The sequence below is a fragment of the Natrialba chahannaoensis JCM 10990 genome (genome assembly GCF_000337135.1).
Lineage (GTDB): Archaea > Halobacteriota > Halobacteria > Halobacteriales > Natrialbaceae > Natrialba > Natrialba chahannaoensis.
This window is the reverse complement of sequence record NZ_AOIN01000038.1, coordinates 1-53,907: the sequence shown is the minus strand read 5'-3', so window position 1 is coordinate 53,907 and position 53,907 is coordinate 1. Positions and strand designations below refer to the sequence as shown.

The 53,907-nt window shown below is 63.2% G+C and carries 44 protein-coding genes; 27 read left to right on the top strand and 17 right to left on the bottom strand.

The window, feature by feature from the left end; all coding sequences use genetic code 11:
- The first annotated feature begins 964 nt into the window (after positions 1-964).
- The gene (locus C482_RS05460) at positions 965-1,342 is read left to right on the top strand and encodes a winged helix-turn-helix domain-containing protein (RefSeq protein ID WP_006166508.1); all 378 of its coding nucleotides are present in this window, start codon (positions 965-967) and stop codon (positions 1,340-1,342) included.
- Positions 1,339-1,635, top strand: a complete 297-nt coding sequence (locus C482_RS05455) for a DUF7521 family protein (RefSeq protein ID WP_006166507.1) — start codon at positions 1,339-1,341, stop codon at positions 1,633-1,635. Before C482_RS05460 ends, C482_RS05455 begins: the two co-directional genes overlap by 4 nt.
- A gap of 70 nt (positions 1,636-1,705) precedes the next feature.
- Here C482_RS05455 and C482_RS05450 read toward each other — a convergent pair whose 3' ends face one another.
- From C482_RS05450 to lipA, 6 genes are all read right to left on the bottom strand, one after another.
- Positions 1,706-2,887 (bottom strand): multicopper oxidase domain-containing protein, encoded by a 1,182-nt coding sequence (locus C482_RS05450; RefSeq protein ID WP_006166506.1) that lies wholly within the window; start codon positions 2,885-2,887, stop codon positions 1,706-1,708.
- Between the two features lie 271 nt (positions 2,888-3,158).
- A complete protein-coding gene (lpdA, locus tag C482_RS05445; protein WP_006166505.1) occupies positions 3,159-4,634 on the bottom strand; it encodes a dihydrolipoyl dehydrogenase in 1,476 nt (491 codons plus the stop codon).
- Positions 4,635-4,849: 215 nt separating this feature from the next.
- Entirely contained in the window at positions 4,850-6,451 is a 1,602-nt protein-coding gene (locus tag C482_RS05440) for a dihydrolipoamide acetyltransferase family protein (RefSeq protein WP_006166504.1), read from the bottom strand.
- A 1-nt stretch (position 6,452) separates the two neighbouring features.
- Positions 6,453-7,463 carry an alpha-ketoacid dehydrogenase subunit beta gene (locus C482_RS05435; protein ID WP_006166502.1) on the bottom strand — a complete coding sequence of 337 codons (1,011 nt, stop codon included), beginning with the start codon at positions 7,461-7,463 and terminating at the stop codon, positions 6,453-6,455.
- Positions 7,464-7,466: 3 nt separating this feature from the next.
- Positions 7,467-8,576: a pyruvate dehydrogenase (acetyl-transferring) E1 component subunit alpha gene (gene pdhA / locus C482_RS05430; protein WP_006166498.1), complete on the bottom strand. Its 1,110-nt coding sequence runs from the start codon at positions 8,574-8,576 to the stop codon at positions 7,467-7,469.
- Between the two features lie 349 nt (positions 8,577-8,925).
- The gene (gene lipA / locus C482_RS05425; RefSeq protein ID WP_006166496.1) at positions 8,926-9,891 is read right to left on the bottom strand and encodes a lipoyl synthase; all 966 of its coding nucleotides are present in this window, start codon (positions 9,889-9,891) and stop codon (positions 8,926-8,928) included.
- A 136-nt stretch (positions 9,892-10,027) separates the two neighbouring features.
- Here lipA and C482_RS05420 point away from each other — a divergent pair, with 136 nt between their 5' ends.
- The 5 genes from C482_RS05420 to C482_RS05400 all read left to right on the top strand — a co-directional run bounded on the left by C482_RS05420 (position 10,028) and on the right by C482_RS05400 (position 15,536).
- Positions 10,028-11,428 (top strand): MATE family efflux transporter, encoded by a 1,401-nt coding sequence (locus tag C482_RS05420; RefSeq protein ID WP_006166495.1) that lies wholly within the window; start codon positions 10,028-10,030, stop codon positions 11,426-11,428.
- Positions 11,429-11,499: 71 nt separating this feature from the next.
- Positions 11,500-12,012, top strand: a complete 513-nt coding sequence (locus C482_RS05415) for a PH domain-containing protein (RefSeq protein WP_006166494.1) — start codon at positions 11,500-11,502, stop codon at positions 12,010-12,012.
- Between the two features lie 171 nt (positions 12,013-12,183).
- Entirely contained in the window at positions 12,184-12,780 is a 597-nt protein-coding gene (locus C482_RS05410; RefSeq protein WP_006166493.1) for a hypothetical protein, read from the top strand.
- Between the two features lie 137 nt (positions 12,781-12,917).
- The gene (locus tag C482_RS05405; protein ID WP_006166492.1) at positions 12,918-15,275 is read left to right on the top strand and encodes a DEAD/DEAH box helicase; all 2,358 of its coding nucleotides are present in this window, start codon (positions 12,918-12,920) and stop codon (positions 15,273-15,275) included.
- A gap of 78 nt (positions 15,276-15,353) precedes the next feature.
- The gene (locus C482_RS05400; RefSeq protein ID WP_006166491.1) at positions 15,354-15,536 is read left to right on the top strand and encodes a hypothetical protein; all 183 of its coding nucleotides are present in this window, start codon (positions 15,354-15,356) and stop codon (positions 15,534-15,536) included.
- A gap of 78 nt (positions 15,537-15,614) precedes the next feature.
- Here the strand turns inward: C482_RS05400 and C482_RS05395 are convergent, their stop codons facing one another.
- From C482_RS05395 to C482_RS05385, 3 genes are all read right to left on the bottom strand, one after another.
- Positions 15,615-16,325, bottom strand: a complete 711-nt coding sequence (locus C482_RS05395) for an HAD family hydrolase (RefSeq protein WP_006166490.1) — start codon at positions 16,323-16,325, stop codon at positions 15,615-15,617.
- A gap of 136 nt (positions 16,326-16,461) precedes the next feature.
- On the bottom strand, positions 16,462-17,058 hold the full coding sequence (locus C482_RS05390) for a DJ-1/PfpI family protein (protein ID WP_006166488.1): 597 nt from the start codon (positions 17,056-17,058) through the stop codon (positions 16,462-16,464).
- A gap of 193 nt (positions 17,059-17,251) precedes the next feature.
- On the bottom strand, positions 17,252-18,076 hold the full coding sequence (locus tag C482_RS05385) for an inositol monophosphatase family protein (RefSeq protein ID WP_152421972.1): 825 nt from the start codon (positions 18,074-18,076) through the stop codon (positions 17,252-17,254).
- 66 nt (positions 18,077-18,142) lie between these two features.
- On the opposite strand from C482_RS05385, the gene C482_RS05380 reads away from it, so the two are divergent.
- Positions 18,143-18,466: a MazG-like family protein gene (locus tag C482_RS05380; RefSeq protein WP_006166486.1), complete on the top strand. Its 324-nt coding sequence runs from the start codon at positions 18,143-18,145 to the stop codon at positions 18,464-18,466.
- Between the two features lie 29 nt (positions 18,467-18,495).
- Here C482_RS05380 and C482_RS05375 read toward each other — a convergent pair whose 3' ends face one another.
- Complete coding sequence (locus tag C482_RS05375) at positions 18,496-19,683, bottom strand: HD domain-containing protein (RefSeq protein WP_006166484.1); 1,188 nt, start codon at positions 19,681-19,683, stop codon at positions 18,496-18,498.
- Positions 19,684-19,802: 119 nt separating this feature from the next.
- Complete coding sequence (locus tag C482_RS05370; RefSeq protein ID WP_006166483.1) at positions 19,803-20,291, bottom strand: AAA family ATPase; 489 nt, start codon at positions 20,289-20,291, stop codon at positions 19,803-19,805.
- Positions 20,292-20,537: 246 nt separating this feature from the next.
- Here C482_RS05370 and C482_RS05365 point away from each other — a divergent pair, with 246 nt between their 5' ends.
- Genes C482_RS05365 through phnE form a run of 3 tightly spaced genes read left to right on the top strand, consistent with a single transcriptional unit; the run spans position 20,538 to position 23,292 of the window.
- Positions 20,538-21,539 carry a substrate-binding domain-containing protein gene (locus tag C482_RS05365; RefSeq protein ID WP_006166482.1) on the top strand — a complete coding sequence of 334 codons (1,002 nt, stop codon included), beginning with the start codon at positions 20,538-20,540 and terminating at the stop codon, positions 21,537-21,539.
- A gap of 38 nt (positions 21,540-21,577) precedes the next feature.
- Entirely contained in the window at positions 21,578-22,402 is an 825-nt protein-coding gene (gene phnC / locus C482_RS05360; protein ID WP_006166481.1) for a phosphonate ABC transporter ATP-binding protein, read from the top strand.
- A complete protein-coding gene (gene phnE / locus C482_RS05355) occupies positions 22,399-23,292 on the top strand; it encodes a phosphonate ABC transporter, permease protein PhnE (RefSeq protein WP_006166479.1) in 894 nt (297 codons plus the stop codon). Before phnC ends, phnE begins: the two co-directional genes overlap by 4 nt.
- A gap of 49 nt (positions 23,293-23,341) precedes the next feature.
- Here the strand turns inward: phnE and C482_RS05350 are convergent, their stop codons facing one another.
- The gene (locus C482_RS05350; RefSeq protein ID WP_006166477.1) at positions 23,342-24,139 is read right to left on the bottom strand and encodes an HD domain-containing protein; all 798 of its coding nucleotides are present in this window, start codon (positions 24,137-24,139) and stop codon (positions 23,342-23,344) included.
- 126 nt (positions 24,140-24,265) lie between these two features.
- Between C482_RS05350 and C482_RS05345 the strand changes: the two genes are divergently transcribed.
- The 7 genes from C482_RS05345 to C482_RS05315 all read left to right on the top strand — a co-directional run bounded on the left by C482_RS05345 (position 24,266) and on the right by C482_RS05315 (position 34,650).
- Entirely contained in the window at positions 24,266-25,042 is a 777-nt protein-coding gene (locus tag C482_RS05345; protein ID WP_006166475.1) for a PDDEXK family nuclease, read from the top strand.
- Positions 25,043-25,216: 174 nt separating this feature from the next.
- The gene (gene endA, locus C482_RS05340; protein ID WP_006166473.1) at positions 25,217-26,356 is read left to right on the top strand and encodes a tRNA-intron lyase; all 1,140 of its coding nucleotides are present in this window, start codon (positions 25,217-25,219) and stop codon (positions 26,354-26,356) included.
- 90 nt (positions 26,357-26,446) lie between these two features.
- Entirely contained in the window at positions 26,447-27,631 is a 1,185-nt protein-coding gene (locus C482_RS05335) for a tubulin/FtsZ family protein (RefSeq protein ID WP_006166472.1), read from the top strand.
- A 127-nt stretch (positions 27,632-27,758) separates the two neighbouring features.
- Entirely contained in the window at positions 27,759-30,365 is a 2,607-nt protein-coding gene (locus tag C482_RS05330; RefSeq protein WP_006166470.1) for a DUF4129 domain-containing protein, read from the top strand.
- Positions 30,358-31,269: a DUF7269 family protein gene (locus C482_RS05325; RefSeq protein WP_006166469.1), complete on the top strand. Its 912-nt coding sequence runs from the start codon at positions 30,358-30,360 to the stop codon at positions 31,267-31,269. The genes C482_RS05330 and C482_RS05325 overlap by 8 nt, the downstream gene beginning before the upstream one ends.
- Entirely contained in the window at positions 31,262-32,695 is a 1,434-nt protein-coding gene (locus C482_RS05320) for a DUF58 domain-containing protein (RefSeq protein WP_006166468.1), read from the top strand. Before C482_RS05325 ends, C482_RS05320 begins: the two co-directional genes overlap by 8 nt.
- Positions 32,695-34,650 (top strand): DUF7519 family protein, encoded by a 1,956-nt coding sequence (locus tag C482_RS05315; protein WP_006166467.1) that lies wholly within the window; start codon positions 32,695-32,697, stop codon positions 34,648-34,650. The genes C482_RS05320 and C482_RS05315 overlap by 1 nt, the downstream gene beginning before the upstream one ends.
- Positions 34,651-34,748: 98 nt before the next feature.
- On the opposite strand, the gene C482_RS05310 is transcribed toward C482_RS05315, so the two are convergent.
- Complete coding sequence (locus tag C482_RS05310) at positions 34,749-35,714, bottom strand: AAA family ATPase (protein ID WP_006166466.1); 966 nt, start codon at positions 35,712-35,714, stop codon at positions 34,749-34,751.
- A 118-nt stretch (positions 35,715-35,832) separates the two neighbouring features.
- Between C482_RS05310 and C482_RS05305 the strand changes: the two genes are divergently transcribed.
- The gene (locus C482_RS05305) at positions 35,833-37,473 is read left to right on the top strand and encodes a tryptophan--tRNA ligase (RefSeq protein ID WP_049896506.1); all 1,641 of its coding nucleotides are present in this window, start codon (positions 35,833-35,835) and stop codon (positions 37,471-37,473) included.
- Positions 37,474-37,606: 133 nt separating this feature from the next.
- The gene (locus C482_RS05300) at positions 37,607-39,166 is read left to right on the top strand and encodes a hypothetical protein (protein ID WP_006166459.1); all 1,560 of its coding nucleotides are present in this window, start codon (positions 37,607-37,609) and stop codon (positions 39,164-39,166) included.
- 40 nt (positions 39,167-39,206) lie between these two features.
- Here the strand turns inward: C482_RS05300 and C482_RS21470 are convergent, their stop codons facing one another.
- Complete coding sequence (locus C482_RS21470) at positions 39,207-39,758, bottom strand: DUF5518 domain-containing protein (RefSeq protein ID WP_006166458.1); 552 nt, start codon at positions 39,756-39,758, stop codon at positions 39,207-39,209.
- 405 nt (positions 39,759-40,163) lie between these two features.
- Here C482_RS21470 and pheS point away from each other — a divergent pair, with 405 nt between their 5' ends.
- Both pheS and pheT read left to right on the top strand, forming a co-directional pair.
- The gene (pheS, locus tag C482_RS05290) at positions 40,164-41,672 is read left to right on the top strand and encodes a phenylalanine--tRNA ligase subunit alpha (protein WP_006166457.1); all 1,509 of its coding nucleotides are present in this window, start codon (positions 40,164-40,166) and stop codon (positions 41,670-41,672) included.
- Positions 41,672-43,390 carry a phenylalanine--tRNA ligase subunit beta gene (pheT, locus tag C482_RS05285; protein WP_006166456.1) on the top strand — a complete coding sequence of 573 codons (1,719 nt, stop codon included), beginning with the start codon at positions 41,672-41,674 and terminating at the stop codon, positions 43,388-43,390. The genes pheS and pheT overlap by 1 nt, the downstream gene beginning before the upstream one ends.
- A 31-nt stretch (positions 43,391-43,421) precedes the next feature.
- Here pheT and C482_RS05280 read toward each other — a convergent pair whose 3' ends face one another.
- Together C482_RS05280 and C482_RS05275 are read right to left on the bottom strand one after the other, a co-directional pair.
- Positions 43,422-46,418, bottom strand: coding sequence for a M14 family metallopeptidase (locus C482_RS05280; protein ID WP_006166455.1), 2,997 nt, complete (start codon positions 46,416-46,418; stop codon positions 43,422-43,424).
- A gap of 349 nt (positions 46,419-46,767) precedes the next feature.
- Positions 46,768-46,965: a hypothetical protein gene (locus C482_RS05275; RefSeq protein ID WP_004215684.1), complete on the bottom strand. Its 198-nt coding sequence runs from the start codon at positions 46,963-46,965 to the stop codon at positions 46,768-46,770.
- Between the two features lie 236 nt (positions 46,966-47,201).
- Between C482_RS05275 and C482_RS05270 the strand changes: the two genes are divergently transcribed.
- The gene (locus tag C482_RS05270) at positions 47,202-47,510 is read left to right on the top strand and encodes a non-histone chromosomal MC1 family protein (RefSeq protein ID WP_006166453.1); all 309 of its coding nucleotides are present in this window, start codon (positions 47,202-47,204) and stop codon (positions 47,508-47,510) included.
- Between the two features lie 58 nt (positions 47,511-47,568).
- Here the strand turns inward: C482_RS05270 and C482_RS05265 are convergent, their stop codons facing one another.
- Positions 47,569-48,339 carry a bacteriorhodopsin gene (locus tag C482_RS05265; protein WP_083858586.1) on the bottom strand — a complete coding sequence of 257 codons (771 nt, stop codon included), beginning with the start codon at positions 48,337-48,339 and terminating at the stop codon, positions 47,569-47,571.
- A gap of 955 nt (positions 48,340-49,294) precedes the next feature.
- On the opposite strand from C482_RS05265, the gene pheA reads away from it, so the two are divergent.
- From pheA to leuS, 4 genes are all read left to right on the top strand, one after another.
- A complete protein-coding gene (gene pheA / locus C482_RS05260) occupies positions 49,295-50,113 on the top strand; it encodes a prephenate dehydratase (RefSeq protein ID WP_006166451.1) in 819 nt (272 codons plus the stop codon).
- 173 nt (positions 50,114-50,286) lie between these two features.
- The gene (locus tag C482_RS05255) at positions 50,287-50,742 is read left to right on the top strand and encodes a peroxiredoxin (protein WP_006166450.1); all 456 of its coding nucleotides are present in this window, start codon (positions 50,287-50,289) and stop codon (positions 50,740-50,742) included.
- A 92-nt stretch (positions 50,743-50,834) separates the two neighbouring features.
- Positions 50,835-51,257, top strand: a complete 423-nt coding sequence (locus tag C482_RS05250) for an Hsp20/alpha crystallin family protein (protein ID WP_006166449.1) — start codon at positions 50,835-50,837, stop codon at positions 51,255-51,257.
- Positions 51,258-51,497: 240 nt separating this feature from the next.
- The coding region (leuS, locus tag C482_RS05245) for a leucine--tRNA ligase (protein WP_006166448.1) at positions 51,498-53,907 on the top strand (2,410 nt) is incomplete at its 3' end.

Below are 53,907 nucleotides of genomic sequence, written 5' to 3'. Positions count from 1 at the left end.
CCGATCGGGCGTCACCGAACTACCAAGGCTAACATCAGATCCCATCTGTACGGCGGACCGCAGGGGTAGGATCCTCATTTCCTTCGGACGTATTCGTAGGTCATCTGGGGCACTTAACCCCTTCGGACCAGAACCGTCCGACGACAAAGTGAATGAACACTTCGCCAATCACGCGTTCTTTGCAATCGTATCCGAATCCCCGTGTGTACTTAAGGGCAACGGATCGATTCCGTCCCGGAAGTCATAGCCGGAACGGGATTTGCGTAGTAATGGGTACGCCCCGTGTGTATATAAGGGCGTTGTTCCATGGCGTCGAAGACGCCACCTACGCTCGATCCAGTTGCCCCAAGCGACCTGGCTTCAGAGAAGCCAGATAACTGGGAGATGGATACAGTGCCTACCTCCGTGCCGGAAACCGGCCAGAGGGGACGTGTCGGCGTGCGCCACGTCGTTCGCATTAATGACGAGGAGAGGGTGCATACATAAGGCCGTCGAACGAGACGCTCATCGGAACCCGATACCATGAGAATATGTTCCACCTATGAGTGAATTGATGGTGGAAGCGAAATACAGGAGATGGAGAGGTTCCTTGGCACGTCTACAGCATTTTGACGAAAGGAAACTGTGTCCAAGAACGCTAACAGCTAATACGAGAGAACAACGTGGCAAACAGACGTTATCGATTCGCTGCGAACGAGCGAGGCACTCGGTGATGATAACGATGGCGACAACGACGAGGACAATCGTAACACGCGAGTGGACAAGCTGTCACGCGGGCGGAGGTCGGCCGGTCATCCCGTCCTTGTAGACACGGTCGAACCGAATGATACCCGCGTAGGTCGGGTTCGGTGGTGCGCGTGTAAGAAACTTGCTTCTGGGAACGGGCGGCGGAAACCAGTACTCGAGTAGTTCGCTGCGACGTGACCGATGCGAATAAACCGACGGCGTTGCAAGTAACTGATGAATGGTCCGGGACCCGATCGGTTCGGAGTCAACACCGTCTGCAGCGGAAATCTGCGCTGCACTCGACGACCCTGACTGCCGTGAGATCATCCGGAATCTCGAGGAACCCATGACAGCTTCTGAACTTACTAACCGGTGTGAGATACCCCAGTCGACGCTGTATCGGAAACTCGAGTTGCTGACCGACTCGACCCTACTCGAGGAGACCACCGAGATTCGGCGCGACGGGCATCACGCAAGCAAGTACGCCGTTGCGTTCGACGAAATCTCGATCGGGTTGGACGACGACCAGTCGTTGACGGTGCAGATCGATCGGCCGGCCCGGACGGCAGACGAGCGGCTCGCAGAACTCTGGTCCGAGGTGCGAAAGGAAACATGAGTCCGTACGCTTCTGGTGCATCGGAGATCGCGCTCGCACTCGCAATTGTAAAGACGCTCGTCTTGATCGTCGGTGGCTTCATCACGTACTTTGCGTTCAAGGCCTACCGGCGGACGAGACAGCGTGCACTCGGGTATCTAACGCTTGGCTTCGGGCTGGTTACGCTCGGGCTCTTTCTGGCGGGGATGCTCTACGAGCTGCTGAACGTCCATCTGGCGACGGGGATCTTGCTCGAGAGCCTGCTGGTACTCGCGGGCTTTCTCGTGATCGCGTATTCGCTGTACGTGCAGTAGGGGGCGCGTCTCTTTCTCAGTGCAGTGTACTCCCTTGGTCGGACAAGGAGCAAAAACCGGCTGGTGCCGGTCAGCCGTCGTATCCCGCGTCGTCCATAATCTCGCCGAACTCGTCGGACTCCATCGCTGACTCGTAGACGATTGCAGTCGCCATCCCACCAGGATAACGGCCTTCAGTCGTCACGTGGTGAACCTTGTGACAGTGTGCCGGATAGATCCCTGGCTCGGCGTCAGCCGTGAACTCGAGTGTGTATCGTTCTGCGGGGGCGATGTTGAGCACGTCCTGTTCGTACCGCGCTGCGTCGGGGATCGGTGAGCCGTCCTTCTCGATGACTTCGAAGCGGTGGCCGTGGGTGTGGAACGGGTGGGATTCGTAGCCGTTGTTGGCGATGTGGAGGTGGACAGTGTCGCCTTCGGAGACGAGCAGCGGCGTGCCCAGTTCGGGGTGGAACGTAGTGGGAGCACTGCGGCCGTTGAGGGTGTAGGCGTCCGAGGAGCGCTCGACAGGGTCGTAGTCCGCGTCACCGCCCGCTTCGCGATCGTGGAGACGCGTGTCCCAGTCACGGAGCGTGAAGAAGTACTCCTGATCCGGTGGGTCGTAGTCCACGGGGTCGACGCGGAGGATGCCGTACATCCCCATGTCGAGGTGGTTGTGCGTCTGATAGTGGCAGTGGTAGACGTGTGTTCCTGGCACGTCAGCCTCGAGGGTGTAGGTGTGGCTCTCACCGGCGTTGACCTGATCGCGATTCGTGACCGGAGCACCGTCGTCTTCCCAGGACTTGCTGACGGCGTGGACGTGGACCGTGTGGGGTCGGTTGTGTTCGGTGTTGTCGTAGGTGAGTTCGAAGGTATCGCCTTCGGTCATCCGATACATGGGGCCGGGAACGGAGGGGGCGAGGTCGTCGGCCTGCCAGGCCCATACCTCGGGGAGCTCGACCGGACCGCCGCCCCCGTCCTCGGTGACGAGTGCGTGGCGTGCGGGGACGGTGCGAAGCGTCGATTCGTACCCCTGCTCGGCAATGTCGACGATCTGTGGCGGTGCGGTATACTGGTAGTCGGTGAGCGGGGCGTCCTCGTTCTCGTCCGTCTCCCCGGGCTCGCCCCCATCGGCTGCGTCCGGGTCCCCGACAGACGCTGGGTCGTCCTCAGAGAAGACGGAGAGACAGCCCGCAAGTGCGCCCAGTGCGCCGACTCCGGCAGTCGAGAGAACCGTTCGTCGCCGCAGCGTGGAAGGACCGTTGGATGCAGTCATAGTACAGCTGATCGTTGGGACGGTAACCTAAAGGATAGTGGAGGGGTTTCCCAACGAACGGGAAGTCATCTGACTTCTTTGTACAGCAATCGGCACATTCGCCCAGGCGTGATAGTGGTCAATCTACCGACGTCAGCAATGGAGACAGGTCGCTGACAGAGAGGACGTCAATACGGAAAGAAACGAAGGGGTGTGCGTAGGCGGCGTCCTGAGCTGCGCAGCGCGCAGCGCGTAACGGTTTAGCAGTTCAGCAGTTCAGCAGTTCAGTGATTCACCGATTCAACGTGTGAATCGCGTGCCCCAACGCGTTCTCCGCAGCTTCCATCACCGATTCGGAGAGCGTTGGATGCGCGTGGATCGTCGAGGCGACGTCCTCGAGTGTCGCGCCGAGTTCGATCGCGAGGCCGAGTTCGCCGACGAGTTCAGACGCCTCGGGGCCAACGATGCTGGCACCGAGGACGTAGCCCTCATCTTCTTCAGCAACAATCTTGACGAACCCGTCGCTCTCGCCAGTGGTCAGTGCGCGACCACTGGCGCGGAAGGGGAACTTGCCGACGACAGTGTCGAAACCGGCGTCCTCGGCATCGGTCTCGGACATCCCGACGGTCGCGATTTCGGGATCGGTGAAGACGACCGCCGGCATCGCCTGGTAGTCAATGGCCGACGGCTCGCCGGCGATGACTTCGGCGGCGACTTCTCCCTCCATACTGCCCTTGTGGGCAAGCATCGGTTCGCCGGCCACGTCGCCGACGGCGAAGATGTGCTCGACGTTCGTGCGTGCGCGCGAATCGGTTTCGATGAAGCCCTTGTCGTTGGTCTCGACGCCGGCCTCGCCGAGGTCAAGCGTATCCGAGACTGGTTGGCGACCGACGGCGACAAGGACCTTCTCGGCGTCGAGGTCGAGCGTGTCCGCTTCCTCGGTTTCCTCTGCTGCGGCCCCGCCGTCTGCGGCGACCTCCGGCGCTGGCTCTGCCACGACGCGAACGCCGTCGCCGTCCTCGCGTTCGTGCCACTCCGAGGCCGTGTAGCCGAACTCGAACTCGATGCCGAGGCCCTTCGCGTGCTGCTTGACCGGGCGCTTGAGATCGTCGTCGTAGCCCGGCAGAATCTCGTCGAGCATCTCGACGACCGTTACATCCGTCCCGAGTTTGGCGAAGACGCTCGCCAGCTCCATCCCGATGTAGCCCGCGCCGACGACGACCAGCGAGTCGGGGACGGAGTCGAGCGAGAGCGCCTGGCGCGAGTTCAGGATCGGCTCGTCGCCGTAGGAGAAGTTCGGAATCTCGATCGGGCGCGAACCAGTCGCGACGATTGCGTGTTCGAACTCGAGTGTCTCCGAGCCCTGGCCCTCGCCGTCGTGGGAGATACGGACGGTGTTTTCGTCGGCGAACGTCGCCGTCCCCTCCATGAGGTTGACGCCGTTTGCCTTACAGAGCTTTTCGACACCGCCGGTAAGCTGGTCGACGACGTCGTTCTTCCAGCTGACCATGCCCGCGAGATCGATGGCAGGGTCGGCGTGGATTCCCATCTGTTCGGCGTTGCGGGCGTCGTGGGCCACGTCGGTCGCCGTGATCAGCGCCTTCGAGGGAATACAGCCGTGGTTCAGGCAGGTGCCGCCGTAGGCCTCCTTCTCGACGAGCGTGACGTCGAGATCGAGCTGACCGGCCCGGATTGCGGCGACGTAGCCGGCAGGACCCGCGCCGATCACGAGGACATCGGTGCCGGTGGTGACGTCTCCAACGACCATTAGTTGGTCCCTCCGTATTCGTGCGGTTCGAGCGTGTGTGCGGTGTGTGCGTGTCCGTCTCCGTCGACAGGTGCGTGCATGTACATAGCCATTAGTACGGTGAGTAGCGTCTAACGTTTAGGGGTCTGCAAGTGGTGGGGTTGAGTTGGGCAAGTTCGGTGCAATCAGTTCTCGTCTCAATCGACTGAAGTCGTGTCGAGTGTGAGACGTGGGCGTTACTCGAGTAACAGCAGTTCTGGATTCTCGAGGTACTCCATCACCGTGTTCGTAAACTGTGCACCGACAGCGCCGTCGATCAGTCGGTGGTCGAACGACAGCGAGAGCGTCATCACGGATCGCGGCTCGATCGACTCGTCGCCGTTCTCGTCGGTGACGACGCGTGGTTTGCGCTTGATTTCACCGACGGCGAGAATGCCCGATTCAGGGTAGTTCAGGATCGGGGTCGCGTACTCGCCGCCGATGCCGCCGATGTTCGTGATCGTGAACGTCGAGCCCCGAAGTTCGTCCGGGCTGATCGAGCGCTCGCGGGCGCGCTGGACGAGTTCGTTCATCTCCGAAGAGAGCTGGAGCATGCCCTTGCCGTCTGCGTTGTCGACGACCGGGACCATCAGGCCCACGTCGGTCGCCGCTGCGACGCCGATATTGTAGTAGTTGCGGTGGACGATCTCCTCGTTTGCCTCGTCGATGACCGCGTTCATCTCGGGGTACTCCTGTAGCGCCGCGACGACGGCCTTCATGATGAACGGCATGTATGTCAGGCGGATGCCCTGCTCCTCAGCATGGGGCTTGAGCCGTTTGCGAGCGTCGACGAGTTCCGTGACGTCGACCTCGTCGTGGTGGGTGACGTGTGGGGCCGAGAACTTCGACTCGACCATCGCGTCGGCGATCGTCTTGCGGACGCCACGGAACGGTTCGCGACGCTCGCGCTCGCCCTCGGCGAAGGCCTCGCCGGCCTCAATGGCAGCCGCGTCAGCCTCCTGGGCCTGTCGCTGGGCCTCGGCGTACTCCCGAACTGCCTCGGGCGTAACGAACGCCTCGCCGTCGCGCTCTTCGGTCGCGGGGACGGCATCGAGGTCGATGCCCTCTTCTTCTGCGATGCGCCGCGTTGCGGGTGCGGCGAGCGTCCGGTCACGGTCGGCGGACTCGACCTGGGCTGGAGGCTGTGTCTGGGTCGTCCCAGTCTGACCAGTCGACCCACCCGCCGTGGACTTGTCGGTACTCGAGTCGGCCGCTGCAGCCGTGGTCGGTTCGTCCGTGGTGGCACTGCTACCAGTCTCACCGCTCCCGGCCTGTGCCTGTGCGTCGGCTGCTGGTGCGGTGCCCGCTGCAGCCTGGACGTCGGCAGCCGTGATCCGGCCGCCGGGACCACTGCCCTGGACCTGCGAGAGGTCGATCCCCTCCTCGCGGGCCAGCCGTCGCACGCGTGGGGGCGCGAAGATCCGATCGTCTGGCGTCTCCGCAGGTTCGGTGTCCTCGCCAGCACCCGTTGCACCGGGGTCGCCGGCGGGGTCGGCGTCTGCGTCTGCTCCGGCCTCGACTTCGCCAGCGCCTGCATCCGCCTCCGCTGTCCCTTCCTCGCCCTCCACGTCGAACGTGACGAACACGTCCCCGACGGGGATCACGTCGCCTTCCTCGAAGTGGAGTTCGCGGACACTGCCGTTGACCGGGGCGGGGACCTCGACGAGCGCCTTGTCCGTCTCGACCTCCGCAACCGGCTGATCTTCGCTGACCTCGTCGCCCGGTTCGACGAACCAGGTGACGAGTTCTCCCTCTGCAACACCTTCACCGACGTCTGGCAGCTCGAATTCACGGACCATGTTAGAACCCCATCGCGTCGCGGATGCCCGATTCGATGCGTTCGGCCTCGGGCAGGTAGTAGTCTTCGAGCGCGTACAGCGGGAACGGCGTATCGAAGCCGGTGATGCGCTCGACCGGTGCCTCCTGGTAGAGCAGTGCTTCCTCCTGAATCGTCGCAGCGATTTCTGCGCCGAGGCCACCCGTCTGGGGAGCCTCGTGGACGACCGCTGCACGGCCGGTCTTCTTGAACGACTCAATGATCGTGTCCTCGTCGAGCGGCGAAAGCGTCCGGAGGTCGACGACCTCGACGTCGATCTCACCTTCGAGGTTCTCTGCGGCCTCGATCGTCGGCCGGGTCATCGCCCCCCACGTGAAGACGGAGATGTCCGACCCTTCGCTGCGGACGGCGGCCTCGTCGAGTGGCACCTCGTACGATTCTGCGGGGACTTCCTCACGGAACGCCCGGTAGATGAGCTTCGGTTCGAGGAAGAGCACCGGGTCAGGCGAACGAATCGCGCTCGTCAGCAGCCCCTTCGTGTCGTACGGCGTCGATGGAACGACAACCTTGAGTCCAGGCTGGTGGGCGAACATTGCCTCCGAGGACTCGGAGTGGTGTTCGGGCGCGCGGATGCCGCCGCCGTAGGGTGCACGGATGACAAGCGGGCACGTGAATCGGCCGCGCGAGCGCGTCCGCAGTCGTGCTGCGTGTGAGACGATCTGGTCGAAGCCGGGGTAGATGAAGCCAAGGAACTGCATCTCGGGGACCGGGCGCATTCCGTAGGCGGCCATCCCGATCGCGGTACCGATGATACCCGACTCCGCGAGCGGCGTGTCGATGACGCGATTGTCGCCGAACTCCTCGTACAGTCCTTCAGTCGCGCGGAAGACGCCGCCGTTCTTGCCGACGTCCTCGCCCATGACGACGACGTCCTCATCGCGTTCCATCTCGCTGTGGAGTCCGTCTCGGACTGCCTGTACCAGCGTCAGGTTGTCAGTTTCGGTGTCAGTGTCGATGTGAGATTCTGCAGCCATAGATTATCCCTCCAGCAGCGCGTCGTCGCCGTGTTCCTCGCGAATCGATTCGAACCACTCGAGTTGTTCTTGCAGTCGCTTGGGCATGCCCTCGTAAACGTGGGCGAAGATCTCGGCAGGGTCAGGTCGTTCGACGGCCTCTGCGGCGTCGATTGCGTCTGCAACGTCGGTTTCGATGCGCGACTCGATGGCGTCGACGCGCTCGTCGTCGAGCATGCCGTGGTTGCGCATGTACGTCTCGAGGCGCGGGATCGGATCCTTTTGCTTCCAGCGCTCGACTTCCTCGTCGTCGCGGTAGACGGAGGGGTCGTCGGCGGTGGTGTGGGCACCGAAGCGGTACTGGACGGCCTCGATCAGCGTCGGACGGAGTTCGTCCTCGCCAGGGTTCTTCGCTTTCTCGACAGCGTCGCGCGTGACCTTGTAGACGGCGAGTGGGTCCATCCCGTCGACCTGGACACCCTCGAAGCCGTAGGCGGTCGCCTTCTGGGCGAGCGTCGCGCTTGCGGTCTGACGTTCGCGCGGGACCGAGATGGCCCACTGGTTGTTGTTACAGAAGAAGATGTTCGGCGTATCAAAGACACCGGCGAAGTTGAGCCCCTCGTGGAAGTCGCCCTCCGAGGTCGCACCGTCGCCGAAGTAACAGATGAATGCCTTCTCCTCGTCTTTCAGCTTCGAGGCCCAGGCAGCCCCCGTTGCGTGGGGGATCTGCGTTGCAATCGGGACAGCGACGGTGAAGATGTTCGCGTCTTCCGGAATCTCGTTGCCCTGCTCGTGGCCCATCCAGTACAGCAGGGTGCGTTCGAGCGAGAGCCCACGAACCAGTCCGGCACCGTGTTCACGGTAGCTCGGGAACAGCCAGTCGTCGGTGTCGAGTGCGTGTGCGCTTGCGACCTGCGCACCTTCCTGACCCGACAACGGCGGATACGTTCCCATCCGCCCCTGTCGCTGAAGGCTCACGGCGCGCTCGTCGAAGTGACGAACCAGCCGCATCTGTTCGTACATCTCGAGCAATTTGTCCTCGGCGATATCCGGCACTTCGACGCCCTCGCGGACGCGTCCGGCATCATCGAGGATCTGTACTCGTTCTCGGGGGTCGCGCTGTATCGTGCTCACGGAGAGTCCCACCTGCGCATACTCTAATGAATTATCGCTTGTGTTAAAGGATTTTCGTAAATAGTTTACTATCAGAGGAATTCTTGCGAGACAGACCGTGGGACACAGTACGAGTACGGGCTAAATAATTCAAACGTTCACCAAGACACCTCGTTTTGTAATAGTTCCAGAAATACCCGTCGGGTACCGTGAACAGTGAACGGTTGGGCAGCTACGCACCGATCGGAGGAACAGGAAACCAGTAATGAACTGGGAAAGACAGCTCGTACTCGAGTAGGGACTGCGTTATCGGTGAGAGAGGGACAGTGAGAAACTAGACAGCGCCCAGCGGTGCTGGATATGTCTGAACTCACTCCGAGACGGAAACCGAGGTGTCTGCACGGCGAGCGCGCTGTCGTGCCTCGTCAACGCTCGTTCCTTCCCGGAGGACGGCGTCGACGAACAGCTCGCCGGCCTTGTAGGAGGAGCGGACCATTGGCCCGCTCGCACAGTAGAGGAAGTTGAGTTCGTCTTCGGCGACCTGCCGCCACGTCTCGTACTTGTGCGGATGATCGTAGCGCTGGACATCGAGGTGGCTGCGCGAGGGCTGGAGGTACTGACCGAGCGTGACGATATCGACGCCGTGCTCGCGACAGTCGGCGAGCGTCTGGTAGACTTCGTGGTCGTACTCGCCGTGGCCGAGCATGATCGAGGTCTTGGTGTAGATGTCGGATTCGCGCTCGACCTGTTCGAGCACCGAAAGCGACTGTTCGTAGCTGGCGCGGCGGTCACGAACGGGGAACTGGAGCCGGTCGACGGTTTCGACGTTGTGTGCGATCACGTCTGGATCGGCGTCGATGATCTTGCGGACGAGCTCGGGTTCGCCCTGAAAGTCTGGAATGAGGACCTCGACGAGGATGCCCGGATGACGATCCTTGATCTCGCGAATCGTCTCGGCGAAGTGGCCCGCACCCTGATCTGGCAGATCGTCACGGTCGACTGAGGTCAACACAACGTAGTCGAGACCGATCTCGGCGACGGCGTCGGCGACGTTGGCCGGTTCGTCGGGATCGAGTGGCTCCATGCCGCCCGTGGTTACGTCACAAAAGTTACACGCACGGGAGCACCGATCGCCCATGAGCATGAACGTCGCTGTGCCACCGTCGCCCTCGCCAGTGCCGGCTCCGCCGGACCAACACTCGCCGAGGTTCGGACAGTTGGCCTCCTCACAGACGGTGTGGAGATTCCGCTCGCGGAGTGTCTCCCGAATGTCGGTAAACTCCCGACCTGATGGCGGTCGCATCTTGAGCCAGTCGGGCTTCCGAGCGCTGCTCATACCCGGACCGAGGCGGCCAGATGGGAAAAATGGTGGTGGTCGGGTGTCCCCAGCAGTGGTGTCTGGTAGTGATCACCGCGCCCCATACTACCTAATAGCAATGTTTATTTCCCCTACCAATCACCGTGGGTACGAGATGCTCGATCTCGATCGGACGGAGATCACAACAGGGCCTATTCACAAGGTGCTCGCGATCCTGGCGGCACCGCTGCTCGTTCAGAACCTCGTGCAGGTGGTCCAGCAAGTCGTCGACACCCTCTGGCTGGGTCGACACAGCCTCGAAGCGGTCGCCGCAGTCGGCCTCACGTTTCCACTCACCGGCCTCCTCGCCGCCGTCTCGATCGGTGCCGGCGTCGGTACGCAGGTCCTCGTCTCACAGCGGGTTGGCGCGGACGCCGACCGCCGTGCACGACGTGGCGCAGCAAACGGTATCGTCGTCGGCTTCGCTGCCGGCGGCCTCGCTGGCCTCGTCGTCGCCTACTTCGCCGCCGACATCGTCTCCCTCTTCGGTGCGAGCGACCTCGTCACTCAGTACGCGGCCGCCTACCTCGCCGTCAGCGCACTCCTCTTTCCCGCCCTGAGCACAAGTGAGGCACTCGAGTCGGGCTTCATCGGCTGGGGAGATACGCGCGCAGCGCTGTACATCAACGTCGTCGCAGTTGCCGTGAACATCGTCCTCGACCCGTTCCTCATCTTCGGCTGGTGGCTGTTCCCCGAACTGGGCGTCACCGGCGCGGCGCTCGCGACCGGTATTGGCTACACGATCGGCTTCGCGTTCGGACTCGCACTGGCGTTGGCCGGCCGTAACGGGTTCGTCCTTTCGCGGGACGTACTCACGTACTCCCGGACGGACTGTCGCGAGATTATCGACATCGGCTGGCCAACGGCTGGACAGTACGTCTCGAGCCAATCCGCCCGCGTTGGGATGGTCTGGCTCGTAACGCTCGTCGGCGGGGACCCGGGACTCGCCGCGTACACGATCGGGGCGCGGGTCGCAGCAATTGCGTTCGTGCCTGCAATCGGGCTACAACAGGCCGCACAGAGTATGATCGGGCAGAACCTCGGGGCAGAACTTCCGGAGCGGGCGCGACGGACGACGTGGACCGGTGTGGTCATGGCGAGCGTTGGGCTCACGGTCGTCGGCGTGATCCAGTGGCTGATACCGGAGACGCTGTCGATGCTGTTCGTTCCCGACGCGACGCCGACAGAGATTGCAGTCGCCGCGGACTACCTGCAGATTCTCGCGTACAGCTACTGGGCCATCGGTGCGACGTATCTCCTGCAAGCCGGGTTCAACGGCGCGCGGCGCACGCGGACGAGCCTGGTTGCGACATTGCTCCAGTACTGGATCGTCCGCATCCCGGTCGCACTCGCCGCGGCGTACCTCTTCCAAATGGGAGTCAACGGCGTCTTCTGGGCCGTAACCATCTCGAACATCGTCGCCGCACTCGGACTAGGCGTCTACTACTGGTATGAGACGGCGACCGGGATGAACACGCGAGCAGTCGAGGTGGCCCAGTCTGAAGCAGCCGATTAACCCGAGATACCCCATGAAACGCGAAAATACCGCGCGATAGCTTTACGGAGCCGAATGAAGTAGACGATTGTATGACTCCGTCGACGCTGGATTGGCTCCACCTCTCGGACGGTGAACGGATCGTCTGGGAGAGCCGACCACACCCGGTCACGATGGGGATCAGGATGCCGATCGCGGTGGGACTGGTACTCGTCGGCTTCATCCTCACAGGATGGAGCGCGTCCGACGGAATGGGACTGCTCACCTACGTGGGAATCGCGCTGGCACTCGGTGGCGCGATTGTCGCCCTCATCCAGTACGTCTTCTGGCGAAATACCCACTACGTGATCACGTCGGCGGAACTGTACAAGAAACACGGCGTCGTCTCGCGAGACGTGACCCAGTTTCGCCTTGACCGCGTCCAGAACGCGACGCTCCAGCAGTCGGTTGTCGGTCGCGTACTGGGATACGGAACGCTGACCGTCTACACGGCTGGCTCCGGCGATCCAGAACTGACGTTCGAACGCGTTCCACAACCCCAACGAGCCTCGGGAGTGCTCAGCGACGAGCTAGGCGAGATTACACACAGCAGTTCACCCATCTGAGACCCACTCGAGTGGTGAGCAAGCGAACCAGGACGTTCCTGATCGAGGGACAGGCGGTTGAAACTGGGTACCGTGTCGACCCACAGACCGAGTTTAACAGGATACTAAGGCCGTATTGGAACGCTTGAATCACAAAGCATATTACACAAACTCGGGTGGGGAGCCAATGCGATGACCCAACAGTCACTGGCGACACCAGCAGCGTCGGTATCGCGCGGAGCAAGTATTGCAGCGAGCGCCGGACTCGGTGTCCTGGCCGCTGTGGTTGGCTACCTGATCACCTACGTGATGGTTGTCGACCAGGTCCGCGAGGGTTTTGGCGATCATGTCGCCGAATGGACCGGCGTCGCCTGGTACTACTACAACGCCCACCTGGTCGATATCGAAGCGAGCGGTGGAATCGGGGGCTTCAGCGGCACCGATACCGTCGACTTCATCGCCCAGGCCGACGCTACGAGCGCAACGGCGCTGTACGTCGTCCCGCCGCTCGTGCTCTTCGCGTTCGGCGCGGTGCTTGCGTACCAGCTCGACGCTCGCAATCTCGGCGAGGCAGTTATCGTCGGTGCACCGGTGACGATCGGCTACGCCATCATCATGGCTCTCGGTGCCGTCGTCGCCGAATCGAGCGCCGAGGCGTCGTTCCTCGGAATCGAAGCGGCCGGCTCGATGTCACCAGAACTCGTGCCGGCGATCATCCTCGGCGGGATCATCTACCCCGTCGTCTTCGCCACGGCCGGTGCAGTGACGGCGGCACTGCTCCGAGCTTGAGGCGGTTGCGGAGCCACTTCCCTGCTGATAGTCCGTTACGAGATGGCACTCAGTCACGAGGAACCACTCAATCACGGAACAGCCACGAGACGATCCGAAGGAAACGCCTTTCACCACCCGCTCCCCGTTTTCGCGTGATGGAGGTTGCCGAGGTTCTCCCCGAGTTCGCAGACGCCTTCGCTTTCGAGGAGTTCAACCGCATGCAACGCGAGGCCCTGCCCGCGTTACTCGAGCGCGAGGAAAACGTCGTCGCGAGCGCGCCCACCGCATCCGGCAAGACCGCGCTCGCAGAACTCGCGATCTGCAAGGCCCTGGCAGATGGCGGCACTGCACTGTTTATCGCCCCGCTGCGGGCCCTGACGAACGAAAAGGAGGACGACTGGGATCGCTTCGAGGAACTCGACTACACCGTCTACGTCGTCACCGGCGAGCGCGAACTGAACTCGAGACGCGCCCGCCACGCGGACATCCTCGTGATGACGCCCGAGAAACTCGACTCGGCGACGCGCAAGCACGATTCCCGGCGCTATGACTTCGTGACGGATATCGACGTCTGCGTAATTGACGAGGTCCACCTGCTGGACGCCGACCGCAGAGGGTCCGTTCTCGAAGTGACGATTTCGCGACTGCGACGGCTCTGTGAGCCGCGGGTCGTCGCCCTCTCGGCGACCATGCCGAACGTCACCGACGTGGCCGCGTGGCTCGACGCACCCGACGAGACCACCTTCGAGTTCGGCGACGAGTACCGCCCGGTCGACCTGAACGCCGGCGTCAAGACCTACACGCACGGCGAGAACTCGTTCGCGGACAAGTACCGTCGGCTCTACCGGGCGCTCGACCTCGCCGAACCGCACCTGAACGAGGACGGTCAGGCGCTCGTTTTCGTCTCGTCGCGCCAGGACACCGTCCGGGCGGCCGAGAAGGCTCGTGACGAGATCGCCGAGCGCGACATTCCGATGGGCGCGCGCGGGAACTACGATTTCCACACCGAATCGAAGGAACTCGAGAACGACACGCTCAGAAACTCGGTCCTCGACGGTGTCGCCTTCCACCACGCTGGGCTCTCGAAGAACGACCGCGACCTCGTCGAGGAGTGGTTCAAGGAGGGCATCGTCGAGTTGCTGTTCTCGACCTCGACGCTCGCCTGGGGGGTGAACCTCCCCGCTCGCTGCGTCGTAATTCGAGACACGAAACTGCACGACCCACTCGAGGGCGAGGTCGATATGAGCCCGCTCGACGTGCTCCAGATGCTCGGTCGCGCGGGCCGACCGGGGTACGACGACGTGGGCTACGGCTGGGTGGTCTGTGACGGGTCGGAGGCAGACAAGTACCGTCGCCTGCTGCGGGACGGGAAAGAGATCGAGTCCCGACTCGCCGAGAGCTTAGAGACCCACCTCAACGCCGAAATCGCAATGGGGACCATCACCGATCTGGACGACGTGATGGACTGGCTCGAGACGACCTTCTACTATGTCCGCGGCCAGTCTCGCCCGGAGGACTACGACTTCCCGAATCTCAGACAGCGCGTCCGAGACTGCCTCGAGAAACTCGTCGACCGCGGCTTCGTCGAAACCGGTGACGACCTCTCGATCGAGGCGACACCGCGGGGCGTGCTCGCCTCGAAGTACTACCTGCGACTCGAGACCGCAGCCGAGTTCGCCACTCTCTGTGATCGCGCCGAGGAACATGCAGGTGCACTCGAGATGGACGACATTCTGACGGCCGTCGCGACCGCTCAGGAGTTCGACTCCGTCTCGTCCCGGCAGGACGAACGAGACGCGATCGATGCGGTGCTCGTCGGCGTAGACACGGGCGATCTGGAAGCGGGCGAGCGGAAGGTGCTCGCCATCCTTCGCAGTTCCGCGAGCGGGACGACACCAGGTGCGTTACGCAGCGACGCCTGGGTCATCGAGCGAAACGCGACGCGACTCATCTCCGCACTCGGCGCGTTCCTCGACCGGTTCGTCGGGCCGCACGCGGCGAATCTCTCCCGACGGACCGAAGCGCGCATCGAGAACGGCGTCGCCGAGGACGCGGTCGGCCTGACGGCCATCGACGGCGTCGCCGCGGGTCGTGCGAGCAAACTCGCGAAAGAAGGCCTCTCGACGCCCGGCGACGTGATCGACGCCGATATCGACGGCCTCGTAGCAGCCGGCCTCTCGGAGGGCATCGCCGAACGGATCTACGAGGGCGCACAGACACTCCCCTCGATCGAGTTCGACTGGGGCACCTTCCCCGACGCCATCGGCACCGGCGAGAACGAAGTCTGTGAGGTCACGATTCGAAACGTCGGCGAACCGGCACGGGCCGGCGTCCGAGTCACCGTCAACGGCGTCGAGATGACCAGCACCAGCACCTATCTCCGCGATACTGAAACCGTGCCGGTTGGGGTGTTTGGCGCTGATGCGGATGTACTCGAGTACACGGTGAGCGTGGCCTTCCCCGAGGAGCCGCTGGTTCCAGTGGAGGCGAGCCGTACAGTGGATGTGCAGTAGCTGGTCGGTGATACGGAATTCCGGGGGTGCTGGAGGGTCTTTCGATAAATTATTGTTCTGTAGTGTTCAATATCTACTATGTCCCTCCCCTCCGATCGCCGTCTGTTCGCGATGTGTCTCGTCGCCGCTGGAGTCGGTTTGCTCGGCTGGCGCGCGTTTTTCTCGCACCTGAACGGCGGTGTCGTGCTCATCCTTGCGATCGGCGTCCTCGCACTGTTGTTTTTCGTGGATGGCTACGTCAACAGTGAGCGCACCGTGTGAGCATGCGGCTCCACCAACAGGTTCCGGCAGATACCGACCGGCATCAACTGGCATGGACTGATTCCGGCTGAGCCCGATTCAGTCGGTCAGTTCCAGAACCGTTGCCCGAATGTCGTCGGATGAATCGACGACGACATCCGCGGACGAGCGGTCGATGTCACCGTGGGCATCGATCCGGTAGGCGATCACGACCGTGTCGGCGCGGTCGGCCGCCTCGATACCGTTCGCTGAATCCTCGACGACGACACACGCCTCCGGCGGGACGCCGATCTCGTCCGCGGCGTACTCGAACACGTCCGGTTCTGGTTTGCTCGCCGCCTCGATATCGTCGGCGCTAATGATTTCGTCGAACGACTCCGCGAGGTCGAACCGGTCGGTGACCCAGCCGATCCACTCGTGCGGAGAAGAGGAGACGATTGCCGTCTCGATTCCTCGCTCCTCGAGTTCGGCGAGCAAGTCGTGCAGGCCGTCCAGAAGATCGACCCGCTCCGTGTACAGTTCCTCGGCTGCCTCGGTGAACCGGTCGATGTACTCCTCGTGCGAGATCGCCGTGCCGTACTCGTCGTCGAGGTAGTCGTAGATTTCGCGGTAGTTCATCCCGGAGACCTCGGCGACATCGACATCCTCGTCCGGGACCGCAGCAGGGAAGATCTCCTCGCGCTCGAACTCGACCCAGTAGTCCTCGCTGTTGACGAGGACGCCGTCCATATCGAACAGCACCGCCTCGGCGCGCTCGCCGTCCGCGATCAACTCGTCGGTCTGTCCCGTCACGTCTGTCGCGTCATCCATATGCGTCAGGCTACCCGGCGGTTCCGTATAGCTGTTTGGCCGGCTGAGGGGAGAGGAAAAAAGGTGAGAAGAAAGGAAGAGGGTGACAGCAAAAAGAAAAGAAGAGAAGAGAGTGACCACCAGACCGCTAGCTGACCTATCCGAAAATCTCTCCACGCCGTTCGTGAATCATTTCCGCCGCCACCTCGTCCGCAATGGACTCGTCGAACTCGCGTTCTAGGAGCCACAGTCCGAGATCGATGCCCGACGTAACCCCACCCGCGGTGAGCACGTCACCGTCGTCGACCACCCGCTCGTCCACCACGTTCGCAGCCGTCTCACCAAGGTCTTCCACCGCGGCAGGGTGGGTCGTCGCGGGTCGGCCCTCGAGTAGGCCCGCCGCAGCAAGAATCATCGCACCAGTGCAGACGGAAGCGACCGTCGCGCCGTTCGTGTAGCACTCGTCGACTGCGGCCGGCAGTTCACCCTCGTCGACGACGAGTCGGACGCCGCCGGTCGAGGTCGTCCAGCCGCCACCGGGGACGAGCAGCAGGTCAGGGTCGCCGAGCGTGCCGTCGGGTTCGACCCGCAGGTCGTGACTGGCGGTCACGAGGTCGGTCTCCTCGAGTGTCACGAGATTTGTGTCGATCGAGGCACCGGCTTGCGAGCCGTTCTCGAGTACCTCGTAGGGACCGATCGCGTCGAGTTCGTCGAAGCCATCGAAGAGGACGATTTCAGCGGTAATGTCGACCATGTTAGAGTGGTCACGGGCGCGGAAGAAACGTGTTTTGCCGGACGATACCGTGCCGACGGGTGCTGTCTCTCTGTGTCTACGTCCCCGTCTTCAGTTCACGCCCTGCGTTTTCTGTTCGCGTCTGCGTTTCCCGTTCCCGTCTTCTCCTGTCTCTTTCCCTGTTCCCTCCGCGCGCCACATCCTGCCGCCTCGGTTACGAGTCAACGCGTGTCGTGGCGATGTCTTCGAGTTCGTCAGCGAGCACGTCGCTCACTGCGGCAACGTACCAGTCGGTGCCGCGCTCGACACGAAGACCGCTCTCACCGGCGAGAAGTTCACCGAGTAACTGCTCCTCTCGGTCGGGACGGTAGCAGACGATCCCGTCCAGCCGGCCGCAAGCGAGGAGCCCCCAGTGAACCGTCGGGCTCCAGCTTTCGAGGCGGCGTTTGCAGGTGGACTCGAGTGCCCGGTTGATCGACTCGGAGACGGCGCGGTGATCGGGATCTCGCTTGACATCGTGGCCGATAACGGAGACGACGGTCGCGGTCGACGGCTCGTGGTAAGTGTCTGTTTCTGTCCCTGCCTCAGGTGCCTGCGTGGCTGCCACCGGACGCCCATTGTAGCGGACGCCTCGACCACGCCGTGCGACGTAGAGGTCGTCGAGTAGCGGCACGTAGACCACGCCGAGAACGGGGTCGGCGCTTTCACAGACGGTGACGGCGCTCGCGAACGACGGAAGCCCGGATTCGAAGTTGTTTGTCCCATCGAGGGGGTCGACGATCCACTCGTATGGGCTGTCGTCGTCTCCCGCACCCGCGTGTGTCCCGGACTCTTCGGCGTCGATTCGGTGTGTCGGGAACTGCGACTGGATGACCCCGAGCATCCGCGCTTCGGATGCGGTGTCCGCGCTCGATTTCACGTCGTGTTCGAGTCGGTCGGCTTCGGTGTCTTCGGTGCGATAGGCCTCGCGGAGGTACGAGCCACCGGCCGTACAGGCCTCGATGGCGGTCGATTCGATGCGGTCGAGCGAAGTGTTCATACCGACGACAGCATCACCAGTCATATTTCGATTGTGTTTTCCACCGACAGATCGTTCGCCGTGGGTATGGACGATCAGTGCAACCACCAGCGACGCGTCGCCGAGTTCATCGCTACCCACGAACTCGAAGCCCCGCCCGAGTTCAGGCTGCTCGATCTCACCTCCGAGGTCGGCGAACTCGCGAAGGACGCGAACACGTCGACCGAGTACGGCTCGGTGCCTGCAGACATTGACCTCTCCTCGGACGAGATTGGCGACGTGCTGTTCGCGCTACTCGCGCTCGCGGAGTCGGTCGATATCGACGCCGACGCGGCGCTAGACGAGGCGCTCGCGAAGTATGACGATCGACTGGCAGCAGACGGAGCTGAGTCGCCTGGTTCTGGAGAATAACGGACGGCGAAAGAACAGGCAGTTCTCAGTTACGGTGCGACGATCGCGTCCGTCTCGAGTACTGTTGCCGCTGCGTCCTGCACATCGGCGAGCACCGGTTCCGGCGCGTAGACGCCGAGCCGCCAGGTTTCCCGGGCGCAGGCATCGAGGCCGGCGACGAGCGAAGAGCGCTCCTCGAGTCGCTGGAGGTCGCCGTCGACGACGATTTTGGTGCGCGACTCGGGTGAGCTTGGCTCAGACGGACTGTCGAGGACAACTGCAGACGGGTTGACGCTTGCGACTTCGGCGATTTCTCGTTCGAGGCTGCGCGTGCGGTCGTACTCGAGTCCGACGAACTCGTCTGTCACGTCGCCGCGAGGTGCCCAGATCGCGCGCTTGTAGAGCGTTCGCTCCCGGAGTCGGCGCTCCAGGTCGGCCGTCGGCTCGTGTTCGGCGAGCAACGAGAAGAGTTCCGAGTCGGTGAGGCGGGCGAACGTCTCGGGCGAGATGACCTCGTCGCGCAGCACGCGCTCGCTCGCACGGTCGAGCATTGCACCCGCGATTCGGGAGACGTGGTGGCCGTAGACGGTCGCGTTCATCAGTGTTCGAGCGATCAGCGCACTTTCGGCGGTCGCGACGTTACCCGCCTCGAGTGCGAGTTCGCCGTCGACCGTCCGGAGCGCGTAGAGCAGCCGCGAGTGGTCGATCGTACCGTAGGGGACGCCGGTGTGGTGAGCGTCCCGTACGAGATAGTCCATCCGGTCGACATCGAGCGATCCGGAGACGAGTTCACCGAGCGGGCCGCGGCCGTCAACGGTGGCGGCGACGGCTTCGGGATCGAGCCCCTGTTCTTCGAGAACGTCGCCAACTTCGCTGTCGGTGAGCAGCCACTCGATCTCGTCGTGGTGGCGGCCGACGTGGCGTTCGATCGCGGCCTCGGTCTGGTGGCCGAAGGGACCGTGGCCGACGTCGTGGACGAGCGCGGCGGCCCGGAGACGGTCCGCGAGCTGGTCGTCGAGCTCGAGTTGGTCGACGGCGCGAGAGGCGAGGTGGTAGACGCCGAGGCTGTGCTCGAAGCGAGTGTGGTTCGCGGAGGGGTAGACGAGCTGGACGGTACTCAGTTGCCGAACGTAGCGCAGGCGCTGCATGGGCGCGGTGTCGAGCAGCGCCTCCGCGGTGGGACAGAGCTCGATATAGTCGTGAACGCTGTCCTTGATCGTCGTCGCCGTCGTGGTCATACCCCCTACTCTGCAGCAGTGGTTCTTAGATACGGTGATCCCGCGTTCGTGTGGGATGTGTGAGAGTACGGCAGGAAGGGAATCGCTCGTGCGCCGGTAGGGCACAGGCCCTCACACCCTCACAGCACGTGCTCGTCGATCTGTCGATACGTCTCCTCGAGTGTCCCCGAATTGTCGATGACGACGTGGTCACGCTCGATCGGGTCGAACGTCTCTCGCAACTGGAGGTGTTGTTCGAACTGCGCGTCGCTGATCGTGTCCGTGCGTTCTTCGATGCGTCCCTTGACCACATCGAGGTCGCAGTCGACGTAGACGAACTCATAGTCGACGCCGAGTTCTTCGGCCATCGTCGCGGCCTGCTCGCGATACGGTCGGGACTGGAACGTCGCATCGAGGACGACGTTCGAGCCGGACTCGAGTGGAGACTGGGCGCGCTCGAGCAGGGTGTCGTACGTCGCGTCGGTCTCTTCAGGCGTGTAGGAAGGGTCGGGAAAGAGCTGCTTGCGTACCTGGTCGGTTCGGTAGCGTTCTGCGTCGGTCTGTTCGGCAGTGTACCCTGATGCAGCCGATTTACCGACACCCGGAAGCCCACAGTAGACGATCAGCATTGGACGAGCCACGTGTCACGGTTGCTCTACTCGTACTAAACGCGACCGGATTCACATTGATGGTACGGCAACCGATGTCCTCGACACGCCGGGCATCGTGCTGTCGGGCTTGGAGAGACATGTTGTGCATATTCGTGTGGGAAAGAAGGGGATTTTCATGGCACTCTATGTGAATAAATATGCATATATACGAGGCTGTAGACAAATTATCATCGTCTTTATAACGATACACTTTTCGTACTACATATGGCGCAGACACCACGCTGTGGGGACAGTACCCGACGAACATTCCTGAAGGCGACTGGCGCGACCAGTGCCGCCGCGATGACTGGTATTGCCGGCTGTCTCGGCAGTACCGATCACGGAATTCGGTTCATCCTCAACCCTGCCGAAGAGCAGACCAACATCGTTGAGGAGTACACGCCGATGAAAGAGTACTTGGAGGCCGAGACGGGCGAGGACATCGATCTCGAGCCGGCCGGAAGCTACGTCGAGACGCTCGAGGCACTCGAGACGGAACAGGGGGAGCTGGCGGACACGTCACCGACCGGAGTTCCCGGCGGCGAAGGCTTTGCGGATGTCGTCGGCGTTCGGACGGCCTTCGGTGGCAATCAGTACTTCTCGACGATCGTCACGCTCGCAGACAGCGACATCAACGAGCTCTCCGATCTGGAGGGCGAAGTCATGACCGTCGGCTCCGCACTCTCCGTGAGCGGCACGCTCGTGCCGGCGCTGATGGTCAACGACGCTGGCCTCGACATCGGCGACTTCCCGAACGACGACGCCGTCGATCTGGAACTGCGAAACGCGGGCGATCACGACACTGCACGTGAACAGCTCATCGACGACGACGAAATCGTCGCCGCAGCGACGGGCGCGTTCGCGAGCGCACCGCAGATCCCACAGGAGCAGTTCGACGACTACGACGACTTCGTCGAGCTGTCGGCCGAGTACGATGGTGCAGGCGAGGATATCGACGACGAAAACCCGGAACTGCAGCTCATCGAACTCTCTGAGCCGATGCTCCGTGCACCGATCATGGCCCGAAGCAACTGGGACGATCCCGTCCGCGACGACATCGAGCAGGCACTCATCGACGCCGAAGAGGAAGACCTGATTCCAGAGGATGTCGACGATGACTACGAACTCTGGTTCACAGGCATCCAAGAAGCGGATCGTGACGACTACGAGGTCGTCTACGACGTCTTCGACGACCTCGGCCTCGAGTTCGCGGACTTCGACGAATAAACAAGCAGCCAGCAGAGACACCAAATTACCACTCAAAGATGGCCGGCATACGTGTAGAGAACCTAACGAAAGAGTTCGGGGATACGGTGGCACTCGACGATGTCTCCTTCGAGATTCCGGAAGGAGAGTTTGCCGTCGTCCTCGGAACCTCCGGCTCCGGTAAATCGACGCTGCTTCGCTGTGTGAACGGCCTGACAGCGCCGACTGACGGACAGGTAACGATACAGGGAGAGACCGTGACGAAGCCGCGAAACGACGTGGCGATGGTCTTCCAGCAACACAACATCATTGACGGGATGAGCGCCTACTCGAACGCCCTGAGCGGCGCGCTCGGTCGCACCGACTTTACGACCAGCGTGTTGCGGACTCACGACCGCAAAGACAAGTTGCAGGCGCTCGATGCACTCGAAACGGTTGGACTCCTCGACGAAGCCGAACAGCGCGCTGCCCGGATGAGCGGCGGGCAACAACAGCGCGTCGGCATCGCCCGCGCACTCGTCCAAAACCCAAACATCATTCTGGCCGACGAACCGGTCGCGAGCCTCGATCCCGGTAGCGCACAGACCGTCATGCGCTACCTGCGCGAGGCGGCCGAAGAGCGCGGTCTGACCGCGATGATCAGTCTCCACCAGGTTAACCTCGCCCGGCAGTTTGGCCAGCGATTTATCGGCCTTGCAGACGGCAAACTCGTCTTCGACGGCTACCGAGACGATCTCACGTTCGACGTGATCGACAAGCTCTACGGCGGCATCGACATGGAGCAGTTCCTCTCGGGAAAGAACGGTGCTGACGAGAGCGGTGACAGTGGATCTGCGTCAGCGACGGCGACAGGATCCGAAGCGAAAAACGGGGTCACCCAATGAGTACGGATACCCCCAGCCCAGTCGAACAACAACTCGAAAAGATCCGACTCTCCCGTCGGGTTCGGTGGCTATTGTACGCGCTGCTCTCGGTCGGATTCGTCGGTGTGTTCTACGGCTCCTTGCTGCTCATCCAGTTCTCGCTTGGTGATCTCATCAACCAGTTCCCGATCTTCGCCGATCGGGTGATGAACTACAACCCAGAGTGGTGGTTCATCGTCGAGGAGAACCTGCCAAGGCAGGCAGGTGTGACGCTTGCAATCGGGTTTGCAGGGACCGTGATGGGGATTCCGCTCGCGCTCTTGCTCGGTGTCCTCGGTAGCGGACGGGTTATGCCGTTCCCGTTCAATTTCCTCTTCCGGACGATCATGGCAGTCTCCCGCGCAATTCCTGCCCTCGTCTGGTTCCTCATCCTGCTGCCGCTCGCAGGACTGTCGGCCGTGACGGCAACCATCGCCGTTGCAGTCAGTACCATCGGAAACCTCGGCCGCCTGTTCACCGACGAACTCGAAGAGGTCAAACCAGGACAGATCGAGGCGATGCAGACGACTGGTGCGTCGAAGTCACAGACTGTCGTCTTCGGCATGCTGAGCCAGGTCAAAACGTCGTTCATCGCGTGGACACTGTACATCTTCGAGGTCAACGTCCGAACCGCAGTCACGCTCGGTCTGCTCGGCGGTGGCGGGATCGGATACACCATCGAAGTCCAGCAGGGCCTGCGCAACTACGACAACATGATGGCCGCGATCGTGGTCGTCCTGCTACTGATCATCATTGTCGAGATGGTCAGTCAGCGCCTCCGATCGTACCTGCGCGACGACGAGGAAGCAGACGGCCTCATCAGCCTCATCGTTGGCTTCCCAGAGCGAATGGCCAAATCGGCGCTCAAGTAACCCGATTTTGTCCGCTTTTTTGCGATTCCGTCTCTGATCACACCGAGCGCTACAGCCCGAGCGCCTCCGCCCGTGATAGAAACAGCGACATCGCATCCGTGTCCTGGTCGAGATCGGCTCGTGGGTACTCGAGTACTGGTGCGGTAAACTCACACTGAGGAAAATACGCTGCCAGTTCCGCACGCCCAATAGCGCTGTCTGCGGCGTCGACGAGGCGCTCGTCCTCGATCGCGAGGTCGATCCCGAAGGCGTCACGAACAACACGCTGCAGCCGCAGTTCGGCGTGCATATAGCCCGGTAGCGTCTGTTTGACAGGAGCGGGAACATCCGCGAGGTAGGCCTCGCTGGCATCGTGGAGCAGTCCCCAGCGCTGGGCTGACAGACTCCCGCCACGGGCTTCGACCTCGTGGCTGACGTGGACGGCGTGGCGGGCGACACTGTGGACGCGCTTGCCATGACCGGTGAAGCGACAGAGGTTCGAAAGCGCGTGCGCGATATCGTCGAGGTTGATCGCGGCCGGCTCGGGATCGAGCGGCGTGATTGTTCCACCCGAATGGCTGTTGATCGCGCCGTGGCCGCCGTTCAGTTCGGCTAACAGATCTTGAAGCCGACCAGCGGCGGTTTCGAACTCGTCTCGAGTTGGACGTATTCGCGTGTCCTGCTCGCCATCGCTCTCGAGTTCATCACGAGGTGCGCCCTCGAACTCGCGAACGGCAACCTCGAGTCGAGACAGGTCGGACTCGAGTGCGTCGAACGCGTCGCGGATCTCCTGGGGCCCGGCTTGCTGTTGGTGGCCCTCGTCGGGGTGTTGTGTCCCGTCTGAGACAGCACTCTTCTCGCTGGTCATATCCGAGTGGATCGAAGACCGGCGGTAAAGGTGTGGTGGGTCGAGAAACAGTGTTGGCCGCCAACAAGACAATAGCCGGACACCGACCGTCCGCGACTTTAAATACGATTCCGCATCACCCTCCCTATGATCGACGACGCGATTCGCGTGCTCGCTGGCGACTGCACCATCATCGCCGAAGGCACCGACCGCTCGGAGTACCGCGGCCGGGTGACGACGATCGTCAAGCCCGATAACACCGTTCTCGTCCACGACATCGACGGCTACCAGCCAGTCGCCTGGCTCACCCGCGCTGACAGCGTCTCCAGCGACCGCACAAACGACTTCACGCTCGTCGCGAAGAAAGACACCCAGACGCTTCGGATCGCGGCCCACGACCAGGACGGCTTCGCTCACTACCCAGCCTCCGCGGCTGGCACGCCCGTCGGCACCTGTCCGGACGACGACTGCACCGGCTCGCTCGTGCGCTCGAAGGGCGTCCGCTGTGTCGACTGCGGAACACGCTACGGCGTGCCCGCCGATGCGACGATCAAGGACGATCAGTCCCACTGTGAGTGTGGCCTCCCCCGGATGCGCGTCGAGCGCGGCCTCGCGTTCGATGTCTGTCTCGATCGGAACTGCGAGTCACTCGATGAGGCCGTCCGCGAGGCGTTCGACCGCGAGTGGGACTGCCCCGAGTCAGACTGTGACGGCGATCTCCGGATTCTCCGCCGTGGCGGCCTTATCGCCGGCTGTGAGCACTACCCCGACTGTGACACCGGGTTCGCCATGCCTGGCGGCGTCGTCGACGGCGAGTGTGCCTGTGGTCTCCCGACGTTCGAAACGCGGGGCGGCTCGCGGTGTCTCGACGCGACGTGTGAGCGCCACCAGCGTAGACAGGTGGAGGCGGCGAGTGGCGATTGACGGCTACTACCAGTAGTATTAGCCCGTTACCACTATCGAGATTATCAACCGGCCACCGCTACCGCTATCGGCACCATCGAGATCATCAACCGACCGCCGCTACCGACACCAGCAACGCCACTCACACCACCAGCACATCCACACGCACTTAATGCCCGCTCGCAAAACACGAGTATGTCACTGGAGGGGCGATTCGACGACGACGCAGGCGTCGTTCGCGTCGGCCACGACGCACGCCAGCGCTACCACGACTCGCGCGGCTACGGCTACCCACTCGAGGGCAACGAAATCGCGCTCGCACCGGTCGAAGCCGCACACCTGCTCTATCGCGGCGACCTCGACACAGTCGTCGAAAAATCGACCGGCGACCACCTCGACTTTCAGGCCTTCGTCAGCCGCGAGCCCGGCACCGACTTCGGTGTTCGATTCCTCGTCTACGCGGATCTCCGTGAACGCGGCTTCTATCTCTCACCCGCACGAGAACCGTGGATCGACGACTCACTACTAGACGCAGAACACGAGCGGATCGACTTCGCCGTCTTCCCCCGCGGCAAGGGTCCCGGTGATGGTGAAATCGAATACGCGCTTCGCGTCATCGGCGAACGAACGGACATTCCGGCGACCGAACTCACCAACGGTGTCCTCGCCGTCGTCGACGAGGAGAGCGAGATCACGTACTTCGACGTGAACGCGAGAGATCCGAGCGGCGAGACGGACACCGACCTCCCGAGCGGGGTCGAGGCAGCGCTACTCGAGGACCGGGTGGTTCTCTGGGAGCCGCCGATCGACCTCTACGAGGATGCGTTCTACGGCCAGCCACTCGAGGGACGCGAGTACGAGCGGCCGACGCTGCAGTGTTCGCTGCTCGAGGCGGCCTACCTCGCTGAGCGGGGTGTGATCGACCTCGGGTTCGAGACAGTAGTCGAGCGCGGTCGCGAAGTCGAGGGAGAGCGGTTCGACCGGCGACTACGAGTGTACACCGAATTACGCGAGCGCGAAATCGTGCCCAAGACGGGCTACAAGTTCGGGGCGGACTTCCGGACGTACGCGAACGTCGAGTCCGTCTCGGAGTTGAGCCACTCCGAGTTGCTGGTGCGTGTCCATCCCGACGACCACGTCTTCGAACCGCGGGATCTCGCACTCGACGTGCGGCTGGCCCACGGTGTTCGGAAGACGATGGTGTTCGCGCTTGTCGGTGAGTCTGACGGGGACAGAGAGATGGTGACTGGTCTTACCGACGACACCGACAACAGCGACGCCAGCGACGCCACTACCGACATTGAGTGGTGGTCACTCGAGCGACTAACGCCCTGAAAATCATCACCACAGAGACTTCTTGACCACATCACGTCAGCGCTGTCTCAAACGGAACCATGAAAGTCCCGCCATACGATAGGTTCAGCCATGCAACTCGAGGTGATCGGGATCGGTGGCGCGGGCTGTCGGATCGCGGACGCGATCCACACTGCGGAGTCGACGGCTCAGCCGTTTCTCTGCGATACGTTCGCGTTCGATACGGACACGCTCAGTCTGGAAGCACTCGAGTCCATCCCGGACGAGCACCGGCATCGATACGGGGCGGAGATCGAGAACGGACTCAACGGGAACCTCCAGCGCGGAGAGACCATCGGTGAGGAACACGTCGACGAACTGAGCCGGCAACTCGACGAGGGCACACCCTCGGCTGCGGATGCCTTCCTCGTCGCTGTCGGCCTCGGAGGTGCAACCGGTGGCGGAGCCGCACCCGCGCTCGTCGCGAACCTCCAGACGCTGTACGACGTGCCGGTGTACGTCCTCGCGACGCTGCCGGCGGACCGCGAGCGCCTGCCAGACGGCGATCCGTCGGTTCCAAGTGACGATACACGCCCGACCGGTGCGGACGCCGACGGCGCGACGCGGCCGATGGCTGCACAGAACGCCGTGCGAACGCTCTCGCGACTCGACGGGCTCGCGAACGCGATTTTCTGTTTCGACACTGAACCGTGGCTTCGCACCGGCGAAGATCTGGTCGACGGCCGCGACCGACTCAACCGTGAGATAGCCACGCATATGGGGGCCTTCTTCAGCTCGACAGCCCAGACCGCTGACGGCGCGCCGAACGCCGAGAGTGTCGTCGACGCGAACGACGTGGCGCGCATCCTCGGCGACGAAACCGCGCTCGTCTCGCTGGGCTACGGCGCACAGCAGGTCGACACCGACGACTCAGGGCCGCTGTTCGGACTCGACCTCGGAATTGGCCCCTTCAGTTCGAGCGACGACGTCGAGACTAGCGCCGCCGTCAGCGCCGTCGAAACGGCTGTCGGGAAGGCGATTCAGGGAAAGCTGACACTCGAGTGCGACCGGACGGCGGTCGACCGAGCGCTGTTGATCGTTGGTGGACCGCCGGCGTGGCTCAATCAGACGGCGGTCGCCGATGGACGGCGGCGACTCGAGTCGGTGACGGAGTCGACGGAGACGCTTGGTGGGGACGCGCCGCGGCCAGGGGGCGATGAGGTGTTTGCGCTGGCGGTGGTGGCGGGAATCGAGCCAGTGGCGCGCATCGAAGCGTTGCGTGAGGCGGGTGCACCGAGAGCGAGCGGCGAGAGATAGCGGGATTGATTGCGGCCACTCCGCCGAAGGCGGAAAGCAGTGTATGAATATTTTGGCCGCACGCATGTCATCTGTCCATACGTTTATAATAGCCGACTCAATATGTCACGTCGAACGGAACGTTCGAATGGGGACAGAACCGGCACGCGAGACGGATGAGGTAGCGAGTCGTGAGTCAGAACCATCAGTCGAGAGGGAGGCGGGCTCGACGGCTGCCGAACGGCCAGACTGGGGGCAGTTTCTCCTGGTCTCTCTCGCCGTGCTGGCGCTCACGCTCGCCGCACTCACCGTTCCCGCGCTCGGTGGCGTCGCAGGTACGCCTGGCGATGGTGATGGCGATATTCTACCCGCTGAATTGGCGGAACTCGGGGATGTAGGCGAAGCAGGTGGCGACGATGCTGGAGGGGATGGGGGCAGTGAAGCCAACGAAGGCAGCGACGAGGTGGACCCAGATACGGATACGGATACGGATACGGATACAGATGCGGATGGAGACGCAGAGGGTGATTCGGAGATCGACACAGACCCGAACGCAGATGATGAAGGGGAAGGCGAGCAAGAGCCCGAACAGGGGCAAGAGCAGGACGACGCAGCCGACATCGGAGCCGATCCTGACGACGGGGAGGTCGACGGTGACTACGATGCGGACGGCGAACAAAGCGACGAAAGTGGGGAGTCAGAGGCCGAAAGTGACGACGCGACTGCGGAAGAGTCGGATGCAGACAGCGAGATCGAGGCGGGTGACGACACCGAGCTCGAGCAGGACGAGGACGGCAAACACGAACAGGATGAAACCGACGACGACCACACCGAGACCGACAGCGGCTACGACATCGCGTTCAACGAATCGCCGACGCCTGGCAGCGTCGTCGAGGTAACCGTCACCGAAAACGACGAGACGCGAGAGAACGCAGGTGTCGCCTTCAATGGTGAACTGATCGGCGAAACAGACGCCGATGGCACGGTTACTGGAACGGTCCCGTTCACGGATACGCTGACAGTCGCGGTCGATCCGGCCGACACAGCCGCCGAATCGACGACCGAACCGTCGATCCGTGGCCCGGTCGGTGGCCCCGCCGGTGCACCGGTTCACTTCTACGGCGGGAGTAGAGTGGTCCCGGTGTCCGATCACGACGAGACGGATGCCGACAGTGATGACGAGACCGAAGGTGAAGATGAAACCGCCGAGCGCGATCCGGGCACCGAACGGACCGTCGAGATGGATGCCGAAACCGAGCTCTCGATCGACCGAGAAGCACCAATGGAACACGAGGACGCCCTAGTCGCCGGAACGAACGCGACGGTGACGGCAACGGTCGCAGAGAATCCCATCCCGGACGGAACAGTGCTGATCGATGACCAGGAAGTCGGAACCACGGACGCGAGCGGAGCCACACAGGTCACCATTCCCGAGACGACTGGAGAAATGTCGATCGCCGTCGAGCGCGACGATATCCGCGCTGAGCGCGAGCTCGCGGTCTACGGCCTCGCGGTGGACGTGGCCGAACGGATTCCGCTGCCCGGCCGAACCGTAACCGCCGATGTCTCCTACGTCGGCCCGCCGGTAGAGAACGAGACTAGCGAGGATTCCGAGACGAACGACAGCACGAGAGAGACGCCAGAATCAGTCGCCAACGCGACGGTGTTCCTCGATGGAACCGCCGTCGGCGAGACTGGAGCGGACGGAACCAGTTCGGTTGCACTCCCCCTCGCGAACGAAGCTTCTCTCGGCGCGCAGGTCGGCGAATCCACGGCGGTAACGACCGTCAGCGGACTCTATCGAAACGCCGCGCTCGTCGTACTCGGGGTGCTCGTCTTCGTAACCGCACTCGGCTGGCACCTCGTTCGCCGATTCGGACTCTCGAGAGAGATCGTTCGATCGGTCCCGTCGCTTATCCGGCGTGCAGTCCGCCGCGCAGGCACGCTGGCACAACTGATCGGCCGAAAGGGAGTCGAAGCAGTCGTCCGACTCGCACGCGGCCTCGAGCAGGCAGGTTCCTGGCTCGTCGAGCGCGGCAGGGACGCGCTGGCGGCAGCATGGCGAGCAGGGCGCTGGCTGCTCGCGCTCCGCGGCCAACTAGCAGAGCGAGGGCTCGCCGCGCTGGCGGCGATACACCCTGCACGGCTCGTCAGGGCGCTTCTCGCATTACTGCGATCGCTCGGCAAGTCATCTCGCGAGCGGGCAGCATCGATGACCGGTTCGGCACAGACAGACACCGCAGCCGCCGAATCGACGGCCGACGCCGACCAGTCAGTTCGCACACTACGAACACTCTGGGACGAGTTCGTCCGAGCGGTTCGTCCACCTCGGATTCGGACGAAAACCCCGGGCGAGATCGGCCGCTACGCGGTCGACAGGGGATTCCCAGAACCACCGGTTCGAACCGTCGTCAATGCGTTCCGGGACGCGGAGTACGGCGAGTCCCCACCCACGGAGACGCAACTCGAGTCGGTCGAACGCGCGGTCGGGTCGGTAACTGAACCGGAAGAAGAGTCGAAATCGGACGAACAGTCCACGAGGAACGCCAAAACCCCAGGTTCGGACAATGAGATCTCTCGCAACGACACAGCAGTCGATGAGGATCTACTCCCCGGGCGGCGGACCGACTCGACGACTGAGGACCACATGACAAGCGAGGACGATACGAGACAGTCCGACGAGCCATCGCCAGCGGACAAACCCACGTCAACGGATGAATCAGCGCTAACGGGCACGGAGGATCGCAATGAGTGATAGATCGATCTGGAACGTTCTTCTCGGCCTGTTCGCGGCCTTTGCACTCGCGTTTGGAGCCGTTCTTGCAATCACACCGGAGTCGCTTCCGACGCCGGTACTCGAGCAGATCACCGAACTCGAGCAGGCAAGCGACCCGCAAGACGTGGTTCTGGCTATTAGCGGAGTCGTCGGACTGTTCGCGCTGTGGCGAACGTACTTCTCGGGCGCGACAGATGCCGATTCGGCGGGCGATTCCAGCCCCATACACACGGACGAACAGAGCACACATCGCGCGGAGACAGGAACAGGCCACTCACAGACCCACTCGTCCCAGAACCGCCATTCCGACTCCGAACCGCCAGTCGGTCGCATCGTCGGCGGCGAGACAACAGCGCGCGTCGAGGAGACACTCCACGCACTCACACACGGCCACAAGCGGCCCAAGCAAACGGACGCAATCGTCGACGATCTTCGCCAGTCCGTACGGACGATCGAGGCGGCACAGGGTTGCACCGAACACGCCGACGAGCGACTCCGACGCGGTGAGTGGACCGACGATCGGATCGCGGCGACGTTCCTGGGCGGCGACTCGGCGGGCCGACTCTCAATCTGGCACCGACTGCGCCGGTGGCTGTTCCCCGGCCGAACGTTCGAGCATCGGCTCGAGCGAACCGTCGACGAAATCGAACGACACGCACTCGAGTTCGATCCGGCCGAGGTGTCGCCTGCGGACAGCGAGAGTGGACAGTACGGTGACGGTGAAGCTGACAGTGATGGCGATAATGATGCTGGTGATGGTAATGATAGTGAAACTGATGAGTCCGTCGCGGAAGTCGACGCGGACGATAGCGAGGACGAGGACGCCGCGGGCGACAGTGAACCAGACCCTGCCGCCGAACAGACGGAGGTGTCCCATGCATAGAGTCTCGCGCTGGCACTCCGGCGTCGTCGCCGCCATCGTACTCATCGCCGGTGGCGTGCTGTTTGGTTCGGCCGCGCTCTTACTCGCCGCAGTAGTTCCCGTGAGCTACCTCGGCTACGCCGCGCTCTCGTCGGTTCCCGACCCGAACGACGTGCTCGCCGTTGAACGCGACTGTACACCGCGAACACCGCTCCCCGGCGAGCGCGTCGAGGTGACACTCACCGTCCGAAACGAAGGCGAGCGGACGCTTCCTGACATCCGGATCGGCGACCAGGTGCCACCAGAACTCGATGTCGTCGACGGCAGCGCTCAAACTGCGACGACGCTCCGACCCGGCGAGGGCACTGAACTCACCTACACGCTACGTCCACGCCGCGGCAGCTACACCTTCGAGGGCTGTTGGGTCCGCCTCCGGAGCCTGAGCGCGACCGCCGTCGCAAGCGCTGGCGTGGACGCCGCTGGTGAGGCGGGACTCGAGTGCTCGGTGCCGCTCGATGGGGTGCCGATCCACCGCGAGACGATTCCGTTCGTCGGCGCGGTGGCGAGCGACAGCGGCGGCGCGGGCTATGAGTTCCACTCGACGCGGGACTACCAGCAGGGAGACCCGCTGAGTCGGATCGACTGGCGGCGGTACGCCCGGACGGGCGAATTGGGGACAGTTCGGTACCGCGAGCAGGAGTCGGCGAAGATCGTGCTCGTTCTCGACGGGCGGCCGGCGTCGGGCGTCGCAGCGGCCGACGGACACCCCGACGGAGTCACGCTCTCGGCGTACGCGGGGATCGTCTCGACGGCGGCGCTGACCGAAGCTAATCACAGCGTCGGCGTCGTCGGACTGGGTGTTCGGGCGGAGACGCCGGGCGTCTATACCGGCCCGCCGGCGTACGTCGAGCCCGGAACGGGGGCCAATGTGGGTGGCCGGATCGCGCGGGTCTGTGATACCGTCGCCACGCACGGAACCGGTGGCTCGGTTTCGGCTGGTTCATCGGATGCGGGTGGAACTGGCCCCGAAGCAGGGGTAGGTCCACAGGGACAGCGACAGGATCGAGTCGATGGGGACGGGACCGAGGCGGGGAGTGCGACGAGCGCAACCGGCAGACCGACAATCCCGAGCGGCCGGTCACCGACACAGGTCGCCGATCACCTTGAGACACTGCTCCCGTCCGACGCCCAGCTTGTGGTCTGTACGCCGGCCGTCGACGACGAAATCGTCGAGCTCGCGGCGGCGCTGCGGCGGCGCGACTACCGGCTCACCGTCGTCTCTCCGGACGTGACGACGCGGGACGAGATCGGCGCGCGGCTGGCGGCCGTCCGTCGCAGTGCGCGCCTTGAGCGCCTCCGGCGAACCGACATCCCTGTCGCAGACTGGGACCCGGAGCAGCCACTCACGGCGGCGCTCGGCCGCGCGTTCGACGAGGTGATCCGCTAATGGCGACCGAACGACCACGAGAACGCGAACACGAACACAAACGACGCGAGGGTCGACCACCAGATACCGGCACCGAGATGAGCAGTACGGAGCCGCCCGGGTCCGTCCGAGAGAGCGAAACGGTCAGCGCACCGACGACCGCAGCAGTCGCGATGGTGGCGGTCCTCGCCGGCTCGATCGTTCTCGCGACTACCCTGGATCTCGTCGGCCCGGCACTCCTCGCGGTCGTCAGTGGCACAATCCTGACGATGACCGTGACAGCAACGAAGCGCCGGACGCCGGGTGGGCGAGCCGTCGGCAGTGTCCTCACCGTGTTCGCTGCGTTCAGCCTTGCAGGTGCGCTCGGGCTCACCCTCGCGACCAGTGCCGATCCGATGGCACTCGAGACGCGCTTCCGTGCCGGCGTCGTCCTCGCGATTGCGGCGGCCGCCTTCGGTGCCACGGCCACAGTCACGGGCGCGGTCGGCAACAGGGCTGTCCGCTCGGCGCTGCCGATCGTCCTGGTGACGCCGTTCCCTATTGCACTCGTCGCAGCCGCGTACTTCGACCCACTGCGAGAGTTCCTTCCCGGCGTCCCCGAAGTAGGGGAGGGATGGTCGAGCACGGAAATACTCGACTCGCTCCTCTGGCCGGACGAATTGGCCGCGGGTGTGTTGAGCTTCGCTGCGTTGCTCATCGGGCTGTTGTGGTTAACGACGTTCATCGTGCCGCGACTCCCGATCGTCGAGTTGCTGCCGCGGGATCGGCGAGCGGCCGCGGAGCAACGGATCGACCGGCTCGCGTCGTGGGCCGGCATGGGCGGATTCCTGCTGTTGATGGGAACCGTCACCGCGAGCGGAATCGCACTCCACGCACAGGAGGAGGAAGCGGCGTCCACCTCGACGGCGTACGGTCATCTCGAGGCGACGGTGATTCCGATCGCCATGCACCCGGTCGCCCGGTTCGTCGTCCTTGGTGGAATCGCAGCCCTCTGTGTGGCTGCACTCCTCTCCCGGCTGCCCGACCTTCACCGGCTCCGTCGCAGCCGCGTGCTCCGACTGCTCCCGGCGTTCACTGGTGGCATACTGGTCGCGACGCTCGTCGCGGTCGGCTACCCGTCGGTGTTCGAGCGCTGGATTCGACCGGCACTCGAGTCCATGGCTGCGGCGGGCGACGGAGTCCCGCTGCCGGGAGGGATGGGAACGATTCCGCCGGACGAACTGCTCAGCGTCGGTTCGCCACCGGAGGGAGTCGCGATCGCTGCCGTCGCGATAATCGGCGTCATCGGCACGATCAGTTCGCTGGTGTGTTGCATCTGGCTGCTTGGTTCCCTGCAGTTGCTCTCGGACCGTGGCGCACCCGGTACGCTTGCAGCGAGCGCGCTCGTCGCGGGTGGAATCCTCGCAGCGCTCACCGGTGCCTCGACGCTCGTAGTTGGGGTTGTCGTCGTCTGTGCGATTGTCGCCTGGGACGCCAGCCTCTACGGCGTCTCGGTGACCGAGGAACTCGGCCGCGGCGTCAACGCCCGCCGGCCCGCGCTGACGCACGCGATCGGGACGGTACTGGTCGGCGCAACCGGACTCGCAATTGCACTCGGACTCGCCGAACTGGGGAGTCAACTGACGATCAGAAGTGGTGTGACGATTGCCACCGCGCTCGTCGTCGCGCTGCTCGCGACGTTCATCGTGCTCAAGCGCCGCGCAGTGGCATCGGCCTCGAGTTCCAGTGCAAGCAAGATTTCTCGGCTCCCCATCGCAGCCGGAACGATGCCCGGCGTCGACCCCGCCGAGGCACGCGCGCTCAAGGCCGCCGGCTTCGAGACGATTGGTGACGTGCAGGCCGCAACGCGGGCCGAACTCGCAGACATCGACGGACTAGACGGCGAGACGGTGGAAGCGCTGACAGGCGAAATGAGCACCGTTGGAACCACTGGCGGCAACAGCAGCGACAGTGACGGCCGAGAACGACAGCAGTGACGGTGGCGACTGAGAGCAGCAACGGCGACAGTGACAACCAGCAGTGAGAAGCAGGGAAGATAGCAAAATCTCAGCAGTGTCGACGAACGTCACCCCGGCTACGGCTCGACTGCCGGCACCTCGACGCGGTCGAGTACGTTCTGAACCACCGTCGCACCGTCGACACCCTCGATCTGCGCATCCGTCGTCAGCACGAGTCGGTGTTGCATCACCGGCTCCGCGATCCGCTTGACGTCGTCCGGCGCAACGTATTCGCGACCCGAAATCGCCGCTCTCGCACGCGCTGCCTCGAAGTAGCGCTGAATCCCGCGCGGCGAAATCCCGATCTTCACACGGTCATCCCGCCGCGTTTCTCGCGCCAGATCGACGAGATAGCCACGCACCGCTTCACCCATCGAAATCCGCTCCGGAACCTGCTGTAAGCGCTTGACGCCAGCCGTGTTGAGCACCGGCTCGATCGTCGGCATCTTCGTCTCGCGAGCACTCCGGCGCTCGATCAACTCGAGTTCCCCGTCTCTGTCGGGGTAGCCGATCGAGGTCTTGATCATGAAGCGGTCGCGCTGGGCCTCCGGCAGTTCGAAGGTCCCCTCCTGTTCGACCGGGTTCTGTGTGGCGATGACGAGAAACGGGTCCGGCAGGTCGCGGGTTTCGCCATCGACGGTGACCTGGCCTTCGTCCATCGCCTCGAGCAGCGCGGCCTGGGTCTTCGGCGGCGCGCGATTGATCTCGTCCGCGAGGACGACGTTCGCGAACACCGGCCCCTTCGTGAACTCGAACTCGCCGCGCTGTTCGTTGAAGACGTGCGAGCCGGTGATGTCGTTCGGCAGCAGGTCCGGGGTGAACTGAATGCGGGAGAACTCGAGGCCGAGTGCCTGCGCGAACGCGAGCGCGGTGAGCGTCTTGCCGGTGCCGGGAACGTCCTCCAGGAGGACGTGACCGCGTGCGAGGGACGCTGTGAGCACTTGCTCGAGGAACTCGCGGTCGGTGATGACTGCGTCGCCGATGCGGGAGATGACTTCGGTGCAGGTTTCGCTCGTCGAGACGGCTGAGACGTCGTCTGCCATCGGTTGGCGTTGTCGATGCGGTCACATGAAGATACTGGCAGCCGAACAGATGCCAGTCGGCGGACAGGGTGGAGCAGAAGCGAAGGCTTTTGCGCGCCGGCGCGCCAAAACGGTGATAATGACCGGAGACGACCCACGCGAGGAGCGGGGACCGGAGTTCGAGTTCGATTCCGATTCCGATCTCGAGGAGGAAGGCGAAGGCAAAGACAAACGCGCAGGCCTTCGAACCGATGGCGGCGCGGCAGGTGTCGATGACGTCGCACTCGATCCCTGGGGCTCCTCGGCCGTCTCCGACTACCGCAAGCTGTTCGATGAGTTCGGCATCGAGGAGTTCGACGACGTGCTGCCGGAGGTTCCCCACCCCCACTATCTGATGCGACGGGGCGTCATCTTCGGCCAGCGCGACTACCGACCCGTCGTCGAGGCGCTCCAGAACGACGAGCCCGCGGCCGTCCTCTCCGGATTCATGCCGACCGGCGACCCGCACATCGGCCATAAACTCGTCTTCGACGAGATCATCTGGCACCAGCAACAGGGCGCAGATGCCTACGCGCTGATCGCCGACCTGGAGGCGAACTCGGCCCGGGGCATGTCCTGGGAGGAGATTGACGAGCATTCTCGCAGCTACCTGCTCTCCCTGCTCGCGCTCGGCTTCGACCCCGAAGACGGCGACCTCTACCGCCAGTCGACCAACCGCGAGGTACAGGACCTCGCGTTCGATCTCGGCGCAGAAGCCAACTTCTCCGAGTTCCAGGCGATCTACGGCTTCGACGGCGAAACCGACGTCTCGCACATGCAGTCGGTCGTCACTCAGATGGCAGATATTCTCTACCCGCAACTCGAGGAGCCCAAGCCGACCGTGATTCCTGTCGGCCCCGATCAGGACCCCCACGTCCGGCTGGCGCGGGACCTCGCCGAACGGATGCGCTTCTTCAAGGTCTCAACGGCCTACGCCAGCTTCGAACTCGACGACGACGAGCGCAAACTCGTCGCCCGGTTCCACGAGGAACTCGACCCCGCCGACTTCGACGACGATCAGCTCCGGTGTGTCCACGTCGCCGAGACGCTGGAGGAGACGCCGCTCGCCGAACTCGCGGTGGACGCGGAGACGCTCGACTCCGTCCTGACGAAGCTGAACGAGGCCGGAATGGAACCACTTCGCCCGCGAATCCGCTTCTCCGACCGGCGGGCGACCGAGGACGCCTTCGACGCCCTCATCGACGCCATCGACGGCGAGAAGCGCGTCTACGAGAACCACATCGACGCCTTCGAGATCGACCGCGCCGACGCGGCGGAACTCGCACGAGAGATTGAAGTCGACAACGGCGGCTACGGCTTCCAGCCACCGTCGTCGATCTACCACCGCTTCATGACCGGCCTGACGGGCGGCAAGATGTCCTCCTCGGTGCCGGCCTCGCACATCTCGCTGCTCGACGATCCCGAAGACGGCTACAACAAGGTCAAGTCGGCGACGACGGGTGGCCGAGAAACCGCCGAAGAACAGCGCGAGAAGGGCGGGAAAGCCGACGAGTGTCCCGTCTACGAGCTGTACGCCTACCTGCTCGCCGGCGACGACGACGAGTTCGCAAAGCGCGTCTACGACGAGTGTGTCGGCGGCGAGCGCCTCTGTGGCGACTGCAAGGAGCAGGCCGCACAGCTCATGAAGGAGTTCCTCGCAGAGCACCAGGAGAAACGCGCCGAAGTCGAGGAGTTACTCGAGCAGGCCGACATCGAACTCGAGTCGCCGCGGCGTCGATAGCGGACGACGATCTCGTCGCACTCGAGAAGGCGACGCTGTCCAGTTGGCTGGCATCTGTTTCTTTCGATAGCAGCGTTATGTTTTGGCGTCTGACGAAGTTATATAGGTACGTTCGTGAAAGCACCCCTAACGGATGCCCGCCTCTCGCCCTCCCGGTTCGTCCGATTCTGCCGATGCTGCGGACGACCTCTTGCGCTGTGCGGACGTTCTCGGTACCTTTGGCGTGACGGCAACTGATCTCCGGCCAGCACAGCCTCACGAGAGCACCGGAACCGACGACCTCGCGAACGCGCTGGCCGCCGAACTCGAGTCCGGTCGAAATCGAACCGCCGTGCTCCGCCAGCTAATCACCGAGAGCAAGCGCGGGGTCACCTGTTCGGCCCGCTACGCACAGGAGGCTCTCGAGCGCGAACTCGTCGCCGTCTTCGACGACATCGGCTGGTCGTTCCAGTGCGAACAACTCACCGCAGGACTGCGGTCGGCCGAGCGGCTTCAGCTCCAGGCGACCGACTACCGGGGCCGTCAGCGTGAGACGACGGTTGACTATCCCGACACGCCGCTCGGCACCGACAACCTGCCGGCGATCCTGCAGGGAATCAACACCTCGATTCTGGCGGGAACCGACGCGCAGTTCGTCCTCCTCTCGACGGGCGTCGATCGCTGGCGCGCCGCGCTCGTTGAAGTGACTGCACTCGAGTCCCTTCGCGATCGGTACGGCGAGCGGATCGACGTGGGCGTGGATGGCGAGTCGCTGCTCCCCGAGCACGGGGTGGCGGCGTACGTGCCCGACGAATCGGCAGGGGACTCGAGTCCCGTTCCCCATGGCGAGGAGCCATGGCCTGACTGGGCGGAGGGGCGCGAACGAGAACGGGGGCGGAAGCGGGGACAGGAGCAGGGTCGTGGGCAGGGACAGGGGCATGGACGCGGACAACAGCGTAACCGAGACGGCGACCGAAGTCGGGACGAAGACAGTGTCCAACCAACGCTAGACGAGTTTGGGTCGCTGATCGAGGAGGCAGAGGAGGACGACGGGAGAGGGGGTGAAGAGATGGATTCATCGACGGAGTCGCCACCCACCCCGTCCGCTGATGAGTCGTCAGCGGAAACAACTGGGACAACAGAAGGTGGCGAGTTCGAACTCCGCGGCTCGCCGAGTGTGTCGCGGGTGAGCGGCGGGAGAGACGGAAGCGACGGGAGGGACGAGAGTGACGGAAGTGGCGGAAGTGGCGGGAGTACCGAAAGTGACGGAAGCGACAAGAAGGGCAGCGCACGAAATCAAGGAGCCGAAACGAGTGCTGGAACTGCACTCAAGGGATTCGATCGCCCGTCAAATGAATCGGGCCAGGAGACGACGGACACCGACGGCTTCGGCTCGCTCTCGGGCACCAGCACCACGACACGCGTCTCGAACGACTCCTTCGGCAGCGATGTCGAGTGGGAGACCGAAAATGACCAGTATCGTGCACTGGGTGCTGCCCTCGGCGCAGGTGGCACCGTGTCAGTTCAGGGGCTACTCGAGGACGACGAGTTCCTCCCCGAGTTGCCGGCAGCCGAGAAGGCGGAGACGCGCATCGAATTCGCGGACGCGTTCGATCCAGCGGCGGTGACGCGAGCGAAGGCTGCGGCCGAGCAGTCGGGGTTCGTCTGGGTCGAGTCGGGATCGCTGGAGACGACGCGGGTGTCAAACTCGTAGCGAGTGAGTGCCGTCTAGTTCCGAACTCGTCAGGGAACACTTAGAGACGACCAGCGTCGCCGCCAAACTCCTGGTTCAAAAACGCACCCAGCGCACCGCCGACGAGAGCGAAGCCGATGGCGTAGAAGATGGCGAAGATCGCAGCGAGGAACAGAAGTCCACCCATTCCCCCCGCCATCGGCGCGCCGACGAGCGCGAGCAAGAATCCGCCGAACACGAAGCTCATGACAACAGTCGCCACCGCATAGACGACGCCGGCGACGAGCCCAGCGATCATTCCCGCTGTCAGATCTGGTCCGTTGAGATAACCTGCGAGTGTCCCGCCGAGAAGTGACGCAAACGGGATGAACGTCAGTATTGTCGCGACGAGGCCGCCGATCAGTCCGTTGACCAGCGGGGACCGAGACGATTCGGCTGCAGTCGGGCCGGTTTCGGGGCCTGGCCGAGGATGCGAACCGGCGGTTGGTTTGGAATTGTGATCGAACCTGGGACCGGTGTCTGTGTTGGAACCGAAATCAGAGTCTGAATCTGACTTTGAATCTGAATGATGATCCGAACCAGCGTTCCGATCAGGGTCACTCGAGTACGACATAGGGTTGCTTCGGCGGCCGGTGTCTTGAAACCTATTTGCTTCAGAGTATATCAGGGTCACCAATATGTCCTAAGAGACAGCGGACGACCACGGTCACCGTCCCGCAACGCTTTTGCACCGCGCATCGTATCGAACGGGTATGGCACCCGAATCCACCGCTCGTGCCAGCGTCGTGCGAAAGCCACAGCTCTCGTGTGCGGGATTCGGGTTCGTTTTTGCGGACTGAGTACGGGTCGGCGGACCCGCGAGGACCCACACCGGGTTGACGCGGCGAAACCGGCCGCAGGCGCATCGTTCGGCGTCGAGAGGGACATCGCCAGCCCCTCGGCTTCGAACCGCGCCACTGCAGCATCGGTCCGAGTCGGAACCGCTAACTGACCACCACGCAGCCATCTATACAAGCGAATGCAACTACCAGCAGCACAGGTCGCGGTCTTGGAGGCCGCGAGCGCGGACGAAGCAACGTTCGTCGACGCCCTCGCCGAGGCGACCGACCTGCCCCCGGAGACCGTCACCGGTGCGGTCTTCGAACTCGAAGCGGAGGGGCTTGTCACCGTCTCGGAACGCGTCGACGAAACGATCACGCTCACCGACGAAGGACGCGAGTACGCCGAGATCGAACTGCCCGAAATAAGCCTCTACGAGGCCGCACTCGAGGCCGATGCCGACGACGACCCGGTCTCGATGGGGCAGGTCATCGGCGCGTCCGGACTCGAGGGTCCGCAGGTCGACATCGCGCTTTCGAACTACGCGCGCAAGGGGTACGGACAGATCGACAGCGGTGAGATCACCGCGGACCCAGACGCCGATCCCGCGAGTGACGAGGAGGCGAGTGCACTCCAGGCTCTCGCTGCAGGCGAGGGCCTCGACGACGCCGAGGTTCGCGACCAACTCGAACGACGCGGGCTCCTTGAAATCAGCGAGACGACGATCCGCGAGGCCACAGTGACCGACGACGGTGTGACGGAACTGATGGCAGGACTCGAGACGGCCGAGACGGTCGGCCAGGTGACGCCCGACCTCCTGACCGGCGGCGAGTGGGAGGACGTCGAGTTCGCCGAGTACAACGTCGAAGCCGACGCAGAGCAGTTCGAAGGCGGTCGCGTGCACATCCTGCGCCAGACGGCCGACCGCGTGAAGGACGTCCTCGTCGGCATGGGCTTCCAGGAGATGGAAGGCCCACACGTCGACGCGGACTTCTGGATCAACGACTGTCTGTTCATGCCCCAGGACCACCCGGCCCGCACACACTGGGACCGATTCGCCCTGGAGCAGCCGACGCACATCGACGACCTTCCCGAGGAGCTTGTCACAGACGTCGAGCGCGCACACAAGGAAGGCGTCGGCCCGGACGGTGAGGGGTATCACTCGCCGTGGGACGAGGACTTCGCCCGCGCACTCGCACTTCGCGGTCACACGACATCCCTGTCGACCCGATATCTATCCGGCGAGGAAATCGGCGAGATCGAACCACCCGCGCGCTTCTTCAGCGTCGAGAAAGTGTACCGCAACGACACCCTCGATCCGACGCACCTGCTGGAGTTCTTCCAGATTGAGGGCTGGGTGATGGCCGAGGACCTCTCGGTCCGTGACCTGATGGGGACCTTCGAGGAGTTCTACGCCCAGTTCGGCATCGAGGACATCCAGTTCAAGCCCCACTACAACCCCTACACCGAGCCGTCGTTCGAACTGTTCGGGACCCACCCGACGACGGGCGAACTCGTCGAGATCGGCAACTCGGGCATCTTCCGCGAGGAGATGCTCGAACCGCTGGGCGTCGAGTGTGACGTGATGGCCTGGGGACTCGCCCTCGAGCGACTGCTCATGCTGATGTACGGCTTCGAGGATATCCGAGACATCCACGGCACGCTGTGTGACCTGGAACTGCTGCGCGAGACGGAGGTGACCTACTGATGCCAACGGTCGACATCGACCCCGACGAACTGCGAGCGCTGGCCGGCCACGACGACGTGGACGACGAGGAGCTCAAAGACGATCTGTTCGGCCTCGGACTCGAGTTCGAGGGCCGCACCGAGGACGGCGCGTTCGAACTCGAGTTCGCGCCGGATCGCCTCGACCGCCTCTCGGTCGAGGGCGTGGCGCGGTCGCTTCGCTACCAGTACGGCGACGCCCGCGGCGTGCACGTCCCTTCGACAAACTCGGCGGAGTGGACTATCAAAGTCGACGACTCCGTCCCCGACGAGCGACCGTACGTGACCGGTGCGGTGATCCGCGACGTGAGTCTGGACGAGGATGGACTCGACTCGCTCATCCAGTTACAGGAGAAACTGCACGCGACGATGGGGCGAAAGCGCGCGAAGGGCGCGATTGGGGTTCACGACTTAACCATGCTGAAAGGGGCGTCGGCTACCGACGCCGATACCCCCACTATCGAGTACGTCGGCGTCGAACCCGACGAGGACCGCTTCGTCCCGCTCGATTCGGACGCCGAACTGACGCCTGCCGAAGTGTTAGAGGAACACGACACTGGCCGCACCTACGCGGATCTCGTCAGCGAGTACGAGCGCTACCCGGCGATCTACGACGACATCGGCCTGTTCTCGTTCCCGCCCGTCATCAACGGCCGCCGGACCGAAGTGTCGACAGAGTCCCGGGACCTGTTCGTCGAGATGACCGGCACCGACCAGTGGACGATCGACAAGATGCTGAACATCGTCTGCTACGCGCTCGCGGCCCGCGGCGCGACGATCGAAGATGTGACCGTTGAGTACGACGATCACGAAATCGTCCGTCCGGATCTCTCGACGAAGACGAAATCCGTCCCGCACAAGCGCATCGAGACGATTCTGGGACTCAACCTCGATCCGGACGAAGTGATCGACCTGGCAGAACGGTCCGGACTCGAAGCCACAAAAGAAGACGGCGAAGACGCCGACGAGCTCGTCTACGAGTTCACCATCCCACCCTACCGCGTCGACGTTCTCCATCCCCTCGACGTCATCGACGACCTCGGCCGGGCCTACGGCTTCAACGAACTCGAGCCGGAGTACCCAGACGTGGGCACCGTCGGCGGTCGCCACGAGCGCTCCCGACTCGAGGACGCCGCGCGCACGCAACTCGTTGGCCTCGGCTTCGAAGACCTGCTCAACTTCCACATGATCAGCGAGGAGGAGAACTACGAGCGCCTCGATATCGCTCCCGACGCGGACGCCTACGGCGCTGGCGAGGCCGCGACGATCAAGGAACCCTACAGCGAGGACTTCACAATGTTGCGGACGTGGGTCATGCCGTCGCTCCTGATGGTCCTTGAACGAAACACCCACCGCGCGTACCCACAGCACCTCGCCGAGATCGGCTTCACCGCTGCCGTCGACGAACGCGAGAACACCGGTGTCACCGAACAGCGCCACGTCGGTGCCGCCCTCGCGAACCACGACGCTGGCTACGAGGACGCCAAGGCGCGCCTGCAGGCGCTGGCGCGGCGCTTCGACGTGGAACTCGAGACGCCGCCGACCGAGCACCCGACCTTCATCTCGGGTCGGACGGCGTCCGTCGTCATCGACGGCGAGGAAGTCGGCGTCATCGGTGAGGTCCACCCGAAGGTGCTCGTCGAGCACGACCTCGAGGTGCCGGTTGCGGCGTTCGAGTTCGAGTTGGCGGCGCTGCAGTAGATCGTCGCCGACGTTTCTCGGCGGCTACCGTCTACCGTATCTCACCGTACGTTCTCACCAGTTCTCCGTCAGCATAGCGGCGCTGCTCGAAGCCGAGTGCGTTACACAGCAGGGTGTGACCCATGAACGACACCGCGTAGTCCGCCATCCCGAACGGATGGAGTTCGGTCTGCTGGGCCGGCGGGAGCACCGAGCCGACGACGGCAATCTCGCCGTCGCCCCCATCGGCGGGAAGCAGCCCCGCAGCGACACCCGACTCGAGTTGGGTCGATTCGCCGTCCTGCAGCGCGGCCGTGGTGAACGTCCCGGCGACGGCACCGCCAGCCGTCTCGAAGGCGTCCACATCGACGATGGTCGCAGGCTGGTCGACGCCGGTCGTATACCCAAGCTGTGACCCCTTCCAGATCTCCTGCTGACGGGTTCTGATGCCGGCCAGCAGCGGGTGGTCGAAGTCCCGATCCTCGAGGTTGGCGAACGGCACGAGGATGTTCGCGATGTCGTCTCCTGCGATGTCTGTGGCCCCACCGGTCTCCAGTACCGCGAGCAGGTTGACACCCGAATCCGTGAGGACGAGGTCGCCGCCGGCCTCGACGAAGTCCTCGAGTGCACCGACGTAGTCAGGGTCGTCGATGCCGTCGTCGTGCGAGACGACGACCTTGTCGTAGTGGCGCATGCCGGAGTTCCCCCGGAGGAGTCGGCCGACGCTGACGTGGTGGACGCTCATGCCCTCGATGTCGCCGTCGACGACATCGTCGTCGAGGTCCGCGAAGAACTGCATCGGGTTGACCGAGTACTCGCGCTGTTCGTAGCCGAGCACCTCCACTGGGTCCGGGATTTCCTCGTCGTCCGCGACGTCGACGACCGTCGTGAGGACGTTGAGTTCGGCGTCGCTCTCTGCCTCGATAGTCCACTGGCCGGCCTCGGGTCGGCGCACGAAGACCTCCTCGAAGTCGTGCGTTCGCGCAGCCGAGTTTCGCGGGTCTGCCTTCGCGTCGATATCGATCTCGTGGACGACGGTTCCGTCAGGGTTTCGGACGCGAACGGCCCCCTCGGTCGCGTTCCCGACGCCCTCGAGGTCGACGAACAACGAGTGTGAGTCCGCAGTCGTCTCGGCGCTGAGCTGGGACTGGGTGCCGGGGCCCGGCTGGACGACCTCGTGGCGGCGCTGGACCGACGTTGCGCGCTCTTGGCCCTGCCCGCGACCCCGTCCTGGGCCGCCACGGCCAGGGCCTCCCCGACCGGGCTGGTCGTCGGTGTGTGGCAGATCTGCCGAGGAGCGCGTCAGTTCGTCCGTCGTGACGTAGGCAGTGTCCTGGCCACCGGTTTCGACGGTCGCGTGCGTCTCGCGGGCCGTCATCGCGGCGTACTCGCGCATCGAGATCCGGTAGGCCTCCTCGTAGTGGCGCGTCCAGTATGGTTTCCACTTCTTCTGTGCGGCGGTGTAGTGGTTCGAGAGGATGATCTCCGGTGCAACCGTGATCGCACCGAGTCCGCCGAACTCCTCTGGCTGGCCGGCCCAGCCGAGGAAGCCGCCGGTGATCTGGTAGGACAGCGAGTCGTAGATCGTCCCCCAGTCGAACAAGCCGTCGCAGCTGTCGCCGTCCGGTACGAACGGGAATCCATACATCTCCTCGCCGGCCGTGGAGATATCGTCCGCGATCGCGTCGATGTCGCCCCAGAACTCCTGCATCCCCTCGCCGATCTGGATATTGACCTCGTCCAGGTCGTGCGTGCCGTCGTGGTCGAACGGCGCGTTCGTCTCGAGGTTGAACACCATGTGATCCGCGGTGTACATCCCGTGGTAGTCACAGAGGAACGCCACGTTGTCGTACTCGCGGAAGTGCTCGACGATGGCGAGCGAGTCAGGTACGAGGTCGTGGAACTCCTCTGGCGCACCCTCCGGCTCCGCCGGCCGGAAGCTCGGATTCGTCCACCCCATCGTCGGATACTGACGGTTGGTGTCGACCGGCTGTCCCTCGAACGTGCTCGCATTGCCACGCTGGAAGTTGGTATTGTGGTCGGCGACCCATGGAACCTCGGTCTGAGGCTTGCGCGAAACCCAGCCGTCGGGGTTCGTGAACAGGAACAGCAAGACGATATCGTCGAGCAGGTGCTCGAAATCGGCCGCCTCGCCGCGTGCGATTTCCTCGATCAGCCGACAGCCAGCCTCCGTTCCCGCCCGCTCGTCGCCGTGAATGTTGAGTGAGTAGACGACCTTCTCTTTCGCGGCGAACGACGCGTCGTCGTGGACGTCGTTCGTGACCTCCGCGACGTAGATATCGCGTGGATCGGGGTCCTCGCCGGTGTACAGGTTCGTCCAGCCTGGCGACTCGCCAATCGACTCTACGTGAACGCGGTCCGAATGCGTATTCTCGATGTACTCGAGTGCCTGGACCGTCTCCTCGTAGGCGATGTACTCGCGTGCCTCTTCGATCGGTGGGAAGACGCCGTCCGCGTAGGGCTCCTCGAGTGTCCACCAGGGATTCGCACCGGGTGCGAAGTTCATTGCGCCGATACCATCACCGTCGTCGCCATCTCCCATCGCGAGTACGTCCTCGACCTCCGCCGCCGTGAGGTGTGCGTGTGCGGACAGTGTCGGTAACTCGCGGGTGACCGCCTTCGGGGCGCGAGAGAGGTCCGGGTCTGGGTCCTCCTCGTACTCGTCTGCGAACGCGTCGAACGTGTCCTGATCGGTGAAGACGATACTCGTCGCAGCCTCGTACTCTTCAGGGGTGTGATTCAGGACGTACTCGAGTTCGTCGGTGAGGATGTCGTCGCTCACGTCGGCGGTGGCGCTGCCGGGAAGAGTAAGGGCAGCGCCGGTTGCTGCGGAGAGGCTGAGGAACGTTCGACGGTCGATGGAGGAGTCGTTGTCGATGCTTCCTGCAAGCGTGTCTGCAGTGGCTGTGTCGGACGAGAGCGGTGGTTGTGAGTCGCCGTCAGTCGACTGGGGAGAGGTGTCGTCTTTGACGGTTGGATCGGCAGCAGTACTCCGTGGATCAGTCTTGTTGTCTACATTGCGTGACATTCTCGATCGTGCAGGTGTTGCCCGCGGAAATAGTCGACAACAATCCCACACAAGTACTGTATGAAAGGAGAGACAGTCACTGGAACGCGTATGTTTACAACACCGGCCGTTGTGGAATCGTAATCTGGACAGAGGCGGTCCACTCGACGGCCAAGAGGCGGCAAGCTACACGACTGCGTGGGCAGTCATGTGTCGGATGCCGCTTGCTCAGAACAGGGCGGGCGCTCGACCGGCAAAGCGTTAAAACGCATCGAGGCGTTCAGCCATGAACCCGTCGGCGAGGACACGGTGAACGGCGATGCGCGAGCGAGATAGTCAGAATCGGTACACGATAGCGGTGACCGGACAGCTAGAATTCGTGTTCGACATCGTCCTCGTCGGCCTTCTGGATGATGATTTTACCGTCCCGGACTCGGACAAATACTTCGTCACCGATATCCATCCCCGCGACTGCGAGTTCGTCCTCGTGGAGATTGAGGTGGACGTTGTGATAGTTGCCATCTTCGTCTTTCGCACCGCTTGGACTCAGCTTCTTTTTCCGTACCATCGCGGGATTCTATGACGAACTTCGTCGTAGGATATACTTAAGTGTTTTCGACGCCTCGGCGAATGACCGTCTGACACACCGGTTGGTCAATCAACCGTGCGAGGGAACGGACTCAGTAGCGGCAGAGACTGCGGAGACGTCGCTGACCTACGCACTTAAAGATACCGGCGCAGTCGGTCGGTTTTTGGGGATATATTTATGTCGGGCCGTGTGCTGGTTTCGCACGGAGCAAAACCATGGTACGAGAAGACGGTAAGCGAAACTTCGCACTGCGGTCATCGAACGGCGAGGAAGAAAGTGTGTTCTCCGGGAACACACCACGTCAGGCAGCCCTCAAGGCAGCCCGGCGACTTGAGCCGGGCTCGAGTGGGGACGAGGCTGACCGAACCGAGCTTCGACTGCGCGAGAAAGGAACGGACAAGGTCCACATTTACGACGGCTGGGCCTGGGAAGAGACGGCACCCGACGACAAACCAGACTGGATGCCCAACGAAATCACGGAGGCCAACGTCTCCAAGAAAGGAATCGATCACTTAGACGAGTAACGCTATTGGTGATGATTTCGTGTGAACGGACGCAGAGTGGCGACAATCGCCGACGAGACTAGTCTGCGTGTTCCGCTGGGTCCGGTGGACTGTTCAGGCCATCCGATCCGCCCTGTCCCCCACCGTGGTCCGGTCCACGGTCAGTTCCAAGCGAGAGGAGTCTGGTCGCCTCGGCAGTCTGTGCGAGCGCTCGCTGACTCCGGACGACGATTCCGCCGAATCCGAGAAGGAGGACGATCTCCACGTAGATAACGACGAGCTGGCTGACAAAGCCGTCCACGAGGCCGACTCCTTCGGACAGGAGTCCAGTTGCAACCAGTCCAACCCAACTGAGGACGATGAGATACTTGAGCTTGGTAAACAGCAATCGTCGCTCTGACTCGAGTGCCTCGGCGGCGCGGCTGAAGGGCCCGAACAAGAGGTACAGGCCGAGCCCGAGCGCTGCAAACGTCCCGAGGGTTGCGAGGAGCGCGAGAGCGCCGTCGACGAACCAGCTTCCAAGGGTGATCCAGACGCGGCCAAGAACCGCGGCGAACAGGAGCAGCGTCAGCCGTCGGCCGACGCCAGCAATTGCACAGACAACGAGGATGATCGCGGTCCACATGGCCGTGTAGCCGACGAAGCGAAGTACATCGGTTTCGGCACCAAAGAGACCGCTCACGATCGCCATCAGCAGGTACGCGAGCCCCATCGCGCTGGCGGCGACGGCTGCAGCGTAGCCGTAGCGATGGGGGCCGGACGGGAGCGATCGTGCGTAGCCGCCGAACGCTGCAGCGGCTGCGAGCAACACGGCACTCGAAACGGCGAGCATCAGTATCGAATCGATCACGGTGATCCACCTTCGATCGGATGGGATCGGGATCGGGATCGAGACCGTGAGCTGGGACTAGCACTGGAACGACACCAGAAAGCATCACGTGTGTTCGAGAGGCGAGTACGATTCAGCGGTTGGCGTCTCGGTGTGAACTGCAGTCGTCTCATCTGTGATCGTTTCCAGAGGGAGTGTGGAAGCGGGATGTACAGACGACTGTCTCGATACCGGATAACTGTTATCGCCGATTTGGGAGGCTGCCGGCACAGATAGCGGCGGTAACTCACACCGATCGAGGGTCGTATCACCTCACAGGTGGCTGTTCCGACGTGAGAATCCACTGCCTTGACATCCTCCTCCGCGTGAACGCGGAGGAATCCCGAGCGGTGGGAGTTTCAGGTTTGCAACCATGACTCCGCCACTTAACGGGAGTTCGCGTCTAACCCAGACATCGTGGTCGGTGGCTGTCTGGCCATGCCAAGTAGCCGTTACTCCTATCCTCTGTCGTGCCCGGACTCACCGTGTTGTTTTTACCACGGTGAGTCCGGCAGACTTCGACGGACTCGGAGTTATCTTGGGCTTGCTCGACCGACGGGCACAAGGCGAACCCTTCGAGGATTCACGTTCACCGCGTCGGCGTTTCGGATACTGTCGTCCGAGAGACTCCGTCTCTCGTGATCGCGAAAATCTTCGATTTTCAAACGACCTTGTTACGTGGGCGGACAGGCCGTCTCCGACGGTCGTTCGGAATCCGCTCCGTTCCGACCTGACCTTGCTCTCGTATAGTGATTCCTGTGACTTGAGCATTAGGATTGGAAACTCAGATATGGGATTATCGGTAGAACGTGTCACTGAGTGACGGCGCGTATCCACGGCCTGAAGGCCGTGGTATTGCGCCTGCTCCACGTATAACACCGGCAATCGTCCGTTCGAACCCCGGGTATTTTCACGTTCTCTCGGCAATCAGCAGGCGATGACTGCAGTGACTCTCGGCCCAGAAGGCACCTACTCTCACCGGGCGGCTCAGGCGATCGCCAACGCGGACGCTATCGACTTTCGCCAGTCCGTCACCTCGATCGTCGACGCCGTCGCGACCGGCGAGCACGACCGTGGCGTGATCCCCATCGAGAACAGTATCGAGGGCAGCGTTACGGAGAGTCTCGACGCGCTCGCCGAATACGACGTCGCCGTCGTCCGCGAAATCGTCACCCCGATCAAACACGCCCTGCTCGCACAGGGGCCGAAGTTCGAGACGATCGCCAGCCACTCCCAGGCGCTCGCCCAATGTCGGTCCTATCTCGAGCGCGAGTACCCCGACGCCACGCTCGAAGCCGTCGCAAGCACGGCACAGGGCGTCGAGTTCGCCCGCGAAGATCCCACTATCGCCGGCATCGGCCATCCCGCCAACGCAGACAACGGCACCGAACTCGAGGTCCTCGCCGAAGACATCCAGGATCAGGACTCCAACGCGACGCGATTCTTCGCCGTCGCGCCCGCCGAGGACCGCTCGAAAGGCGGCGGCAAGACGACGCTGGTCGTCTACCCGAACGCGAACTATCCCGGCCTGCTACTCGAGTTGCTCCAGCCGTTTGCCGACCGGGATATCAACCTGACTCGCGTCGAATCCCGACCGAGCGGCCAGCGTCTGGGAGACTACGTCTTCCACGTCGATATTGAGGCAGGGCTCTACGAGGCGCGGACAAACGAGGCGATTGCCGAGTTGGAGGACCTCGCCGAGAAGGGATGGGTTCGCCGACTGGGGTCGTACGATCTCGAGCACGTCGTCGAGTAACTCGAGCAGCGAGAGAACGACCTCACACTGTTAGCAAGAGGCCTATTACGTCAGTGAACCCTCGCGCAGCGTAATGACGACAGGCTGCGACTGACATCTATCGACTCACGCAAGGCAACCAACCAGTCAGACACACCGAAACGCGTTTCCGCACCATCGAAGTACGACCGGACATGCCACTCGAGACAGGCGACGACGCACCCGACGTGACCGCACCGAATCAGGACGGCGAGGCAGTCGCGCCTGCGTTCGACGACCCAACGGTCCTCTACTTCTACCCGCGCGACGACACCCCCGGTTGTACGACTGAGGCCACCCAGTTCCAGCGCGAACGGGAGACCTATCAAGAGGCCGGCGTTGACGTCTACGGTGTCTCGACCGACGATGTCGAGTCTCACCAGTCGTTCGCCGTGGCGGAGGGACTCGAGTTCGACCTGCTCGCGGATCCGGATGGCGAGGTTGCCGACGCCTTTGGCGTCGAGGTCGAGAGCGGCGCGGCCGCGCGAACGACGTTTCTGCTCGCCGAGGGCGAGGTGCAGGCGGTCTACGAGAACGTCGATCCAGACGGTCACGCGCGCGATGTGTTGCTTGAGGCGATGGACGAGGGGCTGGTGACGCTGCCCGAGTGAGCCCTGGATTTGAATGTGGATCTGGTTCCCGAACTCGTTCTGTTGTTCGTACGCGGGCAGAATTTATCCCTATTGAACGCCTATGAACGGGTATGCGCCGAAACCCGTTCGACGAACTCGAGGAGATGCTCGACCGCGTCAGCAAGCAGGTTGAGGAGGGGATGGCCGGCGGTGGCCTGCAGGTACCCGGCTCCGTCCCTGTGGACGTCGCCGATCGCGACGACGAGTACGTGGTGACGGCCGATCTCCCAGGCTACGACGTCGAGGATATCGATCTCACGCTCTCGGACGGGACGCTCCGTCTCGATGCGACCCGCGCGGACGAACAAGAAGAACATGTCGAGGGGCGGTATCTCCGACGTGAGCGGACGCGAAAGTCGGCGAACCGCCAGATCAGACTACCGGATCCGGTCGACGAGGACGCGATCGACGCCGGCTACGAGAACGGCGTGTTGACCGTTCGGCTTCCGAAAGAGTCGACTGACGAGGGGTCGAAGCAGATCGATATCGAGTGAACAAGTACTCGAGAGGCCCCAACGGCGAACACAGCACCGTGGACACTCTTTTCGGTTCGACGGGTCGCACTGACTGAGTCAGTATCCCGTCCTCTGGCCAGTTGATCGGATGGTCGCTCAATTGCATGAACTGACCCGGATTCGAACACAGGAAGCGAAGAAACGGACGAAGACGGCGTCGATCGCCGGCAAGTGATGGAAAGCTATACGGCCTCGACGCCCTCAGAGCTATATAAGCAAATGAGCGACGCGGGATACGACCACGCAGCAGTCGAGCAACGCTGGCAGGCCGCGTGGGACGACGCGGACGCGTATCGGACACCGGACGACGTCGACGATCCGACGTACGTCCTCGGGATGTATCCGTACCCGTCCGGGAAACTCCACATGGGCCACGTCCGAAACTACACCATTACGGACGCCTACGCCCGATACCGACGAATGTGCGGCGACGATGTCCTTCACCCGATGGGCTGGGACGCCTTTGGCCTCCCCGCTGAAAACGCGGCCAAGGATCGCGACACCAACCCGCGTGACTGGACGTTCGACTGCATCGACACGATGCGCGACCAGATGCGCGCAATGGGCTTTGGCTACGACTGGGATCGGGAAATCGCGACCTGTACGCCTGAGTACTACCAGTGGAACCAGTGGCTCTTCTCCCGGTTCCACGAGGAAGACCTCGTCGAGCGCCGCGACGCCGAAGTGAACTGGTGTCCCGAGTGTGAAACCGTCCTCGCAGACGAACAGGTCGAGGGTGAGGCCGAACTCTGCTGGCGCTGTGACACCCCCGTCGAGCAGCGCGAACTCGAGCAGTGGTTCCTGAAGATTACCGAGTACGCGGACGAACTGCTCGAGGACATCGACAAGCTGGAAGGCTGGCCGAACTCGGTCCGCCAGATGCAGCGCAACTGGATCGGCCGCCAGTACGGTTCCGAGGTGGAGTTCGAAATCGGTGGTCACGGCTCTGTTACCGCCTTCACGACGCGCCTCGATACCATCCACGGCGCGACGTTCTTCGCGCTCGCGCCGGACCACCCGATCAGCGAGCAGGCCGCCGAGGAAGACGACGATGTCCGCCACTTCATCGAGCACGAGGCCGACCCCGAGGGCGACGAGCCAAACGGAATCGCAACCGACCTGACGGCGACGAACCCCGTAACGGGCGAGGAGATTCCCGTCTACGTCGCGGACTTCGTCCTCTCGGACGTCGGAACGGGCGCGCTGATGGCCGTTCCCGGCCACGACGAGCGCGACCACGCCTTCGCCCAAAAGATGGACGAGGAAATCGTCCCCGTCATCGCGCCCGAACCCGAGGAGGGAGAAGAGCCGGAGATTCCCGACAGCAGCGAGGAAGCGTTCACCGAGGACGGCGTGCTCGTCAACTCGGGCGAGTACGACGGACTCGACAGCGAAACGGCCCGCGAACGCCTGACCGAGGACATCGAGAGCGCCGAGCACACCACACAGTACCAGCTGCGCGACTGGGGCATCTCCCGTCAACGTTACTGGGGAACACCGATTCCGATCGTCCACTGCCACGGTAGCTGTGGCTCAGTGGTGGTGCCCGACGAAGCGCTCCCCGTTGAACTGCCCGAGTTCATCAACACCACCGGCAACCCGCTGGATGCCGCCGAGGAGTGGAAGCAGACCACCTGTCCCGAGTGTGGTGGCGACGCCACCCGCGAGACGGACACGATGGACACCTTCGTCGACTCCTCGTGGTATTTCCTGCGGTACGTCTCGCCCGACCTGGAGGAGGCACCGTTCGATCTGGGACGTGCGAACGACTGGATGCCGGTCGACCAGTACGTCGGCGGCATCGAACACGCCGTGATGCACCTGCTGTACTCGCGGTTCTTTACCAAGGTGCTCGCGGACCACGAGGGCCTGGAACACCGCGAGCCGTTCACGAACCTGCTCGCCCAGGGAATGGTCCAGCTCGAAGGCGAGAAGATGTCCAAGTCGAAGGGGAACACCGTCTCGCCCCAGCGGATCGTCGAGGAGTACGGAGCGGACACCGCGCGCCTGTTCATGATGCAGGCCGCCCAGCCCGAGCGAGACTTCGACTGGAGTGAGGAGGGCGTGCGCTCGACGAACGCCTTCCTGACGCGACTGAAGGAGATGGTCGAAGACTTCGCCACGGAACAGCCTGACGGCGACGATGACGCCATCGCACGCTACGTCGCGAACGAAATCGACGCGACGGTTGCCATCGCCGGCGGCGAGTACGACGATCTAACGTTCAACCGCGCGCTGCGCGAGACGCAGGATCTCGTCCGTACGCTGCGCCAGTATGCGGCGTACACCGAACCCCACGCAGAAACCTACGAGCGCGGCCTCTCCGCCGTCGTGCGCCTGCTCGCACCCGTCGCACCACACCTGGCGGAGGAGTTGTACGCCGAACTCGACACCGGTGAGGACGAGGACAAGTTCGTCGTCGACGCACCGTGGCCGACCGCAACGGTCGACCGCGACTACGTCACGAAACGCCGCCAGCTCGTCACAAACACCCGCGAGGACGTTCGCGACATCATCGACGTCGCCGGCATCGAGGACCCGCAAGCGATTGACGTCGTCGTCGCACCCGACTGGAAGTACGACGCACTCGAGATCGCCATCGAGAGCGACGCAGACGAGGAAACCGAAA

Bases quoted from the DNA above. Each gene is read 5' to 3' on its own strand.
- C482_RS05460 (WP_006166508.1), top strand. From the start codon at position 965: ATGGTCCGGGACCCGATCGGTTCGGAGTCAACACCGTCTGCAGCGGAA.
- C482_RS05455 (WP_006166507.1), top strand. From the start codon at position 1,339: ATGAGTCCGTACGCTTCTGGTGCATCGGAGATCGCGCTCGCACTCGCA.
- C482_RS05450 (WP_006166506.1), bottom strand. From the start codon at position 2,887: ATGACTGCATCCAACGGTCCTTCCACGCTGCGGCGACGAACGGTTCTC.
- lpdA (WP_006166505.1), bottom strand. From the start codon at position 4,634: ATGGTCGTTGGAGACGTCACCACCGGCACCGATGTCCTCGTGATCGGC.
- C482_RS05440 (WP_006166504.1), bottom strand. From the start codon at position 6,451: ATGGTCCGTGAATTCGAGCTGCCAGACGTCGGTGAAGGTGTTGCAGAG.
- C482_RS05435 (WP_006166502.1), bottom strand. From the start codon at position 7,463: ATGGCTGCAGAATCTCACATCGACACTGACACCGAAACTGACAACCTG.
- lipA (WP_006166496.1), bottom strand. From the start codon at position 9,891: ATGAGCAGCGCTCGGAAGCCCGACTGGCTCAAGATGCGACCGCCATCA.
- C482_RS05420 (WP_006166495.1), top strand. From the start codon at position 10,028: ATGCTCGATCTCGATCGGACGGAGATCACAACAGGGCCTATTCACAAG.
- C482_RS05415 (WP_006166494.1), top strand. From the start codon at position 11,500: ATGACTCCGTCGACGCTGGATTGGCTCCACCTCTCGGACGGTGAACGG.
- C482_RS05410 (WP_006166493.1), top strand. From the start codon at position 12,184: ATGACCCAACAGTCACTGGCGACACCAGCAGCGTCGGTATCGCGCGGA.
- C482_RS05405 (WP_006166492.1), top strand. From the start codon at position 12,918: ATGGAGGTTGCCGAGGTTCTCCCCGAGTTCGCAGACGCCTTCGCTTTC.
- C482_RS05400 (WP_006166491.1), top strand. From the start codon at position 15,354: ATGTCCCTCCCCTCCGATCGCCGTCTGTTCGCGATGTGTCTCGTCGCC.
- C482_RS05395 (WP_006166490.1), bottom strand. From the start codon at position 16,325: ATGGATGACGCGACAGACGTGACGGGACAGACCGACGAGTTGATCGCG.
- C482_RS05390 (WP_006166488.1), bottom strand. From the start codon at position 17,058: ATGGTCGACATTACCGCTGAAATCGTCCTCTTCGATGGCTTCGACGAA.
- C482_RS05385 (WP_152421972.1), bottom strand. From the start codon at position 18,076: ATGAACACTTCGCTCGACCGCATCGAATCGACCGCCATCGAGGCCTGT.
- C482_RS05380 (WP_006166486.1), top strand. From the start codon at position 18,143: ATGGACGATCAGTGCAACCACCAGCGACGCGTCGCCGAGTTCATCGCT.
- C482_RS05375 (WP_006166484.1), bottom strand. From the start codon at position 19,683: ATGACCACGACGGCGACGACGATCAAGGACAGCGTTCACGACTATATC.
- C482_RS05370 (WP_006166483.1), bottom strand. From the start codon at position 20,291: ATGCTGATCGTCTACTGTGGGCTTCCGGGTGTCGGTAAATCGGCTGCA.
- C482_RS05365 (WP_006166482.1), top strand. From the start codon at position 20,538: ATGGCGCAGACACCACGCTGTGGGGACAGTACCCGACGAACATTCCTG.
- phnC (WP_006166481.1), top strand. From the start codon at position 21,578: ATGGCCGGCATACGTGTAGAGAACCTAACGAAAGAGTTCGGGGATACG.
- phnE (WP_006166479.1), top strand. From the start codon at position 22,399: ATGAGTACGGATACCCCCAGCCCAGTCGAACAACAACTCGAAAAGATC.
- C482_RS05350 (WP_006166477.1), bottom strand. From the start codon at position 24,139: ATGACCAGCGAGAAGAGTGCTGTCTCAGACGGGACACAACACCCCGAC.
- C482_RS05345 (WP_006166475.1), top strand. From the start codon at position 24,266: ATGATCGACGACGCGATTCGCGTGCTCGCTGGCGACTGCACCATCATC.
- endA (WP_006166473.1), top strand. From the start codon at position 25,217: ATGTCACTGGAGGGGCGATTCGACGACGACGCAGGCGTCGTTCGCGTC.
- C482_RS05335 (WP_006166472.1), top strand. From the start codon at position 26,447: ATGCAACTCGAGGTGATCGGGATCGGTGGCGCGGGCTGTCGGATCGCG.
- C482_RS05330 (WP_006166470.1), top strand. From the start codon at position 27,759: ATGGGGACAGAACCGGCACGCGAGACGGATGAGGTAGCGAGTCGTGAG.
- C482_RS05325 (WP_006166469.1), top strand. From the start codon at position 30,358: ATGAGTGATAGATCGATCTGGAACGTTCTTCTCGGCCTGTTCGCGGCC.
- C482_RS05320 (WP_006166468.1), top strand. From the start codon at position 31,262: ATGCATAGAGTCTCGCGCTGGCACTCCGGCGTCGTCGCCGCCATCGTA.
- C482_RS05315 (WP_006166467.1), top strand. From the start codon at position 32,695: ATGGCGACCGAACGACCACGAGAACGCGAACACGAACACAAACGACGC.
- C482_RS05310 (WP_006166466.1), bottom strand. From the start codon at position 35,714: ATGGCAGACGACGTCTCAGCCGTCTCGACGAGCGAAACCTGCACCGAA.
- C482_RS05305 (WP_049896506.1), top strand. From the start codon at position 35,833: ATGACCGGAGACGACCCACGCGAGGAGCGGGGACCGGAGTTCGAGTTC.
- C482_RS05300 (WP_006166459.1), top strand. From the start codon at position 37,607: ATGCCCGCCTCTCGCCCTCCCGGTTCGTCCGATTCTGCCGATGCTGCG.
- C482_RS21470 (WP_006166458.1), bottom strand. From the start codon at position 39,758: ATGTCGTACTCGAGTGACCCTGATCGGAACGCTGGTTCGGATCATCAT.
- pheS (WP_006166457.1), top strand. From the start codon at position 40,164: ATGCAACTACCAGCAGCACAGGTCGCGGTCTTGGAGGCCGCGAGCGCG.
- pheT (WP_006166456.1), top strand. From the start codon at position 41,672: ATGCCAACGGTCGACATCGACCCCGACGAACTGCGAGCGCTGGCCGGC.
- C482_RS05280 (WP_006166455.1), bottom strand. From the start codon at position 46,418: ATGTCACGCAATGTAGACAACAAGACTGATCCACGGAGTACTGCTGCC.
- C482_RS05275 (WP_004215684.1), bottom strand. From the start codon at position 46,965: ATGGTACGGAAAAAGAAGCTGAGTCCAAGCGGTGCGAAAGACGAAGAT.
- C482_RS05270 (WP_006166453.1), top strand. From the start codon at position 47,202: ATGGTACGAGAAGACGGTAAGCGAAACTTCGCACTGCGGTCATCGAAC.
- pheA (WP_006166451.1), top strand. From the start codon at position 49,295: ATGACTGCAGTGACTCTCGGCCCAGAAGGCACCTACTCTCACCGGGCG.
- C482_RS05255 (WP_006166450.1), top strand. From the start codon at position 50,287: ATGCCACTCGAGACAGGCGACGACGCACCCGACGTGACCGCACCGAAT.
- C482_RS05250 (WP_006166449.1), top strand. From the start codon at position 50,835: ATGCGCCGAAACCCGTTCGACGAACTCGAGGAGATGCTCGACCGCGTC.